This window comes from Nostoc sp. (genome assembly GCF_036917455.1).
Taxonomy (GTDB): Bacteria; Cyanobacteriota; Cyanobacteriia; order Cyanobacteriales; family Nostocaceae; genus Nostoc.
The window spans coordinates 1-46,401 of the sequence record NZ_JBALDK010000027.1 but is presented as its reverse complement, the minus strand read 5'-3'; the positions used below and the strand labels follow the sequence as shown (position 1 = coordinate 46,401).

The 46,401-nt window shown below is 41.9% G+C and carries 31 protein-coding genes; 10 read left to right on the top strand and 21 right to left on the bottom strand.

All coding sequences use genetic code 11. The annotated features are described in order from the left end of the window. Positions 1 to 219 precede the first annotated feature (219 nt). From V7K42_RS03175 to ada, 3 genes are read right to left on the bottom strand one after another with little or no spacing between them, the layout of a single operon-like run. Positions 220 to 1,221: a DMT family transporter gene (locus tag V7K42_RS03175; protein WP_334913466.1), complete on the bottom strand. Its 1,002-nt coding sequence runs from the start codon at positions 1,219 to 1,221 to the stop codon at positions 220 to 222. 48 nt (positions 1,222 to 1,269) lie between these two features. Then, the gene (locus V7K42_RS03170; protein ID WP_334913464.1) at positions 1,270 to 1,923 is read right to left on the bottom strand and encodes a DNA-3-methyladenine glycosylase family protein; all 654 of its coding nucleotides are present in this window, start codon (positions 1,921 to 1,923) and stop codon (positions 1,270 to 1,272) included. Then, positions 1,907 to 2,992, bottom strand: coding sequence for a bifunctional DNA-binding transcriptional regulator/O6-methylguanine-DNA methyltransferase Ada (gene ada / locus V7K42_RS03165; RefSeq protein WP_334913462.1), 1,086 nt, complete (start codon positions 2,990 to 2,992; stop codon positions 1,907 to 1,909). Before ada ends, V7K42_RS03170 begins: the two co-directional genes overlap by 17 nt. 493 nt (positions 2,993 to 3,485) lie before the next feature. Here ada and V7K42_RS03160 point away from each other — a divergent pair, with 493 nt between their 5' ends. Beyond that, the gene (locus tag V7K42_RS03160) at positions 3,486 to 6,023 is read left to right on the top strand and encodes a sensor histidine kinase (protein WP_334913460.1); all 2,538 of its coding nucleotides are present in this window, start codon (positions 3,486 to 3,488) and stop codon (positions 6,021 to 6,023) included. Positions 6,024 to 6,110: 87 nt separating this feature from the next. Then, positions 6,111 to 7,850, top strand: coding sequence for a PAS domain-containing sensor histidine kinase (locus tag V7K42_RS03155; protein WP_442938513.1), 1,740 nt, complete (start codon positions 6,111 to 6,113; stop codon positions 7,848 to 7,850). On the opposite strand, the gene V7K42_RS03150 is transcribed toward V7K42_RS03155, so the two are convergent. Further along, complete coding sequence (locus V7K42_RS03150; RefSeq protein WP_334913456.1) at positions 7,843 to 11,364, bottom strand: eIF2A-related protein; 3,522 nt, start codon at positions 11,362 to 11,364, stop codon at positions 7,843 to 7,845. The genes V7K42_RS03155 and V7K42_RS03150 overlap by 8 nt on opposite strands. A gap of 169 nt (positions 11,365 to 11,533) precedes the next feature. Here V7K42_RS03150 and V7K42_RS03145 point away from each other — a divergent pair, with 169 nt between their 5' ends. From V7K42_RS03145 to V7K42_RS03135, 3 genes are all read left to right on the top strand, one after another. Further along, positions 11,534 to 13,654: a hypothetical protein gene (locus V7K42_RS03145; protein WP_334913454.1), complete on the top strand. Its 2,121-nt coding sequence runs from the start codon at positions 11,534 to 11,536 to the stop codon at positions 13,652 to 13,654. Positions 13,655 to 14,215: 561 nt separating this feature from the next. Further along, the gene (locus tag V7K42_RS03140) at positions 14,216 to 14,950 is read left to right on the top strand and encodes a D-Ala-D-Ala carboxypeptidase family metallohydrolase (RefSeq protein WP_334913452.1); all 735 of its coding nucleotides are present in this window, start codon (positions 14,216 to 14,218) and stop codon (positions 14,948 to 14,950) included. 176 nt (positions 14,951 to 15,126) lie between these two features. Beyond that, the gene (locus tag V7K42_RS03135; RefSeq protein ID WP_334913451.1) at positions 15,127 to 15,504 is read left to right on the top strand and encodes a DUF1304 domain-containing protein; all 378 of its coding nucleotides are present in this window, start codon (positions 15,127 to 15,129) and stop codon (positions 15,502 to 15,504) included. Between the two features lie 35 nt (positions 15,505 to 15,539). On the opposite strand, the gene V7K42_RS03130 is transcribed toward V7K42_RS03135, so the two are convergent. Continuing rightward, a complete protein-coding gene (locus tag V7K42_RS03130; RefSeq protein ID WP_334913449.1) occupies positions 15,540 to 15,752 on the bottom strand; it encodes a hypothetical protein in 213 nt (70 codons plus the stop codon). Positions 15,753 to 15,872: 120 nt separating this feature from the next. Between V7K42_RS03130 and ureE the strand changes: the two genes are divergently transcribed. The 3 genes from ureE to ureG all read left to right on the top strand — a co-directional run bounded on the left by ureE (position 15,873) and on the right by ureG (position 17,691). Beyond that, positions 15,873 to 16,319, top strand: a complete 447-nt coding sequence (gene ureE / locus V7K42_RS03125; protein WP_334913447.1) for an urease accessory protein UreE — start codon at positions 15,873 to 15,875, stop codon at positions 16,317 to 16,319. Continuing rightward, positions 16,294 to 16,986, top strand: coding sequence for an urease accessory protein UreF (locus V7K42_RS03120; RefSeq protein WP_334913445.1), 693 nt, complete (start codon positions 16,294 to 16,296; stop codon positions 16,984 to 16,986). Before ureE ends, V7K42_RS03120 begins: the two co-directional genes overlap by 26 nt. Before the next feature lie 108 nt (positions 16,987 to 17,094). Further along, the gene (gene ureG, locus V7K42_RS03115; protein WP_334913443.1) at positions 17,095 to 17,691 is read left to right on the top strand and encodes an urease accessory protein UreG; all 597 of its coding nucleotides are present in this window, start codon (positions 17,095 to 17,097) and stop codon (positions 17,689 to 17,691) included. Positions 17,692 to 18,137: 446 nt separating this feature from the next. Here ureG and V7K42_RS03110 read toward each other — a convergent pair whose 3' ends face one another. After that, complete coding sequence (locus tag V7K42_RS03110; RefSeq protein WP_334913441.1) at positions 18,138 to 20,003, bottom strand: ABC transporter ATP-binding protein; 1,866 nt, start codon at positions 20,001 to 20,003, stop codon at positions 18,138 to 18,140. Between the two features lie 109 nt (positions 20,004 to 20,112). On the opposite strand from V7K42_RS03110, the gene V7K42_RS03105 reads away from it, so the two are divergent. Then, complete coding sequence (locus V7K42_RS03105) at positions 20,113 to 20,346, top strand: hypothetical protein (protein WP_442938512.1); 234 nt, start codon at positions 20,113 to 20,115, stop codon at positions 20,344 to 20,346. Between the two features lie 49 nt (positions 20,347 to 20,395). Here the strand turns inward: V7K42_RS03105 and V7K42_RS03100 are convergent, their stop codons facing one another. From V7K42_RS03100 to V7K42_RS03090, 3 genes are all read right to left on the bottom strand, one after another. Next, positions 20,396 to 21,742 (bottom strand): calcium-binding protein, encoded by a 1,347-nt coding sequence (locus tag V7K42_RS03100; protein ID WP_334913439.1) that lies wholly within the window; start codon positions 21,740 to 21,742, stop codon positions 20,396 to 20,398. 712 nt (positions 21,743 to 22,454) lie between these two features. Next, entirely contained in the window at positions 22,455 to 23,027 is a 573-nt protein-coding gene (locus tag V7K42_RS03095; RefSeq protein ID WP_334913437.1) for a single-stranded DNA-binding protein, read from the bottom strand. A gap of 271 nt (positions 23,028 to 23,298) precedes the next feature. Beyond that, a complete protein-coding gene (locus V7K42_RS03090) occupies positions 23,299 to 24,555 on the bottom strand; it encodes an FAD-dependent oxidoreductase (RefSeq protein ID WP_334913435.1) in 1,257 nt (418 codons plus the stop codon). A 147-nt stretch (positions 24,556 to 24,702) separates the two neighbouring features. Between V7K42_RS03090 and V7K42_RS03085 the strand changes: the two genes are divergently transcribed. After that, on the top strand, positions 24,703 to 26,016 hold the full coding sequence (locus V7K42_RS03085; protein ID WP_334913433.1) for an ABC transporter ATP-binding protein: 1,314 nt from the start codon (positions 24,703 to 24,705) through the stop codon (positions 26,014 to 26,016). Positions 26,017 to 26,139: 123 nt separating this feature from the next. Here the strand turns inward: V7K42_RS03085 and V7K42_RS03080 are convergent, their stop codons facing one another. The 12 genes from V7K42_RS03080 to V7K42_RS03025 form a co-directional block, all read right to left on the bottom strand. Next, positions 26,140 to 26,415 carry a hypothetical protein gene (locus V7K42_RS03080; protein WP_104900261.1) on the bottom strand — a complete coding sequence of 92 codons (276 nt, stop codon included), beginning with the start codon at positions 26,413 to 26,415 and terminating at the stop codon, positions 26,140 to 26,142. Between the two features lie 98 nt (positions 26,416 to 26,513). Then, the gene (locus V7K42_RS03075; protein ID WP_334913431.1) at positions 26,514 to 27,482 is read right to left on the bottom strand and encodes a chlorophyll a/b binding light-harvesting protein; all 969 of its coding nucleotides are present in this window, start codon (positions 27,480 to 27,482) and stop codon (positions 26,514 to 26,516) included. A gap of 70 nt (positions 27,483 to 27,552) precedes the next feature. Further along, positions 27,553 to 28,587 carry a chlorophyll a/b binding light-harvesting protein gene (locus V7K42_RS03070; protein ID WP_334913429.1) on the bottom strand — a complete coding sequence of 345 codons (1,035 nt, stop codon included), beginning with the start codon at positions 28,585 to 28,587 and terminating at the stop codon, positions 27,553 to 27,555. Positions 28,588 to 28,989: 402 nt separating this feature from the next. Beyond that, positions 28,990 to 29,748, bottom strand: coding sequence for an alpha/beta fold hydrolase (locus tag V7K42_RS03065; RefSeq protein ID WP_334913427.1), 759 nt, complete (start codon positions 29,746 to 29,748; stop codon positions 28,990 to 28,992). Positions 29,749 to 30,044: 296 nt separating this feature from the next. Beyond that, the gene (gene fldA / locus V7K42_RS03060; RefSeq protein ID WP_334913425.1) at positions 30,045 to 30,557 is read right to left on the bottom strand and encodes a flavodoxin FldA; all 513 of its coding nucleotides are present in this window, start codon (positions 30,555 to 30,557) and stop codon (positions 30,045 to 30,047) included. Positions 30,558 to 30,668: 111 nt separating this feature from the next. Then, positions 30,669 to 32,102 (bottom strand): chlorophyll a/b binding light-harvesting protein, encoded by a 1,434-nt coding sequence (locus V7K42_RS03055; RefSeq protein WP_334913423.1) that lies wholly within the window; start codon positions 32,100 to 32,102, stop codon positions 30,669 to 30,671. Positions 32,103 to 32,104: 2 nt separating this feature from the next. Beyond that, the gene (locus V7K42_RS03050; RefSeq protein WP_334913468.1) at positions 32,105 to 33,127 is read right to left on the bottom strand and encodes a chlorophyll a/b binding light-harvesting protein; all 1,023 of its coding nucleotides are present in this window, start codon (positions 33,125 to 33,127) and stop codon (positions 32,105 to 32,107) included. An 839-nt stretch (positions 33,128 to 33,966) separates the two neighbouring features. After that, on the bottom strand, positions 33,967 to 36,705 hold the full coding sequence (locus V7K42_RS03045) for a beta strand repeat-containing protein (protein ID WP_334913421.1): 2,739 nt from the start codon (positions 36,703 to 36,705) through the stop codon (positions 33,967 to 33,969). A 114-nt stretch (positions 36,706 to 36,819) separates the two neighbouring features. Next, positions 36,820 to 39,393 carry an RHS repeat-associated core domain-containing protein gene (locus V7K42_RS03040; RefSeq protein ID WP_334913419.1) on the bottom strand — a complete coding sequence of 858 codons (2,574 nt, stop codon included), beginning with the start codon at positions 39,391 to 39,393 and terminating at the stop codon, positions 36,820 to 36,822. Between the two features lie 660 nt (positions 39,394 to 40,053). Then, the gene (locus V7K42_RS03035; protein ID WP_334913417.1) at positions 40,054 to 42,582 is read right to left on the bottom strand and encodes a mannose-1-phosphate guanyltransferase; all 2,529 of its coding nucleotides are present in this window, start codon (positions 42,580 to 42,582) and stop codon (positions 40,054 to 40,056) included. Positions 42,583 to 42,852: 270 nt separating this feature from the next. Continuing rightward, positions 42,853 to 44,697 (bottom strand): glycosyltransferase family 39 protein, encoded by a 1,845-nt coding sequence (locus tag V7K42_RS03030; protein ID WP_334913416.1) that lies wholly within the window; start codon positions 44,695 to 44,697, stop codon positions 42,853 to 42,855. Positions 44,698 to 44,799: 102 nt separating this feature from the next. Further along, positions 44,800 to 46,038: a glycosyltransferase gene (locus tag V7K42_RS03025; protein WP_334913414.1), complete on the bottom strand. Its 1,239-nt coding sequence runs from the start codon at positions 46,036 to 46,038 to the stop codon at positions 44,800 to 44,802. Between the last annotated feature and the right edge of the window lie 363 nt (positions 46,039 to 46,401).

The window sequence follows — 46,401 nt, the reverse complement described above, 5'->3', positions numbered from 1 at the left end:
AGCAACTTACATTTGAGCAGGTAATTTCTGTTTCCTCTTATAACTTTATTTTAGAAGCCCTTTTCTATGCAGCTTCATATTAAATTGGTATAACACACCCTACAAATACTTAGATTTTTCAGAAATCAAATATGATTCCTATAGTAAGGTGCGTTATGGACGTTAGTTATAACGCACCGAAAATCTAGGATAGTGCGTTAGCCTTTGGCATAGTACACTCTACAAAACTTCACTTTTTTCTGGGGATTGTATGGGGACATTAACACTAGATTTAATCGATTCTTGATTAGAAATTCCTAGATATATACCCCCTAAAATTAGAACCAAACTTAGCAAGTTAAAAATACTCAATTTTTCCGCGAAAAGTATCCAAGCAAGAATAGCAACAATTACTGGATTAAGTAGCAAAAGTAAAGAGATGAATCCTGAAGAAAAAGTTTTCAGGCTATATACAATTAGCCCATGACCCAAGGCTTCGCAAATAGCAGCTAGTGCAAATATTACTAACCACCCCGACAAAGAAACTGGAAAAACTTGTTTTTCAAAGATTAGTACTACTGGAATCATCAATGAAGTTGCGATCGCACAGCGCCACACGAGGATGGTAAGAATGGAAAACTTATTGCGAATCTGTTCGATAAGTAAAAAGTTGGCTGCATAAAATATCGATGAGAAGAGGGCAACAGCATCACCTGTAAAATTATTATTAGAATGTAATAAATCTTCAAATCCAACTGAGATCGCGCCAATCATTGCTAATATCAAACCGATGATAAATTTGCGCCCAAAAATTTGATTAAAAAATAGCCATCCCCCTAATGTAGTAAATAGCGGATTGAGACTACCCAAGGCATTAGCATTAGCAGCACCAGTCTGAGTTAGCGCCCAAGTCCAAGATAATCGACCTAATACATGAACTAGACCTACTGCTATTAAGAAAGCTATCTCTTTGATCGGATAAGGTTGCTGTGGTAATACAGGTTCATCATCTTTAATCTGAATCCATGCTTGATTAACTCCACTCCATAATCCAAAGATAATAGTAGCTATCCATAAACGATTAAATAATATAGTAGTAGCGCTCATTTCGTTGACAGCAATTTTAATAAATATTGCTGTTGAAGATAAAGCTAATAATGCAATTATTACTATTATTATCGGTAGGATATTTGAAATTTTTTGAGGTTTTTCTTCTGTTAGGTTTAATTGATTTTCTACCATTTAGTTTATATTGATTAAACGAACCGCCAAGTCGCCAAGGAAGAAAGATCAATTATTAAGTGCAAGTTTGGTATTACTCAGATAGTAGTGCCATAGAAGTCTTGCAGCGATCGCTCGCCACGGTCGCCAGTGCTGTGTCATAGTTTCGAGTTGTAATGGTGTTGGACGTGTCGGCAAGTTTTTGAGCTTTTGAAAAGCGATCGCGATCGCTAAATCGCCTTTAGGAAAGACATCAGGACGTTGCAATGCCATCAGCAAATAAATATCAACTGTCCAATCTCCTATACCTTTGAGACGCTTTAACTCAGTTCTGATAGTCGTTTCGTCCATTGTTTCCAGCTTGCTTAGGTCAAGCTGACCAGTTGCGATGGCATTCGCCAAGCCACGACAGTATAGAACTTTTTGCCGACTGAATCCAATTCCTCTCGATTGAACATCATCCAACATCAGAAAATTTTCTGGTGTTAGTGGTACAACAACTCCACATAGACGGTTAAATACAGCCTTTGCAGCCGCTACGGAAACTTGCTGTTCCAGAATGATGCACAGAAGCGTTGCAAAACCCGGTTCTCTTTTCCACATAGGTGGAGGCCCCAGTGTTTCTAGAATCCGAGCCAAATCGCTGTCAAGATTGGCAAGCACCATTAAACCACGGGTCAAACTTTCTTCAGTCAGCGATTCTAATTCAGGTGTTTGAGTCATCTTCGATCGATTTCGATTCTTGTATAAGCAGTTTTTGTTTGCGTTCAATTCCCCAGCGATAACCACCAAGACTACCATCACTCCGCAGCACTCGATGACACGGTACAATCAGCGCTGTTGGATTAGCGCCACAAGCATTACCCACCGCGCGGACTGCTTGAGGTTTGGCAATATCACGAGCAATATCGGTGTATGTGCGGGTTTCGCTATATGGAATTTTTTGTAATGCTTGCCAAACCTGTTTCTGAAATGCTGTGCCACGGACATCAAGTGGTAAATCGAGATGTGTTTCATCTCCGGCAATAAAGTTGAGGATTGCTTGTATCCATTCCTTGTGTGTGTGGTCATCACGCACGATCTGCGCTTGGTGAAATTCTTGGTTCAAAATGTGTTCAAGCTTGTCTGCTTCATCACCTAGTTTAACGGCACAGATACCTTTCTGTGTTGTTGCCACAAGTAAATATCCTAGTGGACATGGAGCGATCGCATAAACAATATTGATTGTCTTTCCAGCTTGTTGATAAGTCTTTGGTGTCATTCCCAGTTGCTTAGGTGCTTTCTCATACAATTGGCTACTGGAACCATACCCCGTGTCGTAAACTGCATCAGCAATTTCTTCCCCCGACTGGAGACGCTGCTTCAATCGTTGGCTACGCAGCGCATCTCCATATTGAAAAGGGGACACGCCAATTATTTGCTTGAATACCTTTTGCAGATAACTGGGACTCATCCTCACCTGAGAGCTTAATTCCGAGAGGGTGGGGATGCGATCTAGTTGCGTTTCAATGTATCGACATGCTGCTAAGACTTTAGATTTGCCTATATTTGGAACTGTTTCAGATTGTGGCTGACAGCGCTTACAAGGACGAAAACCTGCATTTTCAGCCTCTTGTGGGGACTGAAAAAAACAAACTTGATTCCGATTTGGTCTGCGACTAGGGCAAATAGGTCGGCAATATATGCTTGTCGAGCGAACACCATAGAAAAACTTACCGTCAATTGTGGGATCTCGATTCAGAACTGCTTCCCAAAGAGTTTTTTCTAAAACTGATGTTTGTTGTAATTGCATTCAGTCTCCTTAGATATTACTACAGAGTATCCACTCTGAAATAGCCATTTTTGGTTTTTAGATATTAGGAACTCTGTTTATTCTTTTGATAAAACTAGATTAAATGTATTGATCAACTAGTTTCTATCTGATTATTGCGATCAAAGTTCACTAGGCTGGGCTATTGATGAAATTTAATCATCACGATCTAGTTTGATCATTATTGTCTCAAAAATATCCTCAGTGTAAAGTTATAAGAGCTAAGTTAAAACTGGCAGTGTCTCAAAAAAGTGTCGTTGACCACTATTTATAACTAACTATTTCATTACTTTTTCCTCCCTGTGGCAAATGGTTCACCCGATTGGGTGAATGCGATCGCCTCATCAGGAACTAATCTGAAAGAAGGTGCAGTTTTGATTCAGTTAGCGATTATGCCTACAGAATAAAAACTGTTAACTTGGTTATTCTGGCTTTCAATTGTACATCAATAGCTTGTGTATCAAAGGGTCAAAGAGTGGATGAAACCGTTGTAAAATCGCTGTATACACCAAATTGTCAGCAAGAGGCTATTAACCTGCTATCAAAATTTGCTGCCAATTTACCAGGAATAATTTTCCAAGTTCTGCAACAGCAGGATGGTTCTGTGTTAGTCCTTTATGTTAGTTCTGGTTGTGAATATTTGTATGAAGTAGAACCAGAAGCTTTACAGGCAGACTTTCAGGTGATATACAATCTGATTCATCCACAAGATATAAAAGCTTTTACAGAATCTATAGCTGTTTGTTGTAACACTGTTACACCTTGGCATTGGGAAGGTCGCATCATTACGCCTAGTGGCATTAAATGGATTCAAGGTACTTCACAACCGGAACGACAAGAAGAAGGTGCTGTGCTTTGGAATGGCTTCGTTTTAGACATTACAGACCGCAAAAAAGCCGAAGAAAAATTGCAAGAGAGTGAGGCGCGGTATAAAGCAATTTTGGATGCTATTCCTGATTTAATGTTTCGCATTAGCCGCGATGCTGAGTATCTAGATTTGAAAAGTGAAGGAGCAAATATCACTCTTTCGAGGGAAGAAATTGTTGGGAAGCATGTGCAGGAGTTATTGCCTAGTGATGTTGCAGCGATTAGCCTAGAAGCGATCGCTAAAACTTTAGATTCTGGAACTTTACAAACTTGCGAATATCAGCTAACAACGCCTTTGGGAGTCAGAGATTATGAGGCGCGGTTAGTGGTGAGTGGTGAAGATGAGGTACTAGCAATTGTGCGAGATATCACAGAACGCAAACAAGCAGAAGTTGCCTTAAAAAATCTTGCCCAAAAATTTGCTAAAGCTTTTAGTTGCAGTCCAGATTCAATTACTATAAGCACGCTGCAAGCGGGATGCTTTATCGAAATTAACGACAGCTTTGTGAAGCTTTCTGGTTATGAACGAGATGAAGTGATTGATAAAACTTCCTTTGAGTTAAATCTCTGGGTAGACGATCGCGATCGCTTAAATTTGTTACAGGAGTTGCAAAGTACAGGAGTTGTTCGCAACTTGGAAGTTGAATTTCGGCAAAAGTCTGGCAAGATAATTACAACGCTACTTTCAGCCGAAGTTATTGATTTGGATGGTGTTCCTTGCATCTTAGCCGTCCATCACGACATTACAGAACGCAAACAGGTAGAAGCACAATTTCGCCTAGCAGCGCAACGCGATCGCTTGTTGGCAAAAACCTTAGTGCGAATTCGGTCTTCGCTTAACCTAGAAGAAATTTTGCAAACCACCGTGACGGAAGTCAGGCAATTTCTGCAAACAGATCGAGTGTTTATTGCTTTAAATAATACCAAGTTAGGAATCAGAACTCTTGCCGAATCAGTAGATCCCAAGTATCCATCAGTCTTAGGTTGGTCTACTAATGATGAAGCTTATCTACAAGAAGTGCGAAACTTACTAAAAAATAATCTTGTGCGTGTCGTTGAAGACATTACACAAATGTCAGTATCTCCCAAAGTCCAAGCACACTGTCGAAAATTTCAAACGCAGGCCAGCTTGGCTGTACCAATTATGCTAGGTAATGAATTATTTGGGGCGTTAATTGCCAATGAATGCTCAGGTTCGCGTCATTGGCAGCCAATAGAAATTGATTTATTAAAGCAGATGTCTGAACAAGTAGCGATCGCCATTCAGCAAAGCAAGATATACCAAAAACTCGCAGAACTTAACACTAATTTAGAACACCAAGTAGAAGAACGAACATCACAGTTGCAGCAGAAAATGCAAGAAGTTGAAAAATTGCATCGCGTCAAAGATGTTGTTTTGCACACAGTTGCCCACGATTTACGAACTTCAGTGATGGGTAACTTGATGGTGTTAAAGAATTTGTTAAATCAGGGATTGGGGAGTGAGGAACAGGGAGGAAAGTTTTTCCCTCTGCCCCCTGCACCCCGCCCCTCTGCCTCTTCCCAATCCCCAATCCCAGTATCTCGCTCAATAATCGAGCGGATGATTCAAGGCAACGATCGCCAACTGGCAATGATTAACTCATTGCTAGAAATTAATTCCGGTGAAAAGCCGGGTATGGATCTCAAACCCGAACCTATGGACTTTAGCATCCTACTGGGAACAATTTTCGCCCAGTTGCAACCGATGCTGACACAAAATCAAGCGACTTTAAAAAACTTGCTTCCCGCCGATTTACCGTTAGTGATGGTAGATACAAGTCGGTTGGATAAATTTTTGGCACATTTATTAACACATAGCTTGCAAAATAATCCACCAGGATTAAATTTTATTCTGAGTGCCACCGTTGAGGGCGGAATGCTTCGCACTCAGATTCAAGATGACGGTGTGGTAATGAGTAAAGTAGAATGCGATCGCCTTTTCGATCTCCATGTCCGCGATCCTCAAGACTGTTGTTCTACAAGCATTGGCTTAAAAATGTATCTTTGTCGCAAATTTATTCAGTCACATGGCGGCGAAATTGGTGTTATTAGCAACCGCAAGCGCGGGTTAACTTTCTGGTTTACATTACCTTTAGCAACTTCATCCGTAACAAATCGCCCATAAATCACCAAAAAATGAGAGGGTGTTATTTATAGCAATGTTGAGTAAGGAAAACACCCTCAAGGTATGGGCAAAGTTGCTCGGATGCTAATGGCGACTCAATTTACAAGAGTGCAAAGATGGTTGAAACAAACCTTTTCTGCACCAACAAGAGATGAAACTACTACTCTTTATAGAGTTTGGCGTAACCGTTTTTTGTGGCAGAGATTGCGTTTATGGTTATGGCTAGCGCTGATTTGTTTGCTGTCTTTTACTTTGCGAGACATTTACGGCTTTTTTTTCCCATTTCAAGAGTTGCAGCAGCTGCCAGAAGTACTTAGAACTCAACGCATTGTAATAAATATTACAATGCTCCTCACTATACTAATTTGTTTTGCCTTACATAAAACTAAATTAGGTCGTCATCGTCCAGATTTATTGTTTTTAGGGTCTTCTTGGGCGATTAGTTTAGCATCGCAGTTGTTTGCCACCCTCAGAGGTTTTGCACTACCCGATCCGATCGGTTGGTCGCTCCTATTCTTAAGCCAAGCTGTATTAATGCCAGTCTGCTGGATTGTTCACCTGCTGTCTCAAGTAGGTGTACTAGTTTACTATTTCGGTGTAAATACTCTACTTGGATTAAAGACACCAGTCCCCGAACACCCAGAAATATATAGTGTGACATTCCTTTTATACATTTTTTGGTTTTGTACTATATGCGACATGGGTGTTTATTTATACGATCGCCTGCAACGTTCTGAGTTTTACGCCCGTCAAGAATTGGAATCTGCATACCAAAAACTCAAAGTTGCAGAAACTAAATATCGCAGCATTTTTGAAAACGCTGTTGAAGGGATTTTTCAAAGTAGTCCCAATGGACGTTACATTACAGCAAATCCGGCTTTGGCACGCATTTATGGCTACTCTTTAGCAGAGGAGGTGACAGCAAATTCCACTGATATTGAGCAATTGTACGTCGATCCGAACCGCCGCGCCGAATTTGTGCGCCTGATGGAAAAGGATGGCAGCGTTTCCGAGTTTGAATCCCAAATTTATCGCCAAGACGGAAGTATTATCTGGATTTCGGAAAAAGCTTATGCAGTGCGCGACGAACATCTTAAACTGCTTTACTACGAAGGTTTGATTGAAGATATTACCCAGCGCAAACAAACTGAAGCAGAACTACGAGTATTTTTCCATGCAGTTTCCCACGACTTACGCAATCCAGTGCTGGGTACTTTAATGGTGTTGAGAAACTTGCTTGCACGTCCAGAGGAAAATATTTCAATTTCTCGCTCAATTTTAGAGCGAATGATTCAAAGTAGCGATCGCCAACTGAATTTAATTAATTCCTTGATGGAAGCTCATCTGGGCGAAATTCAAGGTGTTGTTTTACAACGTCAACCTGTACAATTACTGACAGTTGTGGAAGCTGCGATCGCAGATTTAGAGCCATTGCTAGAGCAAAATCAAGCCCAATTGACAAACTTGGTATCCGCAGATTTGCCATTAGTGAATGCAGATAGCACGCAACTATGGCGAGTTTTTTCTAACTTAATTGTCAATGCTCTCAAACATAATGCCCCTGGTTTGCTCTTGACAATTAACGCTACTTGTGAATATGAGATGATTTATTGTACTGTTAGTGATAACGGTGTAGGCATTAGTCAACAACAAAGCGATCGGCTTTTTGACCTTTACTTTCGGGGTGCAAATATCCGCAATTCTGTAAGTTTGGGATTGGGCTTATATTTATGTAAGCAAATCATCAATGCTCACGGTGGCGAAATGGGCGTGAATAGTGCATTAGATGCAGGGGCAACCTTTTGGTTTACATTACCTATTAGCTAGCACCTAAAGCCTGTAAAGTTGCTAATTGAGCTTCTGTTAACCCTTGAATGTTTTCCAGTTTCATACCTTCGTAGGGACGAGGCGCTCTCCAAGTTTGATCGTATTGACCAGTTTGCAAATCCCAAACTTTAATTGTTTCATCTAAACTACCACTGAAAGCAGTCAGTCTGGTAGAAGTTGCGTCTCCAATTGGGACAGAGGCTACCACCAAACTATAAACAAGCTCTGAATGACCTACCAAAGTTTGATAACATTCTTCTGTAGAGATATACCAAAGTTTCAGATTTCGATCTAAACTACCACTAACAATAAACTGAGCATCTGGACTAAACTGCGCCACCATAACGGGGCCTTGGTGTCCGATAAAAGTTTGCAAACATTCTCCTGTGGAAACTAACCATAGTTTGAGGGTTTGGTCAAAACTTGTACTTAATAACCACTGTCCATTAGGGCTAAAGGTAACTGACCACACGCTGTTTGTGTGTCCTGCTAAAGTTTGCCAACATTCTCCAGTGTCAACATTCCACAGCTTAATTATCCCATCAAACTCGCTACTGGCAAGCAGTTTCCCATCTGGACTAAAGGCGACTGAAACCACTGAACTAGTATGTCCTTTGAAGGTTTTCAGGCATTGACCTGTGCTAATATCCCAAAGTTTCACGGTTTGATCATAGCTGCTACTGGCTAATTGTCTGCCATCTGGACTAAAAACGACTGTCCAAACCCAACTATTATGACCATGCAAGGTTTGTAGACAGGTTCCTAACTTCCAGTCCCATAATTTGATACTGTAGTCTGCACTGCCACTGGCAAGTAAAGGATGCTGGCTAGCAGGTTGAAACGCTACTGACCATACACGGTTAGTATGTTCCCGTAATGTTTGCACTAATCTACCGTTTTTGATATCCCAAAGTTTAATTGTTTGGTCTTCATGTCCACTTGCTAGATAGTTGCCGTCTGGACTTAGAGTTAGGGATAATACACTATTGGTATGTCCTTTGAGTGTTTTCGTGCAGCGTCCTATTTGAAGATTCCATAGTTTGGTGGCGTGGTCATCACCACCACTGACCAATTGTTGCTCGTTAGGATGATAAGCAACTGTCCAAACGCGGCTGCTATGACCGAGCAAGGTTTTTAGGCAATCTCCGTTTACATCCCATAATTTAACTGTGCGGTCAAAACTGCTGCTAGCTAACTGCTGACCATTAGGACTAAATGCGATCGCAGTTACTGTATCTCGATGTCCGCGTAAGGTTTGAAAACATTTTTGGGTTTTAACATCCCAAAGTTTGATAGTGTTGTCATAGCTGCCGCTTGCGAGTAACTGACCATCTGGACTAAATACTATCGAGCGTAACCAGCGATCGTGTCCTTGCCAAACACAAAGACAATTTCCGGTAGCAACATCCCACAAGCGAATTGTATAATCTTCGCTACAACTGGCGATAATTTGACCATCAGGGTGAAAAGCGATCGCCCAAACTCGACCTTCATGACCAACTAAAGTCTGAACTTCTGGGTTAAGCTTTTCTGGTGCAACCTGCCACAAACGAATAGTTAAATCTTGACCGCAACTTGCCAGGATATTATCTTTAGGACTAAATGCAACGGCGTTAACTGAGTAAGTGTGTCCTTTATATGTATGCAGACATTGCCCAGTTTCTACATCCCATAACTTCACTAAATAATCATCACTAGCGCTGGCCAGATACCGTCCGTCTGGACTAAAAGCTACACTCCACGTCCAATGTTGATGTCCTCGACAACACACTAGTTGCTTGACTGTATCAGCATCCCAAATTTGAATTTCGCCTTTGGTGTCGCTAGTAGCTAAATACTGTCCATCTAAACTAAAAGCAACACTGAGTACACCGCCAAAGGTTTCAGCAAAGACAGTTTCTCTAATTTTGACATTAGTAAAATTAGTATTGTGTAATGTAGCGTTGGCTAAGTAAGCTTGGCGAATAGCCAGATGAGAAAAGTCAAAGCCACTCAGATCGGTTTGCAAGTGAAAGAATAGATTCAGCAGATTGCCCCCTGCATAGCCTGTTTGCATTGCTGTTTGGTGTCGCAATTGGGCTAAAATTTCGCAAAGGTGCTGCTCAAGTTTGGCTTGTGTATCAAAGTGGGTGAAAAGTCTCTCCACTAATGGGTGCAGAATAAATTGAATTTGGGCTTCGCGCACGTAATCTTGAGTTTGAGCTTCAATTAAGGCGTGAGTTCTGAATAAGTTGAGTTCGCCTGTAACAATCTCCTGCTCAATTGTTTGGATAAATTGTTCTGTAACATATTCCATAATTACAGGTTGTTGCGTTAACCCTGTGGCTGCTGTTTCTACAAGTGAGCGTCCCTTGAGTGACTCCAAGGCTTCTAAGAGTTCTTGCCAAGATACTTGCGGTAATATTTCTGCTTGTAACTTTGTTGGTGTTACTCCTTCTCGGTTAATCGCTAGCCAGTACATAATCTGTTGTTGCAGAGGCGATAAACGCTCGAATTGTTGCTTGAGTAAGTCCCACAAATCGCTAAAAACGGTATTACCTTGTGCTAAAAATGCTTGTGTGTCACCACAAAATATATCTTGAATAGCGGTTGCGGCAATTTTGAGAGCGAGTGGATTACCACCAAAGTAATTAACTAAGGTTTGATGCTGAGGTGTTATATCTAACCCTTTGGCAATCAGTATTTGCTGACCATCTATTGCTGAGAGTCCTGACAAACAGAGCGATCGCACAGGTAAATTTTTTCCTTCGCGCACTGCAATTTTACCTGGTTTTTCTCGTCCTGTGATCATCAGACAACTTTGGTGGAGTTGATCGCAGATTTGCTCAAATAACTGTTGGTATGCTTCAAACCCTTGTTGGTACTGTCCCCCCCGGTTTCCACTCTCTAAAATTGACTCAACGTTATCAAAAACTAACAAACAACGCTTTTGCTGCAATTGTTGCATCAAAATACTAATTGAACTATTGATTGTTACCTCTGAACCCATTAAAATTGGCAAAATCTCGCTTAGTAAAGTATTTAGTGGCAGTGCTTGCTGTAAACTACGCCAAATCACATATTCAAACTGAGACTGAATTTTTTGAGCAAGTTTCACTGAGAGAGTAGTTTTGCCAATCCCACCGAGTCCAAAAATCCCGACAAAACGACAATGCTCATTCCCAATCCATGTTGTTAAAGTTTGCAATTCTGCTTGACGACCGTAAAATCGAGAAACATCGATGGCTTCTCCCCAATCTTGCGTACTGCTTTGGGATTGTTCATAGCGATGCAGAACGACTTGAATATTTTTTTTAGAGACTTCTTCACCAGTGACTTGGGAGAGCGATCGCCATAATTGCGAACCAACCTGTTTAATATAGTCGTTTTGATAACCTAGTTTCTCAGCAATGACCTCATAAGTTTGTCCTCTCCAAGTTTCCAGAAAAACCACAGATTTAACATCATTAAGGCTTTGCCCAAATGTTGGGTGTAAAAGAGCATTGACTATTTTGAGTGCCTCTTCTGCCGTCATCGCTCAACAAGATCCACGTATAGTTTAAGTCTTTAACTTTTCTGTTCTTCCTGGGAAGATTATGACAAACTTTACAATTATTTACATAAAGTCATCACTTTTTCTCACCGGCAGAGCAATCAAAATTGGGGTATTAAATAATAAGACAACAAAGAATTACAGTTGTAAAATGAAAAAAATTACCTGGTTTGTGCTAGTACTAATAGTCTTAGCAACATGGCTACCAAGTTCTGATGCTGTATGGAAATATCTTTTCTTCTTACGCCTGCCTATATTAATGGGCTTATTCCTTCTATTACTTCCTAAACTTGCAAAAGATTGGCTGCCAGCCATGTTAAAAAGTCTGTTTATACTTCGTGACAAGTGGCAATTGGCAACTATAATTGTGAGTGCAATTGGAGCAGGAACTTCAGTAGTTTTAGTCACATCCATCATTTTAGATAATTCACCAGCTCGCTTTTCTGTGCCAGTAACAATAAAAATTCCTGAATTTTGGCAATATGGCATAGCTATTGCCTTAAGCTTATATATTTGCATAGTTGCAATTGATTTGTCTCAAGAGAAGCTAGACAAAAATGAAATCTGGTGGGGAGCATCTATTGGTACGGTATTAAGCATTGGACTTTTGTTTATCCTTGGTTTACTCAGACAGTGGTTAAGCTCAAATACTTTTTTAAACAAGATAGTCGTTGATATCTTTTCTTTCATCAGCAAAAATCATCTAGCTGGCTATATCAATCCTCAAACTGGTGAATTGGCTGCGGGGCATTTGACAGCAATTGCTTATTTGATAATTGGATTAATTTTTTACCTAACAATTGGTTTAGTTTTTAATCCTAAACCAGAATCCAATCGACCCGAAGCACCTGCTCTGTTATATGTGCTAATGCTAGTTTCCACAACAGTAATTATTTATGGAGGGACAACATTCTATCTTGATTATTTCCGCGTTCCTATATTAGTTCTATTTATTGCTTTCTCTGGTTTAAGTTATTTGGCATTTGATGTTAATCACTTTTTTCAACTCAATCCACTTAATGAAAGTAAAGATAAAAGGAGAGTTGATAGTGATTCTGGTGATTTTAAACAAGTTCTAGATAAACGTCTAAAATATCAACAGGGAGAAAAAACTTTAGTAATTGTTTGTGCCAGTGGTGGTGGAATTCAAGCAGCAGGATGGACAGTAGAGGTCTTGACTGGTTTTCAAGAACTATTAGGAAAGTCATTTACTAAAGCAATTGGTTTGATCAGTTCTGTTTCAGGTGGTTCCGTAGGAACAATGTATTATTTAGATCGCTTTAATAAAGATGGTTTTTTAGAAGAGAACCAACAAAAAAGCTTTGAGGGAACTACCAGAGATAGTTTTACTGCTGCTACTACAGATAGTTTAGATGCTGTTGGTTGGGGTATGGCTTATTTGGATGTATGGCGATTTATAGGGCTTCCTTTCCTGATTCGCCCAAAGTTTGATCGCGGTACAGCAGTTGAGACAGACTGGCAGGCAGAAATGAAGGAACCGAAAAAGAGCAAAACCTTAGCAACCTGGCGAAAACAGATTTTTGATGGCGAAATTCCTATTCCTGTATTCAATGCCACTTTAGTCGAAAACGGCTGGCGGTTTTTGATGACTCCAATGACATTTTGTAAACTTCCTAATAAGAAGTATTTAGACTTTAATAGCCTTTATGGGGCTTATGATATGAATGTTGTCACAGCTGCAAGACTATCAGCAACTTTTCCCTATGTTTCTCCTATCTGCCGCAACAGTATCAATATCCCAGATAGGAACTATCACGTTGCTGATGGGGGTTATTTCGATAACTCTGGCTTTGTAACAGCAGCAGAATGGCTGGATGAACAGCTAAATGAATGGCTACCTGAAAATAGTTTAAATATCAAACGAGTCCTAATATTGCAAATAAATGCTTTTCCCGAATCTCCTTCAACCGAAAAAGTGCAGGGAGATGGAGGCTGGTTTATGGCGACTATAGGCCCATTACTAGCAACCTTTAAAGTACGTGATTCAGTTTTGGCATCTCGAAATGCAAAAGAAGCTGAACTTTTAGCCCAAAAATGGCAGAACAAGGTAGATATCCAATACTTTCCCATCTTCTTTCCCTCTGCATCTGATGCCCCTGAATTTTACAAAGATGGTCAGTATCAACCACCCTTATCCTGGAGGTTGACTGATAAAGAGAAAAAGGCTATTAAAGATGGCTGGACGGCAATAAAAACAGGAAAGACAATAAAAAAAATCAAACACCTCTGGTACGAAACCTGGAATATGTAAAACTTCACACACAGCAGTCTAATCTGATTTGTGAAAACTAAAATATCAAGATTAGTGATTTTTATATAAAATCGCTAATCTTGTTAATTATAAATTATTTAGGATTCCTATTAATATCAATTTAAAATCACATTATTCAAGAAGAAATCAAGAAAGAGTACAACAAAATTCAGGCAAAAGTGGCGATTTTATTTAATTATTCATTAACAAAGGATAAGTAGATGGACAAAAATATTTACAGTCATTGCAACGAAGTAAAGCGATTACAATGACATTGTGTAACTAATTCTGTCCGACTACTTAGCAACAGACAGGAAGCTTAGGACAACGATTAATTCACAACGTATCCTGTTGAAGACATCTACTGCAAACTTGTCATTTGAATATTTTTTTAGAGACTTTACAACTCTTTACATAACTAGTCACCTTTTCTCACCGACAGAGCGATCGGGTTTGAGGTTTGATGAAGTTAAGACAAAGCACAAGTTGCTAACGTCTGCTAATAATTAAACCAAAGTGATATTACGATGAATTCTTTATTGGAATTAAGAAGAGGTAAAAATGGGAATTACAATCGATAAACCTCAAAAAGATGCAGAGTTAGAACTAGAAGATGCAATAGTTTTTGAAGGTACTGCTAGCACGAATATTATTCAAGTAGAATTATGGGCTGATGACCGTTGGCTATTAGGTAAAACTTCGGCAAATAATGGCAAATGGTCACTATCTTATGATTTTAACAGTGGTGGGACTCGGCGGATTGTTGCTAAAGGATTTGATGCGAATAATCAGCTAGTTGCTAGTGACGATAATTGGCTTTTTTTAGATCCACTAAACAAAGTTAATTTGGACATTAACTTGAGCGCCAATTTTAAACTTTGGGAATTTGTCATATCTCCAACAGCCGATTTACTAAGAGCTGATAACACACCAACACCAGGAGAAATCAAAAACTTAGAAAGACTCTGCCAGCAAATTTTACAACCTGCACGGGATGCCTTGGGTCCATTAAAAATTAACTCTGGTTTTCGTTCAGCAGAACTTAACAGAGCAGTAGGAGGCGCTAGAAATAGTGCCCATCGTCAAGGCTTTGCGGCTGATGTCGTTCCAGTAAATGTAGGAACAAAACAACTTGCAGAATGGGTGAATGACAATTGTGAGTTCGACCAAATTATTTTGGAATTTGGCACTTTAGACAATCCAAGATGGATTCATCTTAGTGCTGAACCAAGAAATCGCAAGCAGGTTCTGAGAGCTACTTCTAGTAGTGGAGGAACTGTCTATACTCGTGTTTAAATTTAAACCTCAATATCCGAGTAAATAGTAAAGGAGTTTTACCATGTCTGTAACTATCACAACCCCGATCAATAACTCAGAATTTCTTTGGAAAACACCGATCACTTTTAAGGGTAAGGCAGAAGGCGAAGTCGTCTATAGTGAGCTAAAAATTAAATTTTAGGAGGACAGTAATTGTGGAAATATTTGTCAATATACTTATAGGCATTATTGCATTCATACATATTGTTTTTTTAGTTGTGCAGATTTTTTTCTTTAATACAGAGTTTATTCAAGAAAAATTACTGAAAAATTTTACTATAGAAGAAATTGCTACAATTCTTGCTCGAAATCAAGGGTTATATAATGGCTTTCTTGCTGCCGGCTTAATTTGGGGATTATTTATCTCACAGTTCCCACAGGTTGAGTCTTCATGGATTGTGATTTTCTTTTTAATTTGTGTAGCGATCGCAGGTGTTTTTGGTAGCATTACACTGAAACGACCAACAGCATTTTTAATCCAATCAGTACCTGCAATATTGGCTTTATTCTTGCTTGGGTTTCCTAATTTTTAGCGGTTAGGTTTCCAGAAATATTCTCGAATTTGCGATTATTCAGGAAAAAATAAACCGATAGAACAACAAAATCCTGGTAAAAGTGGCGATGTGATTTGATCATCGCCTAACAAAGTAGCAACTAAAACCAACTGTGCTTTTTCTCCAAAGAGTTCTCCATTAATAATTTCATAGCGTGTCCACTCATTTTCGGGTAGAACCTCTAAATCGTGAATTGTCCAGCGTACTCCTTCAATGGCTTGGTTCATGATTATCCCCGTTTGGCTTGTTGCCTTTCTTTGTTTAATTTTATCTTTTCTTCAGGCAAGGCAGTTATGGGGTTTAAATTAGAACCATAATAAAACACAGAAGTTCAAGCGAAACTCTGTATGCTGACATTTACCCAACTTAAACCACCTAATTGCGATGTCGCAGTTACCTTGACTCTGGCGCTAACAGCAGAAGAACGTACCCGCAGCCGTCATCGCTTTGAAACGGAAGATGGTAAGGTTGTGTTTTTACATTTACCGAGAGGAACTGTCTTACACGATGGCGATATTCTGCTAGAAGAAACCCATAGTAGTTTAATCAGAATTATTGCCAAACCAGAACTAGTAGTGACTGCCTTTGCTCAAACACCACTTTTATTACTACGCGCAGCATATCATTTGGGAAATCGCCATGTACCTGTAGAAATTACCCCGACTTATTTACGCTTATCTTCAGATTCGGTTTTACGCACGATGTTGGAACAACTGGGGTTAGAAGTTAAAGAGGAAATTTTACCGTTTCAGCCAGAATTAGGAGCTTATGGACAACACCATCATGCTCGCTGATAGCCATTTTTTGAGTATTTTACAATTAGCTAGCCCCACTTTACCTGTGGGAGCATATAGCTATTCTGAAGGTTTGGAAATGCTGGTGGAAAATGGTACGATCGCTAACCAGACACAACTCAAAGATTGGTTAAAAGCAGAGTTGCTCTACGGAGCAATTCGGTTAGAGGCGGCGGTGATGGTACGATCGCAGCAATCGGCAAAAATGAATGATGTAGAGTCGCTATGCCGTTGGAATCTCTGGTTATCCGCAGCTAGGGAAACAGAAGAATTACGCGCCTCTAGTTGGCAGATGGGGCGATCGCTGATTCAATTACTTGGTAAACTAGAACCGGAGATTATACCTATTGCCAAAGCTGTAGGTAATCCTTGCAATTATGCGATCGCTTTTGGCATTGCCATTGCCCATTGGCAAATTAGCATCAAAGCTGCATTACTTGGATATCTGCATAGTTGGGCAAGTAATTTGATTACTGCTGGCGTGAAACTTATTCCCCTTGGCCAAACAGCAGGACAGCAGTTATTGCTAGATTTGCAACCATTATTTAGCACTGCATCCCTAGAAATTTTAGCCTTGGAGGATGATGAACTCGCCTGTTGTAGTTGGGGTTTATCGCTGGCAAGTATGCAGCATGAAACGCAGTATACAAGGTTGTTTAGGAGTTAGGGAATTGGGAATTGGGAATTGGGAATTGGGAATTGGGAATTGGGAATTGGTCAAAAACTAAGTCTTAATAACTATGTACTAAAGACAAATGACAAAGGACAAAGAACAATGAATGCATTTCGAGTAGGAGTTGCTGGCCCGGTGGGTTCGGGGAAGACGGCTTTGGTGGATGCTTTGTGTAAGGGATTGCGTGAGCAGTATCAGATTGCGGTGGTGACGAATGATATTTATACTCAGGAGGATGCCCAATTTTTAGTTCGTTCTCAGGCGTTGAGTAGCGATCGCATTTTGGGTGTAGAGACTGGCGGTTGTCCTCACACTGCTATCCGCGAAGATGCTTCGATGAATTTGGCGGCAATTGAACAATTAGAAGAACGTTTTATCGATTTGAATTTAGTATTTTTGGAAAGTGGCGGCGATAATTTAGCTGCTACCTTTAGTCCAGAATTGGTGGATTTAACGATTTACGTCATTGATGTTGCGGCTGGTGATAAAATCCCTCGCAAAGGTGGCCCCGGCATTACCAAGTCTGATTTGTTGGTGATTAATAAAACAGATTTAGCACCTTATGTTGGTGCAGATTTAAGTGTGATGGAACGAGATGCTAAAAAAATGCGCGGCGATAAACCTTTTATTTTTACTAATTTGAAAACTCAGTCTGGACTTGCAGATGTAATTAACTTTGTTTGCACAAATATCTGTTAAAAAAGAATTTTATAACCCACGGAGGTGGGTTTTGTCTGTGTAGACGCGGTTTATGAGCCTTTTTACTCGGCAGTTGAACCTTTTTACTCGGCAGTTGAACCTTTTTACTCGGCAGTTGAACCTTTTTACTCGGAAGTTGAACCTTTTTACTCGGCAGTTGAACCTTTTTACTCGGAAGTTGAGCCTTTTTACTCGACAGTTGAGCCTTTTTACTCGGCAGTTGAACCTTTTTACTCGGAAGTTGAGCCTTTTTACTCGGAAGTTGAGCCTTTACTCTTTGTCAAAGTAAATTTTTTTAATGAACCGCATTCGCGTAGCGTCTCGCACAGAAGTGGCTTCCCGCAGGGTAGGACGCAAAGGAAGAAAAGGAAGAGAAGAAAGAGAAGGAAGAGAAGGAAGAGAAGAAAGAAATGCTGAACTGTATTGGTTTATAACCGCCCTTTTAACTATAAAGTCCCTAGATGACGACTTCGCACCCGTTCAGCACTACCAGTAGGAATCGCAGCAATTAATTTTTGTGTGTATTCCTCTTTGGGTTCTTGGTAAATGCTTTCGGCTGTACCTTCTTCAACAATTTGACCGCGATTCATAACTAAAATGCGATCGCTCATAAATTTCACCACACTTAAATCGTGAGAAATAAAAATATAAGTAAGCTGAAAATCTGACTGTAATTCTTTGAGAAGATTTAATACCTGGGCCTGTACTGAAACATCCAGCGCTGAAACTGATTCATCGCAGATGATAAACTTAGGATTTAACGCCAAAGAACGAGCTATACAAATCCGTTGGCGTTGACCGCCAGAAAACTGATGAGGATAGCGGTTAATTGCATCTGCACTCAACCCCACCCGTTCTAAAAGTTCGGTTACTCGTTGTCGTCGTTGTTGCTTTGTCTTCCCAACGGAGTGAATTAACAACGGTTCCATCACCGCATCCCCAACCTTCATTCGGGGATCGAGAGAACTAAAGGGATTTTGGAAGACTATTTGCATTTCCCGCCGCAGTTTTTGCAACTGTTCTCCTTTCAGGCTAGTAATATCTTGTTTCTCAAAGATAATCTGACCACTCATCGGTTCAATTAAGCGCAGCAAGGTTCTGCCAAGGGTGGTTTTACCGCAACCAGATTCTCCCACCAAACCTAGTGTTTCCCCTGGTTTGACATCAAAGGAAACGTCATTCACCACCATATTGTAGCGTTTTGTCCCACCAAACACCCCGCGCACTGGAAAACCAACTTTCAAATTACGGATTTGTAGCAGAGGTTCCTTCTCATTGAAGTTTGCCAATCTTGTAGCAATCTCTTCCGTGGTGACATCTATGGGTTGTGCAGGTTCCTTCGCCTGAATTATTACTTGTCCCGTTGCTGTCTCTTCTGCACTCATGTAGTCAGAAACGGTGAGTAATTTTTGGGGACGGCGGTTAAGTGTGGGGCGACAAGCTATTAAACCTTTAGTATATGGATGCTGGGGAGTGCTGAAAATTTGTTCAGAAGTACCAGATTCAACAACTTTGCCTTTATACATCACCGCTACTTGGTCAGCAATTTCTGAAATTAGCCCCAAATCGTGGGTGATGAAAATCATTGCCATGTCACGGCTTTGCTGCAATTCTCGCAACAAGTCCAAAATAGTGGCTTGCACCGTCACATCCAAGGCTGTGGTTGGTTCATCGGCAATTAAGATTAATGGGTTGCAAGAAATTGCCATTGCAATCATTACCCGTTGCAACTGTCCCCCAGAAAGTTCATGAGGGTAGCGTTCCAGCATGGCTTCTTTGTGTTCTTTAAGCAATTGTGACAACTTTGATGGTTCTGGTTTCGATGAGGTTTCGGTATACTGCTGCTGGATCTCCTCATCGCTAGGTAAAAGTTTAACCTCTTGTAGACCTGCGATCGCAATTTGTCGTGATTGGGCTGCTGACACATTTTGATGCCGCATAATCGCTTCTGTTAGCTGAAACCCGATGTTATAAACCGGATTGAGCGAACTCATCGGTTCTTGAAAAATCATGGCGATGTCGCCACCTCGGTGTAACTGCATTTGCTCAGGAGGCAATTTTACCAAATCGATCGGGTTGCCATTCTCCTGTGGACGAAAGCAGATTTCACCGCCAGTAACTATACCAGGAGTTTGCAACAAGCCCATCACAGCTAGGGCTGTCACCGATTTACCACTCCCCGATTCTCCTACTATTCCTAGAGTTTCACCTCGATGCAGCCCAAAGGAAATACCATCCAAAGCTCTGACAATATTGCCATCACCGGGAAATTCAACTTGTAAATTGCGAACCTCTAGGACAGTTTCTCTCATAGGAGTTGGGTAAGAATCTTAACTTAAAATTATTTGGATTTTAACAATAGTTTTAATCCATTATGTCGTTAAATTTGGTTTTTACACTCCTTGGCATGAGGTGCAGGAGTTGTGCGAGACTGAGGAACGCGATCGCCTGTACCTGGAGCGAAAAGTAGAACTGGCGTTTTTTGAAGCAGGAAAAGCTTTGATGAAACTTCGCTATGAGCTACGCCCCGCCCTAGGCGATCGCAGCTTATACCGTTCCACTCACAAAACGTTTGAAGAGTATAAATACTCTACTGAGGGAATTAAATCAGTAGAGTATTTTTGTGGAAGTGCGATTTCAAGCAATAGCCGCTAAGAGCATCCGTACCAGATCGTTAGACTGTTGACTTTGTGGGTAAGTCGTTCTAAGCATGAGGCACAACGCCTCTAAAGGCAATTTGCTCAACATTCAAGACGTTGAGGACAAACCCATCGCGTTTAATGGTGTAATTGTCGGAGCTACCGATGATGGTGTAATTAGTTTTGGAGTCAGGCAGAATTAGCTTGTCCCATCCCGAACCGCCATCAATGGTGGCATTACCGTAACCAACATCAAATGTGTCGTTTCCACATCCACCTTTAATTAAGACATTGGCAATATCGCCCCCTTGGTTTGAAACGGGATTACCGTTAGCATCAATTCGACGAGCTTTGAAGTAATCGTTACCGCTTCCGCCATCAATAGTGCCGCCTTGAATGCCAATGCTGGTGCCATAGCCAGTAAGGGTATCATCTCCAGCCCCTCCACAGATAATGCCATTAGTATTAAGAAAACCTATGCCTTGACTAATGCCAGTACCGATGATGGTATCGTTGCCATCGCCTAAACTGATGATGCTACTGTTAACAATGCCTATACCTACACCAGGTGGAACCACCCCAGCTTCTGGATAAGAAGGGATCTCGGACCCTGCACCGCCTGTACCCGTGCCAGAAAGAAAGTCGTTTCCCTGCCCTGTACTAATTACGCTACCCTTGCTGTTGGAGATGCCTATACCATTCCCCGCAGGTATATTCTCACGAAATAGCTGTATGTCCCCATCACCGCCCTTGCCGATACCAGTAATAGAATCGTTTCCAAAGCCTCCACTAATCACGCTGCCATCACTGTTGAAGATGCCTGTACCATCCTCTCCATCAAAAACATCCTTATCCTTACTATTTCCCTCGATCAAGTCGTTCCCGTAACCTCCATCAATACGGCTATGCTGAGTGTTAGAGATTCCTATAGCATTACCAGTTCCCTCTATAGAGTCGTTCCCGTAACCTCCATCAATGTGGCTATACTGGGTATTATTGATGCCTTTAGTGATACCTACTCCCAAACCGTCGCCTCCCGTTCCGGTTCCCTTGATCAAATCATTTCCGTCTCCTCCATTAATGCGGCCACCATGAGTGTTAGAGATACCTGTACCAGGTTCAACGCTTCTATACTCGACACCACCAGTGCCAGTGCCAGAGATAGTATCGTTTCCCCTCCCTGCATTGATGATCCCACTGTTAGCAATGCCAGTGCCAGTGCTTCCGTCGAAGCCGTCGCTGAAGCCAGTGCCAGTGCCAGAGATAGTGTCGTTACCGCCTTTAGTATCAATGACTCCCTTTTTTAAAACCTCAATTCCAATTGCGGAATATGCATTATCTTCAAGACCAATTACCTGATCCGAACCAGAGGTACCGATGAGTGAGGGAGAAGAAACAATTAATCTGGACATAATATTATTTTCCTCAATAGAGTGCGAGCGAGTTTTAATCCCTGAAAGTCTTGTTCGTTCTATTCAGTTTTATTTCAATCAGAATTATCTAAGTTGAGACTTTCTCTGCTCAGGAGTTCACAGAGTTAAAACTAGAAAGTTTTAGATATGACTTGTGCTGTCTAACGAATTATTTATCGCGATCCAAAATTGGGCAAAATTACACCCTTCAAGACTTTTAAAACATCCTCTCAGAGTGTTAAGTAACGAAAAATAATCTGTAATTCGACACCTGGAAACAAGAAATATTTAGATAATCTGATAAGAATGGAATACCGAAAATTTACTTAGATGTCTATATTTACATAGACATCTTCGCATAATCTTTATATTTTTGACTAAAAAATGTATATGTAAGTACTGAACTTGATGTATTCTTTATATTTTGTTCTCAACGTTTAGTACTTTAATTCCCGTAAGCACTAAATATTAATTTAACGCAATTATGATAAACTTATGACAAAAGTATGACGAGGCCTTTCTACTGAATAAGCTGTTTAAAATCAGGAAATAAAGGCAATTTATCGAAACAGAATATATGCGTCAATCGTCAGAATTCAGCAATAGGTTAATACAGACAAAAAAATAGCACATCCTAAAGGATGGCTATTGGTAGAAATTGTCTAATCGTAATGTTTAGTTAGCAAACTGAATACACGCTCGACTACCAACTTTAGAAGGGAATATCATCTGGATCTGGTTCTTGCTCTTTCACTGGTGGATAAGTAGTTCGCTCATAATTTGTCGGTTGGGGTACGGGTTCGTAAGTTTTCGCTTGGGGAGCAACGCCAACAGGATTTGCAGCCGGGGTAGGCGCTGGACGTGGTGACTCGTAAGTGTTAACTTCTTTCTGTGCAGGACGAGATGCTGAAGATGCTTGTCGGGGAGCAGTTTCAGTGAATGATGGAGTTACGGTTGCTGAAGGCAATGGATCGGTATTAAAACTACCTCCAACAGGTTGAATTTGTTGCACTGTCAATTCAGCGCGTTTTTCTTTAAAACCTTCCATCGCAACAGTATTCATGCCTAAACGTCCTACCAAAATGACGCGATCGCCTTGGTGGTAGTTTTGCTGAATTTCTGTCGCTAAATTCCCCCAACCGACAACTTTCAGGGTAGCTGGCGGATCTTCTGGTTTCAGGGAATTGGGAAACTGCACCAGCATTTCCGTAACTCCCAAGTTATCGGCTGTATAGCGGAGTTGCGGCTCGTTAATAATTTCCGCCATCAAAACGCAGCTGTTCATTAAAATTACTCCTGACTGCAAAAAGTACTGATTGAAAAAGAGGGATTTTTCTATGTAGTGCCAATTAATATCTAGATATGTTTAATTGTTCGCATTTTTTAATAATGCCTGAGTTTTTAGTTATTTCTAGCATAAAAGCCAAGCGATCGCTTTGAACAGCATTAAGTATACCGTCCACTACTTTCGCCTGACTAAATTGAGCATTCAATTCTGCATTGAGTAGTATAATTGTACCATTAATTCGTTAAATAGAAAAAATTCTTGGCAAAAATTAAGTCTTGACGTGAACTGGAAAAACACCCAAGGCAATCAACCTGGCTGGAAGGTCGCGCAAAATGGGTAAGCGCAAAAAAGCAGGTGGTACGAAGGTGCTATTTGAGTTGAGAACTGGAGCAAATACCCGCTTTTGGATAAAAGTTTGAAACGCCTGAATGATGCGTGTGGGCACTTCGCGTTGACGTTGTACTTTTGCTAGATCGCTAAGTTGTACTTGTCGGTTCTTAAGCGGTTTGCTGAGTACATTCGCTGCAACTACAGCATCTTGAATTGCGTAGTTAATTCCAACTCCACCCACGGGGGACATTATATGAGCCGCATCACCGATAAGTAATAGTCCTGGACGATACCAGCGTTTGACACGGCTAGACTCGACTGAGAGAAAAGCTACTTGCGACCAATCATGTAAATTTTCGATGCGTTGCTGGAATTCTGGCACTACTTCCACAACGGATTTTTTTAATTCCTCCAAACCCGCAGCCCGCAGTTGTTGATAGCCTCCCTTGGGAATGACATCGGCAACTTGCCACTCATCGCCACGGTCAAGCATGGCGATGATTTTACCTTGACCAAAGCGCCCCATTCCCCCCTCTAGGTCTTCTGGCTGACGCGGTAAGCGAAACCAAAGGATATCCATTGGCGGCGAGGTTTCGATGGACTCAAACTCACCCAGGTGGCGCAAACGTGAGTGACGACCGTCTGCACCCACCGTCAGTATCGCTCGGACTTCATGCCAACCACCACCTCCCCGATAGCGGACACCTTGAATTACGCCATTTTCCGTAATTAATTCCTGCACATTCGCACCCATTACTAACCGAAAACTAGGATATTTTTGGGCTTCTTGGGTGATGAACTCCAGGAATTTCACCTGGGGAAGCATTGTAATATAGGGGTAGCGGGTTTTTAGATGGCTAAAATCTGCCAAAGTGACGGTATCTTCAGGAGTTTTAAACCTAATTTGGCGCATTTTGGCATGAGGGAGTTCTAGCAAAGCTTTACTAAGCCCCAATTCTTCCATAATTTCCATCACCGATGGATGAATCGTATCGCCGCGAAAGTCGCGATCGAAGTCTTTGTGTGTTTCCAGCAGCATAACTGCAATGCCTTGACGCGCTAACAACAGCGCCAAAACTGCTCCGGCTGGCCCCCCACCCACAATGCAACAATCTGTGGTTTGTGCGTCTACAATGTCATGGATGGGGTTAACGCTTGGATCTTGGGAAAGATTTTTAGGTACATCGGTAGTCATAACAACACCTCTTGATAGCCCTAAAATTTAGGATAGTTTGCTTTTTATACTGCAAGCTGTTTTTTTAACTTTTCGTATTTACATAGAACGTGTATTATGATTGGCGCTAAACTGTCATTGGTCATTGGTCATTAGTCATTAGTCATTGTGTCCCAAGTTGTTTTAGAAAACGTTTATAAAAGTTTTTCCCCGCGTAAAGGGGAAGGTGTGAGTTCACAAAACCAATCTCCTCTCACCTCTGGGGAGAAAAGTGATGTAGCCCAAGAACGTGCGGGAAGTGTTAATGTCTTGCGGCGGATTAACTTGACAATCGCAGATGGTGAGTTTATGGTGCTGGTAGGCCCTTCTGGTTGTGGTAAAAGTACTTTGCTACGGTTAATCGCTGGGTTAGAAACAATGACTGGCGGTAATATCTGGGTAGGCGATCGCTTAATCAATGACCTACCACCTAAAGAACGCGACATCGCAATGGTGTTCCAAAATTACGCCCTCTATCCTCACATGACGGTGTATGACAACATCGCCTTTGGGTTACGCCGTAGGGGAAGCAGGGGAGCAGAGGAGCAGGGGAGCAGAGGAGAAAATACTTCATATCTTCGGACGTGGGCAGAAAATCTTTTTGTGGGGGTGACAAGAAAGTTACCTAAAGGGCTGCGCTACATTTCTGACAAAGAACGGGCGGTGAATGAGCAGGTGCGTAGTGTTGCTCAACTGTTACAAATTGAAACATTGCTGAATCGCTTACCCAAACAGCTATCTGGGGGACAAAGACAACGGGTTGCATTGGGGAGAGCGATCGCGCGTGACCCCCAAGTATTTTTAATGGATGAACCGCTTTCTAACTTAGATGCCAAACTGCGGGCGGAAACCCGCGCCCAAATTGTCAAATTGCAGCGCCAACTGGGAACAACGACAATTTACGTTACCCATGACCAAACTGAAGCGATGACAATGGGCGATCGCATTGCAATTATGTCTGAGGGTAAAATTCAGCAAGTTGCTTCTCCTTTAGAACTTTACAACCGCCCTGTCAATCTTTTTGTTGCAGAGTTCATTGGTTCACCACCGATGAATTTTATTCCTGTAAAATTTCATGCCCCGCAGTTGATTACTTATTCCCAGTTTCGTTTCACTCTCCCAGAGGTTTGGGCAAAAGCTTTACAAAAATATGATGGGAAAACTTTAATTTTAGGGATTCGCCCAGAACACTTAAACTTGAGTATGCCTGCCACTAAAAATCTACCAGTACAAGTGGATTTGGTAGAGAATCTCGGCAACGATTCCTTTCTCGCTGTTAAAATTGCCGAACCTGGTTCTCAAAGAGCCACTACAGCCAATTACCTACAAGTGCGAATACCACCAGACCGATTTGTACAAGTTGGTGAGCAACTATGGTTATCGCTAACTCCAGAGAAAATTCACTTTTTTGACCCGGAAACTGAGTTAGCGATATTTCCCTAATACTATCCGCGTCTAATTGGTAGAATACGCACCCTACCTTGATTATCGAAATTTTATCACCTTCTAGCCTAACTGATTGCTAATCTGAAAAAATTTTTAGCGATCGCACTGGTCGAATAAACATTAACAAAGCTTTCGTCGTCCCTTCTGGCAAGCATTACAGGCAGAGGTTTTAGGTTCAAAATCAATACAAGCGATCGCTTCCTCAGAACAAGCTTTTTTTGGGTGTACAGTACATTTGAGACGGTAGTCATTGGTAAAATATTCGCAACCAGAACAAGGAATTTCATGCAGCGTTTTTAAATGAATTATCCCTTTTTTCAAAGTTAACCAGAAACTCGAAATAAATAGAATCATTACTGTCCAAGTGCAAAAAGCGCACAAAATCATACTTAGCATTAGTTATCCTCATAAAAATTCCAAAAAAAATGCCCACAGTCCACTGCTGTTAACCGCAGGCATAAGAGTTTATTTAGCTAGTGTTGAGTGAAACTTAATTAACTATTAGCTTGACGGAGCGATCGCCAATAGTGCCAAACATAACCTAAGAAGGCCACTACACCAAGAAAGAACTGAATATCTGCCAATCCTAGACGTTCAGAACCGTAAAATTCTCTTGGAAAAACTGTCGTGTTATATCCCACAAATGCGGTAGAAACCCAAGCCATCAAAGCTAAACCGAGCAAGCTATAAGAAAGAATTTCTTCACCATTCTCAATTGGTAAAATTCGTCTTATCCAGGTAAAAGGCTGCACAAGAATATGCCATACACCACCAGTAATTAAAATTAAACCAATCCAAATATGTCCGCCAATGACATCTTCTAAGTTGTCAACACTTGCCATCCCTAGAGGAGTCCAGCTACCATCTTTCAAACCAACTAAGTAGCCAAAAATTGTAGACGGGTTTAAATTGGGATTGCTAATTAGACGGACATTTCCCAAATTAGTATCATAAATTCCGCTAAAAATCATTGCCTTTAGCACTAATAAAAAGGCTCCCAAACCGAGAATAATTAGGTGATGACCTAAAATTAAACCCAATTGCTTCGGGTCATTCCATTCATAGTGAAATTTCGCCACTTGTCCACCGGCATTATATAAAATCGCCGGGGCGCGAAAAACATGAAAAAGTCCACCTGCACCCAACACAGCAGATGCAACTAAGTGCAAAATGCCAATTACAAAATAGGGATAGGTATCGACTACTTCACCTCCAGCACCTACACCCCAGCCCAAAGTTGCTAAGTGTGGTAACAAAGTCAATCCTTGTTCATACATTGGTAAGTTAGGAACAAAGCGTGTAACTTCAGATATTGTTATTGCTCCTACCCAAAACATAATTAAGCCTGCATGAGCAATGTGAGCGCCTAATAATTGACCAGATAAATCAGTTAAACGGGCATTACCCACTAACCACGATAAATTTGTGTCTGCTGCTAAGGTTCTATCAGTTGTAATTGTCATAGTGAAATACCTTTATGAGCATTTTGAATTTTGGATTTTAGATTATGAAAATCTAAAATCCAAAATTGTTTTACGATTCGCTACCAATGGCATTTAATGCCTTTTCAATTTGCCTAAAGTCAACCCCAATTGCTCGCAGGGCGTGCCAAAGATGACCTTGCAAGAAGAAGAATGCTAAGAAGAAATGGGCATTTGCTAACCATGCTCTAGAAGTGTAACCACCGTTAGCTAACTTAATGCTGTCGGCAAAATAAGGGCTAACTCCGAGTTTTACTTCCAAGGTAGAGCCATAAAACTCCACGGGATAAGCTAAGGTATTTACTGCACAGAAGTAAGCTGCAACAAATCCCGCTAAGGCAATACCGCCTAAAGAGTAAGAAAGAATGGCTTCACCGGAGAAGATTAAAAGCTTTTTCGCCCAAGGTAAAGGCTCTATGAGGATGTGCCAAATACCGCCGCCAATGAGTAATAAGCCTACATAGATATGACCGCCGACTAAATCTTCTAAGTTATTAACAGTGGCAAAGTGAGTTTGATAGCCATAAATGACCAAGGGATTGAGGGTGGGGTCGGTAACAACTCGAACATCGTGAATTGTCGAGTCGTACAGTCCTCCCCAGAACATCGCTTTTCCTACGAGGAGTAAAGCACCTAATCCTAAGAAAATTAGGTGATGTCCTAAGATGAAGCCAAGTTTTTTCGGGTCGTCCCATGTAAAGTGAAATTTCCGAGCGCGACCAGTGGCATCTTTTAAGTTTCTTGGAGCTTTGAAGGTGTGGAAAAGTGCGCCCGCAGCAAGCACAGCAGAAGAAATTAAGTGTAAAGCGCCGATTACAAAATAGGGATAAGTATCAACTACCTGACCACCTGCACCCACACCAAAACCCAAGGTGGCTAAGTGGGGAAGCAAAATTAGCCCCTGTTCGCCCATAGGTATTTCGGGATTGTAGCGAGAGATTTCAAACCATGTAAACGCCCCAGCCCAGAGCGTTGTCAACGCGGCTTGTGCCACATGAGCGCCGATAAATAAGCCAGAGAGATTGGCGAAGCGGGCGTTACCAGTCCACCAATCAAATTTGAGGTTGGGATTGCCGTATGTCTGCATTGTTAAGCACAATTAGCAATTGTTGCTAATAATATTCAATTAACTGGTTCTTGTATCAGCAGTGAAATGTCGCGTGAGGGCTATAAAAGTAGACCCAAAGCTTTTATCTGAACGAAGAGAGATTCTTCCAATTCACCGCAGGCGTTACCGTTCTTCGTCAGATATGACTTCTTGCCACATCCTCTGCTTATTGACACCTAACTACCAATTATTGAGATTACAAATTTAGTCTATTGAAAGTGATTCCTATTTAGTTTATCTCTTTACAAAATGTAATAATTAAGAATGGAAGGATAAATAAGCAACGCAAGCGGAGCGATGATAGTAATTATCACCGCTCTAACTGTTCTTAGCTGCAAGCAAATATTAGTTTTTAAGCGTGGGTTATTCTGCTTTCTGCCTTCATGAATAACTTGTAGAAGTGCTAAGAGATAGTGGAGATGCTTCCAGTAAATGTGGATGGTGACATTGCCAAAAACTCAAAATCTCTTCGCCAACCTGTTGAGGGTAGAAGTAGTGAAAAAAATGATATCCTTGTGGGCATTCCCAGAGTTGATCTTCTGGCTTAAGCCAATTAAACCAGTCATGCAATGCAGTTGAATTGACTACCGGATCGCTCTTGCTACCACACACCATCATTGGCATAGAAACTCCACCCTTGGGTAAATAAACCAACTTAAATAAAGAGTGTGATGAGGGAGATTGTTCTAAATCTTTATCTAAGGCAGCCACTAACTTCTTAGTGGTATGAGGTGGTTGATTGCCAAAAAGACTGCGAACGGTGCTTGCTAAAACTAGCTCACGGCTGATATTAAAAAGTTGTCGTTGAAAGTAATAGTGAGCTTGCCAATTGTTTGCAGGTTGAGCAGCTACAGCCAGCAGAGTGAGCGATCGCACTTTTTGAGGAAATCGCCGAGCAAAGGTTAAGGCGATCGCACCACTCATCCCATGTCCCGCTAAATGCACGGGGCGATCGCGGCATTCTAAAAACTCATATAGCAACTCTACAGCTTGATCTATAGAACTAGCTTCATCTTTGGTTTGCTGGTATTCCCATTGGGCGATTCTCATATACCCACATAAGTAATCGAGTAATGGTTCATCAAAACGCTTCAAAACAGGACTAGCATTTAACCACAGAACATCAAATGAATCAGACATAAATAACCTATAAATTGTAAATTATCAATTTCAGCTAAAAGGGCGGTTAGAAACTGCGTCTACATGGGTTAAAAAACCTTGATTTTTTCTTAGCTAGGCTTTGTTCGTGTAGACGCGTTCGCCCTTGGCGTGCCGGAGCCCGCATTTCTCACAAGCTTGAGGGGAAGGATGGGCAGAGGGGAAAGAACTTGGTATTTGAACTCTCCCCTGCTCCCCTGCTCCTCTGCTCAAGCGCAGACTTAATCGAGATGTGGTGAGAAATCCGGGCGGAGGCATCATTCTATTACCTTGACTTTCTACAAACTAAATTCTGTCTTTAACTGAGAAACCCAAGTTTTAATTCGCTCATCTGTTAAATCAGATTGACTACCTTCATCAAGTGCTAATCCGACAAACTTGCCATTTTTCAAAGCTCTAGATTGCTCAAAATCATATCCCTCTGTTGGCCAGTAGCCAACAGTTTTACCGCCGCGCTGGGAAATTTTTTCTTCTAGAATTCCCATTGCATCCTGAAAGTTATCGCTATAGCCATATTGATCTCCATCACCAAAATAGGCAACTAACTTACCTTTAAAATCTATTTGATCCAGATCGGAATAAAAGCTTTCCCAATCGCTCTGAAGTTGACCTATATCCCAAGTGGGAGAGCCAATAATCAGCAATTCATACTCATCAAAAGTGCTAGTATCCGCTTCGTAAATGGGATGTAATGTTACAACATCACCACCAAACTCATCCCGAATTTTTTCAGCATCAGATTCAGTGTTACCAGTTTGAGTACCGTAGAACAGACCAATTTTTTTCGACATATTGTCACCTGATATATAGATTTGCAATTTTCCTTAGAAGATGGTGCGCGATGGTGCAAAGCACCCGCCAGAGGCGATCGCAACGATACCTATTTGCCTAGTTCGGGCAACTCAGAAAAACAAACTGCTATTGGTTAACAGCAGGAAAGCAAATAAAGCTCCTCCACAGCTACCTACTGTCCACCCAGCATTGAATTCACTCCAAGACTTAGCTGTTTTCATGTTTTCCGGTAGCTCCCCTTGAGCAGGTTTGCGCCCTTGGAAGGATATGCTGCCGTACAGCCACAGACAAATTGATAAAATCAACAGTAGACCGATTGTGGCCAGTAAACCTGCTTGATTCGCCAACTCCGTATCCCGCAACGGGCCTAACTTGACAAATGGGCCAATCAAGAAGTAGCCGTGCGCCATACCAATTTCCAGCCCCCGTGAAAAAGGAGACAAACCTTGACGGTAAATAGGAAGATTTGCCAACAACTTCAACGTGATATCTGAAGCATTGACTGGGGTATCGAAATTCCCGATTTCCGGCATTCCCGAAGCGTTGACAACTCCCTGTTGAAAATTAAGTCCAGCAGCTATGACACGAACTCTCAAAGCGTGCCAGATATGACCCGCTAGAAATACAACTGCCAAAGCAAAGTGACTAGTTGCTAGCCAAGTACGAACCGTAATCACTCCCGATGCAGTAGTACTCAATCCCAATGGCCCATAGAAAACTGTGGGATAAACGGTATCATTCACCGTCACAAAATAGGCTGCCAACAAACCCATGTAAGCCAGAGCGCCCAGACTATAGGATAGGTAAGCTTCACCAGACCAAAACAATACCTTTTTCGCCCAAACAGAAGGCTTGGTGAGAATGTGCCAAAAACCTCCGACAATGCAGAGTATTCCTACCCAAATATGTCCACCGATGACATCTTCTAGGTTATTAACTGCTGCCATCCCCTGTTTGCCAAAAGCACCGAAGAGATAGCCAAAGATGCGACTAGGGTTAAGAGTCGGTTCTGTAATTACTCGCACAGATGCCACTGCTGGATCGTAAAGACCACCCCAAAACAGCGCCTTTGCTACCAATAACCATGCCCCGAACCCCAACAACAGCAAATGAATGCCGATGATGGTGGTCATCTTCTCTTCATCTTCCCAATCGTAGCCAAACAAGCCAGGGAAAGACGGATTATCATCCAACACTGCTGGGCCTAGAACCGCATGGTAAATACCACCAGCACCTAGTACGGCAGAACTAATCAGATGTAAAACACCAATGACAACATAAGGATAAGTATCAACAATTTGGCCGCGATCGCCAACACCAAATCCTAACGTTGCTAGATGGGGCAGCAAAATTAACCCCTGCTCATACATCGGTCGGGAGAGGTCATATTTGGTGATTTCAAACAGAGTCATTGCTCCTGCCCAAAGCACAATCAACCCAGCATGAGCAACATGAGCGCCCAAAAGCTTACCCGACAGGTTAATGAACCGAGCATTACCAGCCCACCAACCCGATTCCTGCGTTGTTATTGTTGCAGTTGTCATTCTTAGATTGCCTCCCCACGAGTTGAATGGATGACTCTCCAAGTGCGAAAGTCAAATCCAGCAGCGCGTAAAGCGTGCCAGAGATGCCCTTGAAGAAAGAAGAAACCTAGCCAGAAGTGAGCATTCGCCAGCCAAACGCGAGAGGATAGTAAATTTCCACTCTGGAAGTAGGGAAAACGGTCAAACCCAATACTTAGGGCTGGTCCATAAAATTCCGGTGGGTAAGCTAGTGTGTTGACAGAGACAAAATAGGCAGCAATAAAACCCATGAGAGCTAAAGCTCCCAAGCTGTAAGAAAGGTATGCTTCTCCTGACCAGATAAAAAGCTGCTTTGCCCAGCCAAAAGGTTGAGTAGTAATGTGCCAGATACCGCCTGCAATGCAGATAATGCTGACCCAAATGTGACCACCAACCAAGTCTTCTAAGTTATTAACTCCAGCAATCCAATGCTTGCCACCCCCACCAAATAAGTAGCTAAAAATGACAACGGAGTTCAAAGTAGGGCTAGAAACTACGCGCACCTCACCCACCGTAGAATCGTACAAGCCGCCAAAGAACATGGCTTTGGCAACTAATAAGCCTGCTCCTAGACCCAGTAATACTAGGTGAATACCTAAAATAGTGGTCATTTTATTAGCATCTTCCCAGCGATAGCCAAAGAAGGAAAATCTCTCTTCTAAGATGGCGGGGCCACGTAGGGCATGAAAGATACCACCAAATCCCAAGAAGGCGGAGCTAATTAGGTGCAATACTCCAATGACAAAGTAGGGATAAGTATCTACTATCTGTCCACCACTTCCTACACCCCAACCGAGGGTTGCTAAATGAGGCAATAGAATCAACCCCTGTTCGTACATTGGTTGCGCTCGGTTAAAGTGGGCAAGTTCAAAAAGGGTCGTTGCACCAGCCCAAAGAACAATTAACCCCGCATGAGCAACGTGAGCGCCCAAAAGTCGCCCTGAGAGGTTGGTTAACCGGGCATTCCCTGCCCACCAGGGAATCGATTCCGGTGTTTGAGCAGCCATCCTTGTCATGGCGTTATCTCCTGAAAAAGTTTTGAAATGCCTGAAATTGATTGTTGACTTAATGAATATCTATCTCAATAAGTCTGAAGATATCCTACCAGAGTTATTGAAAATATTTATCATTTGAGGTAGGTAAACTTTTATAAAGTATTTCAGGAAAAAACTGAAACGGCAGGTGGAGGTTCATTCAAACCCAAGAATGAGTGGGCTAGAAGAGAAGTTATTGTAAGTGCCTCACGATATCCTCATACAATATTCCAAGTAATTACGGGTTCCAAAAAATACATCGGTAAAGGAAGCTAGAGAGAGTAAATTTTGTGTGCTATTTATGAAATTAATCCAAATACTAAAAGTAGCTGTAATTCCTGTTTTGACTGTATTTAGTTTGTTGTCTGCATCGAATAAAGTACTAGCTGACTATTTAACTAGTCAGGGTTCAGGAGGTAATTATCGTTATGAATTATGGTCTACCGATGATAGTAGTCATTACTATTTAAAAGTTTGGTCATCTGAAGCAAGCCCAAACAGCGATACATACTCCACAACTAGATCATTCACCTCTAGTAGGGACGCTTTAATTTATTTTGATTGCAATTACGCTGGTAGAAATTTACCAGAATGTCGTTGATGATAATTTTGAACTCTTCTCATAGGCATAGGTTGGATTGAGGAACAAAACCCAACACCCAAATACCTTGGTATTGTTCGATTTAACTCCGTTCAACCCAACCTACATTTATTTTTCTTTCCCCGGAGTGGCACAACAGGGTTAGGCTGAGTTCGTGATTCTGTAATTTTGAATTACAGAATCACGAACTAAGGTTTTTTATGAGACTTTTTTAAGCTTGCACAACAAAATCAGTTGTCGAGAGAGAAGTGACACCAGATAAAGTAGCGAATAGACTGCCAGTACCCAAGCCTGTTGTCGTACCATTTTGGTTGTAAAATAGATCGCCATTGGCTTGGTTAAAAATAATTTTGGCGCTGCTACTTCCGGCAACTATCTCACTATTTGTCGTGGCATTGATAATGGCAAACTCACTGCTGGTTAAGGCACTACCAGAAGCACTGGTAAGGGCGGTAAACGTGGTTTTGTCAAGGACAATTTTATCAGTGCCAATAAGGAAATCGGTAATGCGATCGCTCCCAATATCAGCAGATGTAAATATCTTATTAGTATCGTAGACGAATTTGTCTGCGCCATTTCCTCCTGTTAGGATATCATTGCCTGTACCTGGGTCGAGGTAGTCATTACCATCACCACCATCAAGGGTGTCGTTACCCGCACCTCCAAATAATCCACCTCTGCCATTGGCGGTGTAGCTACTATCATTATCATCTCCGACACCACCTCTCAAGATGTCATTTCCATCGCCACCTTCCAAGCGGTCTCTGTCTGCACCACCATCCAGGGTGTCATTACCCGCTTCGCCGAAAAAGGCATCTCTTCCACTACCACCAAGAATCGAGTCGTTTCCTGCACCTAAGCTGACATTGCTGCCGTAATTTATGGAACTACCATCTCCAACTGTGGCGCTGAGGTTAATTACATCATTGCCGCTACCAGTTTTCAAGTAGACTTGTTCAATTTCTCGAAAGCTACTTCCACCAGAAACTGTTCCATTAGCAGTATTGGTGTAGGTGACGGTAACAGCAGTTGTTTGTGTTAAGAGGTCGAGGTTGAGGACATCATTACCTGCACCACCAATTACAGAGTCAACACCTGTACCTGGGTCGAGGTAGTCATTACCATCACCACCATCAAGGGTGTCGTTACCCGCACCTCCAAATAATCCACCTCTGCCATTGGCGGTGTAGCTACTATCATTATCATCTCCGACACCACCTCTCAAGATGTCATTTCCATCGCCACCTTCCAAGCGGTCTCTGTCTGCACCACCATCCAGGGTGTCATTACCCGCTTCGCCGAAAAAGGCATCTCTTCCACTACCACCAAGAATCGAGTCGTTTCCTGCACCTAAGTTGACATTGCTGCCGTAATTTATGGAACTACCATCTCCAACTGTGGCGCTGAGGTTAATTACATCATTGCCGCTACCAGTATTGGTAAGTAAGATGGACTCAAAATTGCTAATAGTTGTTGTTACGCCAGGTGTTGTAATGCCAGATGGGGTAACAGTGACATTAACACCTGTAGTTTGATATGAAAGATTTAGCACCAGCTTGTCTGTACCTGCACCACCATCAGCTGTAAAACCGATAGTTCTGAAGGTGACGGTATCATTACCATCGCCAGCATTAACCGTGCTATTAGTACCACTAATATCAATAGTGTCTGCATTACGGGTAGCTGTGATGTTAAAGCGATCAATGCAAGTGAAACTAATTGAATCAAGCCAGCCACCAGTAGTAGCAGTTCGTCCAGCACTGCCAGAAAAACCGTTAGCATTACTATCTGCAACGGTAAACTGCATTTGATTGCCAACATCATTAATAGAGTAGTTGAGAATGAGGGTGTCAACACCAGACCCTCCGTTTACGCGATCGTTAACGCCCAACCCTGGATTAATAACATCATTTCCTGCACCACCATTAAACACATCATCGCTACGGAAAACGTTTCCATTGATGATGCTGGCTTGGGTGATGGTATCGTTACCGCTACCTGTTGTGAGTTTGAGAAATTCAAAGTTTGTTGCAGAGGCAATATTTGGTAAGCTACCACCGTTAAGCGGGTTGATGATGTCTAGATTTGCTGTTTGCCCAGATAAATCGAGTTCTAGGGTATCTTGACCGTTGCCTCCATCTACTCTGTCTGTACCAAGTCCAGCTTTAATTGTGTCATTGCCATCACCACCGTTAATGGTGTCATTACCGATCGCACCATCCAAAATATCATTTCCGGCTCCACCTGAAATTACGTCATTGCCAACAGCACCGTTAATTTGGTCGTTACCTGTGCCACCATTGAGTATATCGTTACCTGATGTACCAAAAATAACATTAGCGAATGCTTGGAGAAAATCAGGTTGGCGGAGGGTGTTAAGGAATCCTGAAAATCCAGCATTTGCTAAAACTTGACTGAGGCGAGCATCAAAATCTTCTGGAGAGAGATTAAATCGATCCTCGAAGGCATCTAAAGCGGCAACTGCAAAGTTCCAGTATAAAATTGCTTCATTGGTGCTAGTGGGTGCATTAGTTGTCAGCCCACTCAAAATTGTATCGAGGCTGGTGCTAGTTTCTAGTGTGTCGCTATTGTGGTTAAAAGTGGAGTTAGGGAACAAATCTCGCATTTGCCCTTGAACAAGCAAACGTCCTACAAGTTCCCTAAAAAGATCATTCCAAACTCCTGTAATAACATTTCCTGCTTGTGGCCCAGGATTTGCACCCCAGCTAACCTGAACGAAGTCTTCACCAACAAACGTCTCTAGGAAAGAGAGCTTGCGACCATCAACATTTGAGCCTCGGCTATTTGTGGCAACATTTTCTACACCTGCCCAACGGTAAAGCAGTGCTTCTACTTGGGAGATAAACCGGCTGTGGAATTGCTGGAAGTTTTCGGTACTTAAAGTTACAAGATTTCGCATCATGCCCAATAGGGTTGGGTCTTGGCTCATGGCAATGTATAAATCTGGTAACTCGCCAAAGCCTCGCAGTGATGGGAGGAATAGAGTTTCGGCTTTTAATTCATATTCTTCGTCATAAATTGTGTTTAATTGGCTGAGGGCAAACTAAACGTCAACAATTTCCCTAGTAGCGTTATCAGTACGAGTGTAGCTGCTGATACTGCTGACGCGGTTGCCTTGATTTGTTTGATTTACACTTTGGTAGTTGAGGTTGATACTTGCGATACCCCAATCTGTTAGGGTGCGTAGTTCGCCAACATCACTAAAACCATCTTGGTTTTTGTCTCGCCAAATTAGCAGATTGGCAAATTGAGTGTCTTCGGAGTTGATGACATTATCGTTGTTGCTATCGAGTTGCTTGAGGATGATAAATCCGTCGCTGGTGGCGTTACCAAATAGTTCGGTGATGTCATTGATGCGTTTATCACCATTTTTATCAAGTGCTAAAAGTCCATCGTCAGATTTTACCCAACCTGTTTGTTCTGCAAAATTATCTGCATCTAGGTCAAAGAAAGTCTGAGAGTCTTGTAAAGAAGTTAGTTCAATACCGTCACCGTCTAAATCTAGTACTAGTGGCGAAATAGTTCGTCCTGCACCTCCCATACCATCACCAGTGCTACCACCAGTACCACCGGAACCGCGACTGCCGCCAGAACCGCCACCAGAACCACCAGTGCCACCACCAAAGCCAGTCTCATTGGAATTTGGATTAATATCTGGATAAAGTCCATTGAGTAGCGTACCAAGTCCTGCAGTCAAAGTTAGAGACCTAGCGGCAACGTTTAAAGTGAGTGCAACAAGAGGCAAACCAGACACAGCAAGCGCAGGCACAGCAAGCGCGGCTAATCCCAGTATCCCTGCTGCAACGGCTGTAATGCCTATTACAGTTGTAGGTACAAGCGATAAGCCAGATGGGTCTACAAAGCCTATGGGATTATTGAGAACGTAACGATATATGTTAGAGTCACCACCTCGTAATCCAATTGGATCTGGAGCGGTGAGTTTCCCCATACCACTATTGTAATACCTCGCCCGCATGAAATCCAGCCCATTCGCCTCATCCATCACCCCCCATTGCCCAACATACTCAAAAGGATTAGCCACTCCCTCTGTCGTAAGCAAATTTTCTCCAAAGGGACGGTAGACATAACGGTTAACATAACTACCCGTCGCGTTCGTCAACCCAACAGTTGAACCCACAAAATCGGAATCATAGTAAGCTGCATTAGTCCCAGCAAAGCGACCTACCAAACCAATGCCATGAACATAATTGGTCGCAGCACCACCGCTATATTCACCAACAACATCATCCAACCCAAACGGGTCAATTAAATACTCCGTCCTCTGACCGTTGAAAACCGCCGCCTTCCGATTTCCAAAGGCATCATATTCATAACTAAACGTCCCTGCTGGTGTCGTTCCCCCAATCAGTTGATTCTCATCGTTATATGTATAAGTCCAGGTACTAGTTCCATCAACAACCTTAGTTAAATTCCCATCAGGATCATAGGTATAAATTGCACTGCCAACAGTGGTGTATTGATTTAAGTTATTTCCTGTGTAAGTGGTTGTAACTCCATTAACAATTGTGCGAATACGATTACCCGCAGCATCGTAGACATACTGTAAATTCTGATTGGCAATGCTGGCATTTGTAGAAGTAAATCGCCCACGGGTCAACTGTCCTGTGGTGTCGTAGGTATATGCCCAAGTACCATCTCGCGTTACTGCCCCTGTTTGCCGCCCTAAATTGTCATAGCTGTACTGGAACGAAGAGTTAATAGTATTCGTGGGCGTATAGTTTGTAATATTCGTTACTTGCCCTGCATCGTCGTAGCTGTAGGTTGTGTAAGTGCCATTACCGTTAGTTTCCCGCGACAAACGACCTACAGCATCATAAGTGTAGGAAATAATCGTTGCACCTGCGGCATTGGTTAATTTTGCCAGACGACCATCTGAGTCATAGCTATAGTTTGTCGTAAACCCGCTTTGGTCTTTCATTTGAGTTCGCCGACCTTCAGCGTCGTAGGTCAACTCCAGAAAGCGACTATTAGGGTAAGTAATTTTTGTGAGGCGGTTGTTAACATCATATAATAAGGTCGAAATCCCGCCCTGAACATCTCGAACTGAAGTTACATTGCCTTTGGTGTCGTAAGTGTATTGCTCATAAGTGTTGTCATCAAAAGTTTTGCGGGTAACTCGTCCCTGTGCATCATAAGTGTATTTAAAAACATCGCCGCTACGTTCTTTAGCTTGGGTGAGGTTGCCTGATAAGTCGTAGCTAAAGGTTTCTGATTTACCATCTGCATAAGTAATACTATTTAATTCACCGTAGGTGTTGTAGCTATATTGAAGTTTTTGTCCCCGTTGATCTGTAACGCTAGTGGGAGAATCGGAGTTCGCACCGTAGGTAAAGCTGACTGTTTGATTTAAGGGGTCAGTTTGACTGAGTAAGCGTCCTTCGGTGTCGTAGGAGTATTTGTAAATTGTGTTACCTGGAGCCGTAACTTGAGCTAGGTTGTCATTAGTGTCGTAAGTAAAGCTGGTAACTCGGTTTAAGGGATCTTTAATGTTGTTTATTTGCCCCGTGCTTGTGAATTCAAGTCTAGTAGTTTTGCCGTTAGCATCGGTTACATCAATGATTCCGGGTGACAGGTATTGGTAGGTTGTTGCTGGCATGGAGGGTATAAGTAAGTTGGTACTTTAGGTTACAAAAGCGTATCTTTTATGACAATTTACTAGCTTAAACTGTCAAACAAATCCAAAATTCATTGATGGTTTTCAAGTTGCATAATGTACAGCCTCAAAAAAGCGCTCTATAAGTCGTAATTAAAGAGTTTAATTACGAATTACAAATTAACGTGAATTGCTAGTTAGCCTTACTCACATCATCTGGAAAACCTCTCCCTTAAAAGCGAGAGGTTTTGAATTTTGACTTTTCCAACTAACAAGAATTTTTCCGTTTCTCTCTCCTTTTAAGAAAAGTTAGGGAGAGGTGGAAAAGGAACTAGGGGATAATTTAGCGTTAGTTTTTAGATATAACCTAAAAAGTCAGGCTAGTTAGTGCCATTGAATAGTATCAAGATAATACAAAAATTACAATCTTCGATACCAATAAAATATAAAAACTTAAAGTTTGGTACTTAAATTAACGTCAGCCCGACGAACCTTTCGTACAAGAAGAGGAAAGAGTAACGAAAAAATCATATTTTGAAATTTTAAACTTTTAAACCTCTCCCCGAAGCAGGAAGAGGTTTGGAGAATGGTCAAATTAAATCCATTAAGCTTCAGTTTAATTAGAGGTGTGTTTAATAACTAGCAACTTGGACAACTGACGAATTACGCTTCGGTGGGTTGATATTCTTGTTGTCTTTCCACAAACGCCTGAACACGGGTGCGGTAATTTCTTACAGTCTCATCTACCCATTCGCGATCGTTGCTATTTGCATATAAATGCACCAGTGGTTCGCTAGCATCTGGTAAAACTAATAGCCAACTATCATCGTAGGGTTGGCAAATTTTCACTCCATCAATGAGTTCTAGATTTTGGGCTGGGTGAGTTTCTACTAAGTAACGCATCAAAGCACCCTTGGCTGTCCACGGGCAACGGACTGTATAAGTTTTGTGAATTACACGTGGCAATTCCGATCGCGCAGCAGCAAGCGATCGCTCCTGTATAGTTAACATCTCAATTATCTTCGCAATGCAGAACATGGAATCAAACCCAGGATGCAGTTGTGGGAAAATAAAACCAGTTTCTCCACTACCTCCTAGAACCACATTTGGATTTTTTTGACAAGCTTCCATTAAAGCTGTCGGGTTGGCTTTGGTGCGAATCACTCTGCCATCGTGACGACGGGCGACTTGTTCAATAGCACTGGAAGCATGAACCGGGACTACTACTGTTCCTCTAGGGTTAGCAGTTAAGATCATATCCACCATCAGTGCTGTTAACATTTCCCCACGAATTGGGTAGCCTGATTCATCAACCAAAATGAGTTGTTCTCCATTAGCTGATACTTGCACACCAAAGTTAGCTTTCAATGCCTCCACTACATGACCTAATTGAGTCAGCAGTCCTTCGCGGTCAGCTACGGACATAGCTGTTTTATTGACACTGGCATTCAATACGACTGCATCAGCACCAAATTTATCCAACATTTGGGGTAAAACTGCCCCTGATACGGCATAAACATAGTCAATCACTACTTTTGCCCGACTATTGCGGAGTGTATGAACATGCAAAAGCTTCTCAAAAGCAGTGCAGTAGCGATCCATCACTTGGCTGGGGTAAGACACATCGCCAATTTCATGAATTAGCGCCCGTCGCATATCTTCTTTAAAGTAAGCCCCTTCAATTTTCTTTTCCAGGGCTTTGGAGATATTAATGCCCTTAACATCCATGAATTCAATCAGAATGTAGTCAGGGCGATCGGGGTGGACGCGCACATGAATACCACCAGCTACGGACATTGTGGGTATAACTGTGCGGGCAATGGGGATAGCTGTGGCATCAAGGTTTTGAATATCAATACCTACTGACATTAAACCAGCAATCAGCGATCGCGTCACCATTCGAGAAATATTACGCTGATCGCGAGAAACCGTTACCTTAGAACCAGGTTTTAAAGTAGAACCGTAAGCAGATCCCAATTTCACGGCGAATTCTGGCGTGATGTCGATATTCGCTAATCCTTGCACACCACGTTGTCCAAATAAATTCCGTTGAGCGGTGTTCCCCCAAATCAAGTTAATGTTTAAAACTGCCCCTGACTCAATCTTTTTACTGGGCCAAACGCGCACACCAGGGCTAATTTGAGCTTCTTCTCCCACAGTGGAAAGGGAACCGACAACAGCAGCTTCTAATACATGGGCGCGACGGTCTACACGAGCGCCACGGGAAATTACACAGGCAGAAAGATGTGCTTCATCGCCAATAAATGCCCCATTCCAGACTATGGGACGTTTAAGACTGGCATCAGCGCCAATAGTGACATTATCGCCAATTACGCTTCCGGCCTCAATCTGCACTCTTGCCCCGATGCGGCAATTGTCACCAATGACTGCTGGAGTTTCAATCACAGCCGTTTGATCGATGTAAGTATTTTGACCTACCCATAACTCATGAGAAACTTGTTTGTAGGCATAATCTAATTGCACTTTCCCATCTAATGCGTCATACTGAGCCTCCCGATAAGCATCTAAGTGACCAACATCGCACCAGTAACCTTGAGCGATGTAACCATACATTGGCTCATCTTTTGCTAGCAGTAAAGGGAATAAGTCTTTAGAAAAGTCGCATTCAATGTTTGCTGGCAGATATTCCAAAACTTCTGGTTCGAGAATGTAAGTGCCAGTGTTGACGGTATCGGAAAAAATTTCACTACTAGAGGGCTTTTCTAAAAATCGCCGAATTCGTGTTTCCTCATCGGTAATTACCACCCCAAATTCAATCGGGTTGGGAACTCTGGTCAAAATCAAAGTAGCTTTTGACTTATTTTGTTTGTGAAATGCGATCGCAGCCGTGAGGTCAAAATCTGTTATACTGTCGCCGCTAATGACTAAAAAAGTTTCATCCAGAAGTTCGGCAATGTTTTTCACACAGCCTGCTGTACCCAAAGGCTGATCTTCTTCGACGGCATAAGTCATCTGAACGCCAAAATCGCTGCCATCTTGAAAATAGTCTCGCAAGACATCAGGTAGATAATGTAGTGTCGCGATAACTTCTGTAATTTGATGTCTTTTGAGAAGATTGATAATATGTTCGGCAATTGGTCGATTTAAAATCGGCACCATCGGTTTGGGCAGATCGCAAGTTAACGGGCGAAGCCGCGTTCCCGAACCCCCTGCCATCAGTACTGCGCGCATAAATTCTCCTTAACTAGTTACAGCCTTCACTGCTTGAAAACGTCTCAGATAAATTTTGTTCTTCTTTCTTTAGTCTCCTATGGATATCAATATTTGAGGAACTTCCACAAGATGCATCTGTATTGGGGATTGGGCAGAAGAGGCAGAGGGGCAGGGAGTATGGGGCAAGGGGGAAAATGAAAAATTACCTCTTTCCCCTCCGCTCCCCTGCTCCCCTGCTCCCCTGCTCCCCTGCTCCCCTGCTCCCCTGCTCCCCTGCTCCCCTGCTTCTTATTGACAATGATAAAGTTTATATTCGTAGCCGTTTATGCTTGGTAAAGATTGAGTATCAGATATCACGCATGTTTTAACAGTTTCTTTTACAGGAGCGTGAAAGTTTACCAGCCACAAGTCAAAAGGTCGTGGTAACTTTTTTAAAGTATTTTCTAGCGCAATGGTAGAAGTATTAGGATCTCGATCTTGATGGGCAAGGAGAAACAGAGGTTGTTGAGGTGAATTGGCAAGTTTAAACTCTCTAGCTACCCCCATCATTTCTCCAGTGTGTACATAAGTTTTATGAGTGGTGGCAATCAGTACTGGTACTGGGGATGTTTGTTGAATTAGCTGCACAAACAGGTCAGGGCGATAATATTTTTGATAGCCAAGATTGCAAATTACTGTAACTGCACTGAAAAATCCCATTAGCCAGATTAACATCACGGCTTTTTTACCGTTTATTCCCCATCTACCTATGCTTTTAATCCCATTTTTTTCCATCAATTCCTTGGGAGGATGCCAGCAAACTGCAAGACTTGCACCTAGTAAAATAACGATCGCGGGAAAGTAAACAAAGTTATATCTAGCACCTCTAGTTAGGTCAATCCCGAAAAAATAGGCAAAAATAAAGAATAAAGCGATCGCACTGATAATGATTCCAGCAAACACCTGAATCATAATCCGATTTTCTCGGTGCTGTAGTTGAATTTCGAGCCCCCGCAGCAAAATTGGTACTGCCCAAATAAAGAAAGTCAGCATCACCACTCCAGAAGGAATCACAACTACTAGTTGTGAAGATTCAACTGGTAACAGCGAAATCATGGCAATCAATGTTCCTAAAGCTTGAAAAATGGGGTTTAACCAATCTAGTCCGACGCGCGAACCTCGAATCCACTCGGTCAAAGCACCACGATTTTCATTCTCTAACAAGGTTGGTATCCAAATTAAACCCGCTACACAAGTACCTATAGCAACGGCATAGATGCGCCGCCAGGGAGGAGAGAAGAGGAGAGAAAATTTTTTGCTAGTCTGCAATTGAAGCCAAGCAAGAAAAATCAAAACTATCGCTTCTGTGCAGAGGGTAAGGGTGAAAAAGTAATGAGTCGCAACACCTAAAGCATTAATTCCTACCCAAAAAAGTGCTATCCAGATGGGTAAAGGTGTACGGTTTTGAATATGACGTGTAGCAATTACCAAGCAGGTAAGGGAAGCAGTTACCCATAAAGCTGCCAAAGTGTAATGACGGGCTTCTTGTGATAAAAATATACCGTAGGGTGATACTGCCATCATCGCAGCAGTTAAGTGTCCCACTAATGATGAACGAAATGCTACCTTACCTAAAATGTAAACACACGGAATTAAGGCAGTACCAATTATAGCTGGTAGCGATCGCGCCGCAAACAGCGATACTAATCCGCCATCGCTGGGAAATAATTTCATCCACAGATGAGCCAGCACAAAATACAGTGGTGGATGACTATCTTGTGTAGCTAAGTTATGAATAACATCACCAATACTAGCTGCTGGGTTTATTTGCAGTGGTTGTAATAGGATGTCAGGTGCGATCGCTCGATCTAGGGGTACTGGTGAAAAAGTATTCCCTAAGCTAAACACCAAGGTGGCAAACTCATCAGTCCAAGGAGGCTTTGCAGTCAAGTTGGTTAGGCGCAAGCTGATGCCGATGATTAACCACATCAAGTTCAGAAAAGGGTGAAGCCAGGAAGGTGGGAGATGAGCCTGCCAATTATGCCAATGCTTGTGTTCTAAGGTAGAGCTTAAATCTACCATCTGTACGAAATGAGTCGTATAGGCAATAATTTTTCTGTAAAAATAAAATGCACCTTGAAAAAGAACTCTCATTGCCTGGCCTCACACGGATGAATTTGTAGATTTGACGTTTTAGATTTAAGTTCGTTCTAAAGTCTAAAAACAAAAATCAAAATCTCAAATCCCTCATTGTGATTATTTCACGTCGGTAACGCGCCAGCTAAGTTTCAAATTAATCCAGAAATTCCAGATTGTCGCAACTGCGATCGCTACCAACTTAGCTAAATACTGATTTATTCCTAAGACATTATAGAGAAAGTTAATTATTAGAGCTTGTAATACAACTCCTGCTAAACAAATCACACTGAACTTCAAGAACCGCTTGAAACGTTGATGCGGATCGCGTTGTCTCTGAGAAATATCACTAAAAGTCCATAAATCATTCCATAGGAAATTATTTATGATTGCCACTCCGGCCGAAAGAATCGTACTGCGAGTTAAACCTAAATGAATCACAGTCCGCAGCAAGTAAAACACGGTTAAATCTACAAACACACCACTAAAGCCAACCAACCCAAAGCGGAGGAATCGACCAATGGGGAAATTGACTTTTCTACTAAATTTTCCTACCCGCCCTGTAGAAAGCCGCAACCGCACTAGGTGATGGATGTAATCTATATATTGCTTCCATGTAACCTTACTCTCACCCTCTTTGCGTTCGCAGAACACATATCCAACTTCGGCTACTTGGTCTACTTTTCCCCGTCCGATTACTTCTAAGAGAATTTTGTATCCGACTGGATTGAGTCTTGCATTTGCGATCGCACTCCGGCGCACCATAAAATAACCGCTCATCGGGTCAGAAACTCTGCCCAGTACTCCCGGTAATATCACCAAGCCTAACAACTGAGCGCCCCGAGACAAGAAACGCCTAACAACACTCCAGCTACTAACACCGCCTCCTTCAACGTGACGGCTAGCTACTGCTAAATCTGCCCCCTGCTCAACACTACGCAACAGTTGCATCAGCACCTCTGGGGGATGCTGCAAATCTCCATCAATCACCCCCAAGACATTCCCGGTAGCTGCTTGCCATCCCCGAATCACTGCTGAAGAAAGCCCCCGTTCCTGCTGTCGTCGCATTACTCGCAACTGAGGGTATTCTTGCGTCAAGGATTGTGCTATTTCCCAAGTTCGGTCTGGGCTATCATCGTCTACCACAATTAATTCATAGTTTCCTGGAATAGATTCATCCAGTAACTGACTCAATATGCTGACTACATTCTTGATGTTGTCACGCTCTTTATAAGTAGGAATTACTAGAGAAAGATAAATAGATTCACCACTCGTACCCAGATGGTTAGGGGGCAACTCTGAAATCTTTAGTGGTCCAGTTGGTACTGTTAACAGCGAGTTGGATGAGTTAATTTTCATGATTTAACATTACAGAACGAAGATGTGTAAAGACCCAGGCAAATCAAGCCAGCAGATGTTTGGCTTTATTGATTGAACTTGGTTGGTCAAAATTAGATGAATAGTTTTGTTACAGTTAGTTGTTCTGAAAAGTTTAGTAATTCTCGCACCTCAATTCAAAATATTTTTCTAAAATTCATCTAAACTTTACATTTAACTAGTAGTTTTTATGGTAAAGCTTACTTGCTTACATAATTTTTTATACAGACAATAAATACTGTACCATTAACTCCCCTAAGTCAGCAAATATACAGTTTATCAAGACTATGTAAAAACTTTTTAGTATTAGTATAGCTAATGTATCAATCAAAAATAATTACTGAT

Coding starts and splice junctions, on each gene's coding strand:
- V7K42_RS03145 (WP_334913454.1), top strand. CDS start 11,534: ATGAAAAAAATTACCTGGTTTGTGCTAGTACTAATAGTCTTAGCAACA.
- V7K42_RS03035 (WP_334913417.1), bottom strand. CDS start 42,582: ATGCGCGCAGTACTGATGGCAGGGGGTTCGGGAACGCGGCTTCGCCCG.
- ureG (WP_334913443.1), top strand. CDS start 17,095: ATGAATGCATTTCGAGTAGGAGTTGCTGGCCCGGTGGGTTCGGGGAAG.
- V7K42_RS03155 (WP_442938513.1), top strand. CDS start 6,111: ATGGCGACTCAATTTACAAGAGTGCAAAGATGGTTGAAACAAACCTTT.
- V7K42_RS03055 (WP_334913423.1), bottom strand. CDS start 32,102: ATGACAACTGCAACAATAACAACGCAGGAATCGGGTTGGTGGGCTGGT.
- V7K42_RS03030 (WP_334913416.1), bottom strand. CDS start 44,697: ATGAGAGTTCTTTTTCAAGGTGCATTTTATTTTTACAGAAAAATTATT.
- V7K42_RS03140 (WP_334913452.1), top strand. CDS start 14,216: ATGGGAATTACAATCGATAAACCTCAAAAAGATGCAGAGTTAGAACTA.
- V7K42_RS03045 (WP_334913421.1), bottom strand. CDS start 36,705: ATGAGCCAAGACCCAACCCTATTGGGCATGATGCGAAATCTTGTAACT.
- V7K42_RS03080 (WP_104900261.1), bottom strand. CDS start 26,415: ATGCTAAGTATGATTTTGTGCGCTTTTTGCACTTGGACAGTAATGATT.
- V7K42_RS03025 (WP_334913414.1), bottom strand. CDS start 46,038: ATGAAAATTAACTCATCCAACTCGCTGTTAACAGTACCAACTGGACCA.
- V7K42_RS03095 (WP_334913437.1), bottom strand. CDS start 23,027: ATGAACAGCTGCGTTTTGATGGCGGAAATTATTAACGAGCCGCAACTC.
- V7K42_RS03065 (WP_334913427.1), bottom strand. CDS start 29,748: ATGTCTGATTCATTTGATGTTCTGTGGTTAAATGCTAGTCCTGTTTTG.
- V7K42_RS03100 (WP_334913439.1), bottom strand. CDS start 21,742: ATGTCCAGATTAATTGTTTCTTCTCCCTCACTCATCGGTACCTCTGGT.
- V7K42_RS03050 (WP_334913468.1), bottom strand. CDS start 33,127: ATGGCTGCTCAAACACCGGAATCGATTCCCTGGTGGGCAGGGAATGCC.
- V7K42_RS03120 (WP_334913445.1), top strand. CDS start 16,294: ATGGACAACACCATCATGCTCGCTGATAGCCATTTTTTGAGTATTTTA.
- V7K42_RS03090 (WP_334913435.1), bottom strand. CDS start 24,555: ATGACTACCGATGTACCTAAAAATCTTTCCCAAGATCCAAGCGTTAAC.
- V7K42_RS03075 (WP_334913431.1), bottom strand. CDS start 27,482: ATGACAATTACAACTGATAGAACCTTAGCAGCAGACACAAATTTATCG.
- V7K42_RS03070 (WP_334913429.1), bottom strand. CDS start 28,587: ATGCAGACATACGGCAATCCCAACCTCAAATTTGATTGGTGGACTGGT.
- ureE (WP_334913447.1), top strand. CDS start 15,873: ATGCTGACATTTACCCAACTTAAACCACCTAATTGCGATGTCGCAGTT.
- V7K42_RS03150 (WP_334913456.1), bottom strand. CDS start 11,364: ATGACGGCAGAAGAGGCACTCAAAATAGTCAATGCTCTTTTACACCCA.
- V7K42_RS03130 (WP_334913449.1), bottom strand. CDS start 15,752: ATGAACCAAGCCATTGAAGGAGTACGCTGGACAATTCACGATTTAGAG.
- fldA (WP_334913425.1), bottom strand. CDS start 30,557: ATGTCGAAAAAAATTGGTCTGTTCTACGGTACTCAAACTGGTAACACT.
- V7K42_RS03175 (WP_334913466.1), bottom strand. CDS start 1,221: ATGGTAGAAAATCAATTAAACCTAACAGAAGAAAAACCTCAAAAAATT.
- V7K42_RS03040 (WP_334913419.1), bottom strand. CDS start 39,393: ATGCCAGCAACAACCTACCAATACCTGTCACCCGGAATCATTGATGTA.
- ada (WP_334913462.1), bottom strand. CDS start 2,992: ATGCAATTACAACAAACATCAGTTTTAGAAAAAACTCTTTGGGAAGCA.
- V7K42_RS03110 (WP_334913441.1), bottom strand. CDS start 20,003: ATGAGAGAAACTGTCCTAGAGGTTCGCAATTTACAAGTTGAATTTCCC.
- V7K42_RS03170 (WP_334913464.1), bottom strand. CDS start 1,923: ATGACTCAAACACCTGAATTAGAATCGCTGACTGAAGAAAGTTTGACC.